Source organism: Thauera aminoaromatica S2 (assembly GCF_000310185.1).
In the GTDB taxonomy this organism is placed as follows: domain Bacteria; phylum Pseudomonadota; class Gammaproteobacteria; order Burkholderiales; family Rhodocyclaceae; genus Thauera; species Thauera aminoaromatica.
On sequence record NZ_AMXD01000001.1, the window covers coordinates 1 to 56,350 of the forward strand.

Consider the following 56,350-nt stretch of genomic DNA (forward strand, 5'->3'; position numbering starts at 1 on the left):
GCAGCACGGCGCGCTCCAGCACGGCGCCGAGCACGCCCACCGCCAGCACCGCCGCCACCGCCGCGGCGACGAGCGGCCAGCCGGCGAAGGCGTGCAGGCCGAGCGCGGCGAAGGCGCCGAGCATCAGCAGGTCGCCCTGCATGAAGCTGACCGTCTCGGTGGCCTTGTAGATGAGCACGAAGGAGAGTGCGACCAGGCCATAGACACAGCCGATCGCGACTCCGCTGGCGAGGACCTGGACGAATGCGAGCATGGGGGCGAAGCATAGCCGAAGCGCCGCGCCCGTTCGCGCCCTACGGGCCGCGGCGCCACCTCCACCCCCGCGATGCTTGATGCAGGAGCGCCGCAAGGCGCGAATGCGGCGGTGGAGGCCCGCACCCGCATCGGCTCCCTGACCGCCGTCTTCGCGCCTTGCGGCGCTCCCACGGGGAAAGCGGCAGGCGTGTGCGCCACGAAAAAGGGCCGGCCGGCGGGTGCCTGGGGCATTGCGCCCGCACCCGCCGGCCGGCCCCGCATCGGCCTGCTTGCCAGCCGGGGTGCTCCCGATCAGCCGAGGAATCGGTCCAGATAGCCCTGCTGCCAGGCCACGACCACCGCCGCGATCAGCAGCACGAGGAAGAGCCAGCTCTTCCACGGCGTCTTCTTCTCGGCATACGGATCGGTGAGCGCGCGCGAGGCGCCCGGCGGCAGCGCCGCGACGCCGGTGAGCGCGCCGCCGAAGGGGATGTTGATGCGCGCACGCGTGTTGACCGCCCAGCCGTTGGCGTCGAGCAGCGGGCCGAGGTTGCGCTGGCGCAGCTTGAGCCAGGCCAGCAGCATCGACGGACCGGAGATCACCAGCACCGCCCCCACGACCACCAGCGGCATCTGCCACACCGGCAGGCCGAGGAAGGCCGACACCACCGCGGCGAGTGCGGTGCCGATCGCGCCGACGGCGAGACCCATGGCGGCGAAGATACCGGCGAACTTGGCGATGTCGAACGGTGCCGCCGGTGCGGCGGGCGCTGCGGCCGCCGCCGGGGCGGCCTCGATCTTGGCGCTGGCGCCGGCGACGCCGGTCGCGGCCTGGTCATTGACCGCCTTGTCGCGCGCGGCGGCGAACTTCTGCAGCTGCTCGCCGATCATGCGGCCGATGCGCTTGTACGGCGACCAGAAGGCCTGGCGCACGCTGATCGGCGCCTCCACCACCTTGACCACGCTGGCGCGCCAGTCGCGCCCCTGGCGGTCGTAGAAGATGCCGTTGCGGCCGGGCACCATCATCTCGTCGGCGTCGCCGCCGGTCATCGCGGCGACGATGTTCATCGGCGCCTCGCCCTGGCGCTGGCACTCGCAATACACCAGGTAGGTGCCCGACAGCGGCGCGAGCGTGGCGTGGCGGGCCATGTCGCCCACGCGCAGGCAGAGCTCGCAGCTGCGCTGGTCGAGATAGAGCGTGCCGGCCTGGAAGATCGCCTTGTCGTGGCGCGAGTAGAAGTCGCTCAGGGTGACGAAGTTGCGCAGCAGGCGGACGAGGTCACGGTTGTAGCGCACCAGGCGCTCGAGCGCGTCGACCTGGCCGGCCGCGGTCTCGGCGGCGAGGTCCTCGTCGATCAGGCGGGTGAGCGCGGCGCAGGTGCCGTCGGCGAGCAGCCCCCGCACGTCGGCGACCGGAAGCACGGCCACCGGGTTGGCCGGCATCGCCGCCACCCAGGCGCGATGGGCGGCGAAGCGCCCGGCCAGGTCCTGCCATTCGGCCTGGGTGAGGACTTCGCGCGCGCCCAGGATGGGGGTGACGACCTCGTCGCGCAGCGCGGCGATGCGCGCCTCCCAGGCCGGGTTCAGCCCGACCGCCAGCGGCAGCGCGCGGCCCGGGCCCACAAGCGCGAGCGGCAGTGCGGCGACCGCGGCCGAGGCGGCATCGAGCGACTGCAGCGAGAGCTCGACATAGGCGGTGTCGGCCGGGTTGAGCGCGGCGGCGGCGCGCTCGTCGAAGGCGGCGAGGCGGCAGCGGGTGAAATAGTCCTCGACCTTCTCGCGCACGGCCTCGAAGACCGCGGCAGCAGCGCCGGTGGCGTCGCCGAGCGGCAGCACGGTGGCAGCGTCGGCCTCGGCGCGGGCGTGCCAGTCGGAGACCTCCTGCGCCGCGGCGAAGAAGGCGTCCACGCGCGCCTGGTCGACGCCCGGCTTGCCGCTGCGGTCCTCGGCGGCGCCGTAGGTCTCGACGATGCGGGTGATCGCCCCGGCCAGGCGCGGATCGCCGGCGAGCTCGGCGGGCACCACGCCGTCACCGTTCTGGTGCTCGGGCGCGAACAGCTTCTCGGTCTCGGCGAGGTCGCCCATGGAAATCTCGCCCGCGTCGGCCTTGCCGACGTAGGCCAGCACCTTGGAGGCGGTGGCGAGCAGCTTGGCGCCCTCGGCGTTGGTCTCGTCGATGGCCGCCAGCGGCAGGCCGTCGCCGCCCTGGAAGAGCACGCCCGGATCCTTCAGCACCGTGCATACCCAGCGCGTGGCGTCGATGATCTCGGGCGCGCGGATGCTGCCGTCGTTGTCGACGTCGAGCAGCTGCAGCGTGCGCGAATCGAACTCCAGGCCGGAGGTCGGACAGGCCAGCACCGACCACAGCTTCTGGTCGAGCTCGCCGAGGTGGCGCAGGTCGTCGGCAGTCTCGATGCGGACCTGGTCGAAGCCACCCGAGCGGAAGAATCGCCACTGGTAGCCTTTCTTGCTGGTTTCGTCGCTCATGTTCTCGAACACTCCCTGTCGTTATGCGGGCAGCACCCGCAAGCCATGCTCAGGGAAAGATGGTGCGCCCGAAAATCGGGCCGAACAAGCGATGGATTTCCCGAATCCGGCTTAAGGTCCAGGGGAACGGGGAGGTCGAATGACGAAACGCGAAAAACGTCGCAGGCATCGCGGCGAACGCCCCGCAGCTCAGCCGTAGGCGCCGACGAAGGGGTTGCTGTCGCGCTCCTCGCCGAAGGTCGAGGTGGGACCGTGGCCGGGGATGAAGGTGATGTCGTCGCCGAGCGGGAAGAGCTTCTCGCGGATCGAGCGGATCAGGGTCTGGTGGTCGCCGCGCGGGAAATCGGTGCGCCCGATCGAGCCGGCGAAGAGCACGTCGCCGACGATCGCCAGGCGCGCGCCCTCGTGCACGAAGACGACGTGGCCGGGGGTGTGGCCGGGGGTGTGGATGACCTTCAGCGTCTGCTCGCCCACGGTGACGGTGTCGCCGTCGTGCAGCCAGCGGTCGGGCTCGAAGGACTCGACGTCGGGGAAGCCGAACATCTTGCTCTGCTGCGGCATGCCCTCGATCCAGAAGCGGTCCTCCTCCTGCGGCCCCTCGATGGGCACGCCGAGTTCGCGCGCCAGCTTCGCGGTGCCGCCCGCGTGGTCGATGTGGCCGTGGGTGATGAGGATCTTCTCGACCGTGACGCCGAGCTCGGCGACCGCGGCGAGGATGCGGTCGAGGTCGCCGCCCGGGTCGACCACCGCCGCCTTCTTCGTGCGCTCGCACCACAGGATGCTGCAGTTCTGCTGGAACGGGGTGACCGGGACGATGGTGGCCTGGATCATGGGCGACGGACTCCTGTTGACGGGTTTGCGCGGCAGTTTAGCGGATGCACGCCGTCGACCCGCACGAGATGCCGGCAGCGGGCGGGGCAGGCGCATGGGGATTGCCGTGCAGGAGCGTCGAGAGGCTGCGGTTGCGTGGACCGCCTGCCGTCGATTCGGAAACGTCGGATTCGCGCCTTGCGGCGCTCCTGAAGGGGGGGCTGCGGCGGTTTCCGTAGGAGCGCCGCAAGGCGCGAACCCCACGTGCCATGCCGGCGCGCCGGCACGGCACGCAGGGATCAGATCACGCCTTGCGCCAGCATGGCCTCGGCGACCTTGACGAAGCCGGCGACGTTGGCGCCGTCGACGTAGCTCACCGTGCCGTCCTCGCGCTCGCCGTACTTCAGGCAGGCGGCGTGGATGCCGAGCATGATCTCCTTGAGGCGGGCGTCGACCTCCTCGCGGGTCCACGACAGGCGCATCGCGTTCTGGCTCATCTCCAGGCCCGAGGTCGCCACACCGCCGGCGTTGGAGGCCTTGCCCGGCGCATACAGCACGCCGTTGTGCTCGAAGATCTTCGCGGCTTCCATGGTGCTGGGCATGTTGGCGCCCTCGGCGACCGCGATCACGCCGTTCTTGACCAGGGTGGCGGCGTCGTTGCCGTCGAGCTCGTTCTGGGTCGCGCACGGCAGCGCGACTTCCACCGGCACATGCCACGGACGCACACCCGGCTCGAAGCGGGCGCCGACGCGTTCGGCGTATTCGGAGGCGCGGCCGTAGTAGTGGTTCTTGATCTCCATGAGGATCGCCAGCTTCTCGGGGGTGAAGCCGGCCTCGTCGATCACGGTGCCGCTCGAGTCGGAGCAGGTGATCGGCTTGGCGCCGAGCTCCATCAGCTTCTCGATGGCGTACTGGGCGACGTTGCCCGAGCCCGACACCGAGACGCGCATGCCCTTGATGTCGCGGCCGGCGCGCTCGAGCATGGCGTTGGCGAAGTAGACCGTGCCGTAGCCGGTCGACTCGGGACGGATCAGCGAGCCGCCGAAGGACAGGCCCTTGCCGGTGAACACGCAGGCCGAGTTGTTCGACAGCTTCTTCATCATGCCGGCCATGAAGCCGACCTCGCGGCCGCCCACGCCGATGTCGCCGGCGGGCACGTCGGTGTCGGGACCGACGTGACGGTACAGCTCGGTCATGAAGGCCTGGCAGAAGCGCATGACCTCACCCGGGCTGCGGCCCTTGGGATCGAAGTCGGAGCCGCCCTTGCCACCGCCCATCGGCAGCGTGGTGAGCGCGTTCTTGAAGGTCTGCTCGAAGGCGAGGAATTTCAGGATCGACAGGTTCACCGAGGGGTGGAAGCGCAGGCCGCCCTTGTAGGGGCCGATCGCGGAGCTGTGCTGGATGCGGTAGCCGCGGTTGACCTGCACCTCGCCACGGTCGTCCACCCAAGAGACGCGGAAGGAGATCGCGCGCTCGGGCTCGATCAGCCGGTCGAGGAGGGAGTGCTCCGCATAGCGCTTGTTGGCCGAGATGAAGGGCCACAGGCTCTCCATGACCTCGGTCACGGCCTGCAGAAACTCGGGCTGGCCGGGGTTGCGCTGTTCGACGTAGGCCAGGAACTCCTCGAGGGACTGATATTTCATGATGTTGGACCCATGGATTGATTGAAGACAGGTTTTTCTTGCGCACGCGCACACGCGATGGCCTCGGTTTTACCCGAGGCCATCGCGCAGTGCAGGCCAATATTGTGCATCAACTCCCCTCTTTGGTGCATGATCTTCGTCAAACCTGCGCCGACTATGACGTTTGACGCATTCATGCACCGTTCTTGTGCGTAACGATGAATGTCATCCGACCCTGCGTTCAGGCGCCGTGCATGGACCGGGAATGACCCAGGGGTTATCCTGACCGTGCACGTGTAGCCAAACCAACGACAGGGAGGTGTTCATGGGGCTGTTCGCATTCATCAAGGAAGCCGGCGAGAAGCTGTTCCGGACGGGCGAGGCCAACGCGGCGGCCGCCGATCCGGCCGCGGCCAATGCCAGGGCGGCGCAGGCGATCCATAACTACATCGTCGCGCTCAAGCTCGCGCCGGCGGACCTGGGCGTGAGCTTCGACGCCGCGAAGAGCCTGGTCGTCGTCAGTGGCACCGCGCCCGACCAGGCCACGCGCGAGAAGATCCTGCTCGCCGCCGGCAACGTCGCTGGCGTGGCCGAGGTCGAGAACCGCCTGTCGGTGGCGCGTGCCGAACCCGAGGCGCAGTTCCACACCGTGGCGCGCGGCGACACGCTGTCGGCGATCGCCAAGAAGTACTACGGCAACGCCAACCAGTACCCGGCGATCTTCGAGGCCAACAAGCCGATGCTGAGCCACCCGGACAAGATCTATCCTGGCCAGGTGCTGCGCATCCCGCCGCAGGCCTGATCACGCATCACCGGCAGGCGGCTTTGCGCTTGCCCCGCCGAGGCCCGGGCCGTTACGCTCGGGCCTCTTCCGTTTCCGCCTCCGCAAACATCCACCATGGCCCGCATCCGGATCGAGCTGCCCGAGCGCTTCACCTTCTCCACCGACATCCCGCTGCTGGTGTCGCACATCAACTACGGCAACCACCTCGACAACGCCCAACTGCTCGGCATCGTCTCCGAGGCGCGCGTGCGCTTCCTCAAGTCCATGGGCTATGGCGAACTCGACGTCGAAGGCCTCGGCATCATCGTCGCCGACGCCGCGCTGCAATACCGCTCCGAGGCCTTCCACGGCGAGACCATGCGGGTGGAGATGGGCGCGGCCGACTTCCATGAGCACGGCTGCGACCTGGTGTGGCGCATGGCGGAGGCGGCCAGCGGACGCGAGGTCGCGCGCGGCAAGACCGGCATCGTCTTCTTCGATTACGGCCAACGCCGCAAGGCGACGGTGCCGGAAGGTTTCGGCCGCCGCTTCGTTCCGGCCTAGGCACCCGTGGAGCGCGCACGCGTCGCGGTCGTCGGTGGCGGCCCCGCCGGCCTGATGGCGGCGGGCGCGCTCGCCGAGCGCGGCTGCACGGTCACGGTGTACGACGCCATGCCCTCGGTCGGGCGCAAGTTCCTGCTCGCCGGGCGCGGCGGGCTCAACCTCACCCACGCCGAGCCCCTGGCGGACTTCCTCGGCCGCTACGGCGCCCGCCGCGACACGCTCGCGCCGCGCATCGAGGTCTTTCCGCCGCAGGCGCTGCGCGAATGGGCGCACGGCCTGGGTGTCGAGACCTTCGTCGGCAGCTCCGGCCGCGTCTTCCCGCAGGAGATGAAGGCCGCGCCGCTGCTGCGCGCCTGGCTCGCCCGCCTGCGCGCGACCGGCGTGCGCTTCGCGGTGCGTCACCGCTGGCTGGGCTGGGCGGAGGATCCCGCGCAGGATGGCGCGCTCCGCGCGGGCCTGCAGCACCTGCGCTTCGCCACCCCGGACGGCGAGCAGACGGTCGAGGCCGACGCGCTCGTGCTCGCGCTCGGCGGCGGCAGCTGGGCGAAGCTCGGTTCCGATGGCGCCTGGGTGGCACCGCTGCGCGCCGCCGGGGTCGAGATCGCCGACCTGCTCCCGGCCAACTGCGGTTTCGACGTCGTCGGCCCCGCCGGCACGGGCTGGAGCGCGCACTTCCTCGATCACTTCCGCGGCCAGCCGCTCAAGTCCGTCGCCGCACGCTGCACCGACCCCGCCGGCCGCGTCCATGCGCGCGCCGGCGAATGCCTGATCTCCGCCACCGGTATCGAAGGCGGCCTGGTCTATGCGCTCTCCGCGCCGCTGCGCGACACCCTGCTCGCGCGCGGCGAGGCCGTGCTCGAGCTCGACCTCGCCCCCGGCCGCAGCCTCGAGCGCCTCGCCGCCGAGCTTGCCCGCCCGCGCGGCAGCCGCTCGTTTTCCAGCCACCTGCACAGCCAGGCCGGCATCAAGGGCGTCAAGGCCGGCCTGCTGCGCGAATGCCTGGCGAAGGCCGAGTTCGACGATCCCGCCCGCCTCGCCGCGGCCATCAAGGCCATGCCGCTGCGCCTCGTCGCCACGCGCCCGCTCGACGAGGCCATCAGCAGCGCCGGCGGCGTGCGCTTCGAGGCGCTGGATGCGCAGCTGATGCTGCGCGCCCGCCCCGGCGTCTTCGTCGCCGGCGAGATGCTCGACTGGGAAGCGCCTACCGGTGGCTACCTGCTCACCGCCTGCTTCGCCACCGGCCTCGCCGCCGGAACCGCCGCCGCCGACTGGCTGTCGCAGCAACCCCGACCGCCCTGCCCCTGACGCCTCACTCCTTCCGCCTCACGCCTCACTCTTCACGCCTCGCACCCCAATGAACCTCCACCCATTCCTGGTCGCAATCGAAGTCGGCGGCACCCTGGCCTTCGCGATGTCCGGCCTCATCGAGGCCACCCGCAAGCGCATGGATATCGTCGGCGTGTTCTCGGTCGCCTTCGTCAGCGCCTTCGGCGGCGGCACCCTGCGCGACATCCTGCTCGACCGCCGCCCGCTGTTCTGGATCGAGAACCAGGAATACCTCTGGCTGGTGCTGGCCATGGTGGCGACGACGCCGCTATGGCTGCAGACCCTGCGCCACAAGGTCGGCGGCCGCCTGATGGAGCTCGCCGACGCGCTCGGCCTCGGCCTCTTCGCCATCTCCGGCGCCACTCTCGCCGACGCCGCCGGCATGCCGGTGCTGGTGTCGATGATGATGGGGGCGATCACCGCGGTGTTCGGCGGCGTGTCGCGCGACGTGCTGTGCAACGAGGTGCCCAAGGTCTATAGCGACCACCGCCCCTACGCCATGTGCGCGCTGTTCGGCTGCGGCGTCTTCCTCGCGCTCGACGCGATCGGCCTGCCGCTGCCGATCGCCACCCTGGCCGGCATCGCCGCCGCTACCGGCTCCCGCCTGCTCGCGCTCGTCTTCGACGTGCGCCTGCCGGCCTGGCCGGCGCATCGGGACTGAACGCGGGGTCGGCGAACGACCGCCTGCCAGTTACCAGTTCGACTCGCGCTCGGCCGTCGCGGTGATGCGGTGGATCGACAGGTCGGCGCCGTTGAACTCTTCCTCGTGGTCCAGGCGCAGGCCCACCGCGAGCTTGAGCCCGCCATAGACGAGCACCCCGCCGGCGAGCGCGACGGCGATCCCGAGCGCGGTCATGATCGCCTGCGAGGCGAACGCCACCCCGCCCAGCCCGCCCAGCGCCTGGCTGCCGAAGATGCCCGCCGCCAGCCCGCCCCAGGCGCCGCACAGGCCGTGCAGCGGCCACACCCCGAGCACGTCGTCGATCTTCCAGCGGTTCTGCGTCAGCGTGAACATCACCACGAACAGCCCCCCCGCCACCGCGCCGACCACCAGCGCACCGAGCGGGTGCATCACGTCCGAACCCGCGCACACCGCCACCAGCCCGGCGAGCGGCCCGTTGTGCACGAAGCCCGGGTCGTTGCGCCCGGCCGCGAGCGCCGCCACCGTGCCGCCGACCATCGCCATCAGCGAGTTGATCGCCACCAGCCCGGAGATGTTCTCCAGGCGCTGCGCCGACATCACGTTGAAGCCGAACCAGCCCACGATCAGGATCCACGCGCCGAGCGCGAGGAAGGGGATCGACGAGGGCGGATGCGCCGAGATCTGCCCGTTGCGCGCATAGCGCCCGCGCCGCGCGCCCAGCAGCAGCACCGCCGGCAGCGCGATCCAGCCGCCCATCGCATGCACCACCACCGAGCCGGCGAAGTCGTGGAACTCCGCCCCGAAGCTCGCCTTCAGCCAGGCCTGGATGCCGAAGGCCTGGTTCCACGCGATGCCCTCGAAGAAGGGATAGACGAAGCCGACGAGCAGGAAGGTCGCCGCCAGCTGCGGCTGGAAGCGCGCGCGCTCGGCGATGCCGCCCGAGATGATGGCGGGGATCGCCGCCGCGAAGGTGAGCAGGAAGAAGAAGCGCGTGAGCTCGAAGCCGTGGTGCTCCACCAGCGCGCCGGCGCCGGAGAAGAAATGCACGCCGTAGGCGATGCCGTAGCCGATGAAGAAATAGGCCAGCGTCGACACCGCGAAGTCGGACAGGATCTTGACCAGCGCGTTGACCTGGTTCTTCCGCCGTACCGTCCCCACCTCCAGAAAGGCGAAGCCGGCGTGCATGGCGAGCACCATGATGGCGCCCAGCAGGATGAACAGCACGTCGTTGCTCGTTTGAACGGGTTGCATGATGCCTCCGAAAGTGACGGGCATCCTTAGCAAGCACCGTTCCAGTGCGATGAATCGGGCGGAATCCAATGCGTCACGCCATGATGGTGCGCAGAAGACGCACCAGAGGGGTGCGTTCGTCAGGCAGCGCGCACCGTGGCGGGGCGTGGCGAGGAGCTCGTCATCGCGCGTGCCGGCCAAGCCGTCGCAGCGCGGACCGCCTGCCGTCCCGTACGCCGCAGGATCGCCGGCTCGTCGAAGAACCGCAGGTGTCGAGAGCCGACATGTCCGGTCAAGCGGGCGTATGATCCGCAGCCGACAAGCGCCAGTTGCGGCGCAGCAGCATGACGCGAAGGAAGTCTTGACTTGAAGGTTCGAGAGGTCCAGCACCCGGCGCACATCGTTCCGTTGGCCTTCCTGATCACGATCCTGATCGGGACCGCGCTGCTCATGCTCCCGGTCTCCCGCGCGGATGCGGTCGGCGCGCCATGGATCGCAGCCCTGTTCACCGCGGTGTCGGCCGTGTGCGTGACCGGCCTGGTGACGGTGGACACCGGCACCTACTGGTCGTCGTTCGGGCAGTGGGTGATCATGGCGCTGTTCCAGATCGGCGGCTTCGGGATGATGACCGCCGCCACGCTGCTCGGGCTGCTGGTCAATCGCTCCTTTCGCCTGCGCACGCGGCTCACGGCCCAGGCGGAAACCCACACCCTGGGGATCGGCGACGTCAGCAGCGTCGCCAAGCTCGTGCTGTTCGTGACCGTGATCGTCGAGGTGATGACCGCACTGGCGCTGGCTCTGCGCTTGCATCTCGGTTACGACCTGCCTTTGGCCGAGGCTGTCTGGAGCGGCCTGTTCCATTCCGTCTCGGCCTTCAACAACGCCGGCTTTTCGATCCACGCCGATGGCTTGATCCGCTACGCGTCCGACAGCTACTTCCTCGCACCCGTCATGCTTGCGATCGTGATCGGCGGTCTCGGCTTTCCGGTGCTGCAAGACCTCCGCAACAAGCTCAGGGACCCCCAGCATTGGTCGGTGCACACCAAGCTGACACTCGTGGGAACGGCCGTGCTGCTGGCTGGCGGCGCGATCTTGCTGCTTGCCTTCGAGTGGGCGAACCCGCGCACCCTCGGATCGATGCCGGCAGGGGACAAGCTGTTGTCGGCGATCTTCGCGTCGGTGTCGGCACGCACGGCCGGATTCAACTCGATCGATATCGGTGGGCTGACGCACGAGAGTCTCGGCCTGCACTACTTCCTGATGTTCATCGGCGGCGGCAGTGCCGGCACGGCCGGTGGCGTGAAGGTGGGCACGGCGATGATCCTGGTGATGCTGGTCATCGCCGAGATCCGCGGCCGGATGGACACCGAGGCCTTCGGCCGGCGCATCAGCCATTCGGCCCAGCGCCAGGCCATCACCGTGCTGGTCCTCAGCAGTGCGGTCGTCGTGCTGGGCACGGTGTTCATCCTGCACACCACCGAGATCGCCACCGACCGGGTCATCTTCGAGGTGATCTCGGCCTTCGCGACGGTCGGCCTGTCCACCGGCATCACTGCAGACCTGCCGGATTCCGCCCAGCTGATGCTGATCCTGCTGATGTACATCGGCCGGGTCGGCACCATCACATTGGCGGCGTCGCTCGCGCTCGGCGAGCACCGCATGCCCTTCCGCTATCCAGAGGAGCATCCCGTTGTTGGCTAGGTTATTTACAGAGCAGTTCGCCTTCTCGAAAGGCGACAGTGTGGTCGTGATCGGCCTCGGGCGCTTCGGGGGAGCCGTCGCCAATTCGCTGATGCAGCTCGGGCACGACGTGATGGGCATCGACCGCGATGCGGAGCCGGTGCACGAATGGGCGGATCTGCTCACCCATGCGGTGCAGGCGGACTCGACCAGTGCGATGACCATGCGCCAGCTCGGCGTGGGCGACTTCGCGCACGCCATCGTGGGGATCGGCGGCGACCTGGCCGCGAGCCTGATGACGGTGATGGCGCTGACCGAACTCGAGATCCCGGACATCTGGGTCAAGGCCATGACGCCCGAGCACGGCAAGATCGCCGAGCGCATCGGCGCACATCACGTGGTCTACCCGGAGGCCGACATGGGCGAGCGCGTCGCGCATCTCATCAGCGGCCGCATGATGGACTACATTGAATTCGACGACGGCTTTGCGATCGCGAAGATCCAGGCGCCGAGCGTCACGCACGAGCGCTCGCTCGCGGAATCGGCGGTGCGCGAGCACTTCGGCGTGACGGTCGTCGGCATCAAGCGCGCACACGAGGATTTTCAGCACGGCAAGCCGGGCAGCGTCGTGTTGCCGGGTGACCTGCTGATCGTTTCCGGACCGACGAAGAAGGTCGAGGCGTTTGCGGCCAGCGGTCGGCGCCGATAGCTGGCCAGCGTCGAGGTGGCGGCTGCGCTGCGACCGTGCCGGCCTGTGCAATGCTCTCATTCCCGGAAAGGCCGCGGAAGATGCTCAACTGGATCCTGAATCAATTCAAGCGACAGTCGGCCGAGGATCTCGAGCGGGCGCGGGAAATGGTAAAGGCCGCGGAAAGGGGGCACTCGCACCCGGACCTCGGGAAGGCACGCGATGTTGCGCGCACGCTCGGAATCGAAGTGGATGTCCATGCGAGCGCCGAGCAGCTCATCCAGGCAATCCGCCGTTACCTCGCGCGCCACGGCGAGATGTGAACCCGACCGCGCAAGACGCCGAACGAGCGCTCGAGCCGGGGGACGCCGACCGGCAGCACGGCAGCTTTTGAAGGATCCTCATCGGCTGGGAATCTGTCGTGGGAACATCGGGGTGATGAATGTCTCTTCCGCATCCGGTCGAGACCGCCACCGTCGGTTTGCCGCGCCCCAACGCGGGTTCGGGGCTGGGAGTGTTTCAGTCCGGCCAGATCGAGACGACCATACCCGTTTCGCCCTGCCGCTGCGAAAGGTGGAGGTTTCACTCCGGCCAGTGGCAACCGCTGGAACGGCGCGCCGGCGGGTGGGCCGTGATGACGGGTCCGTGGCGTTGCGGGCGCTTGGGTCAGGCGAAGGCGTCCGGGGCCTGCATCCACGCGGGAATGTCGCGTTCGCCGTGCAGTACGCGCCAGACATCGATGTGGTCCGCGCGTTCGACGTAAAAGACCAAGTAGGGGTAGCGTAGCGCGAAAGCCTCCACGAGCGCAGATCAGGAAGGTCCAGCTCATGCCCAGAGCGCGGCGAACCCTTCCCCGGATGGCGGGAGATGTGGGTATAAGCCCGTTCCAGTGCGTCGATGAAGCCCACCGCAACCGCCGGGGAGACCTCTTCGAGGTCGTGGGCTATGGCGGCGTCGACGTCCCGGTTTGCCTGTTCACGAGGAACGACGGGCTTCAACTTCACCCGCGAGATGCCGACTTGCCTGCTCCGTGCACCCGGCCACGCAGACTTTCAAAGTAGGCGGCATCCGCCGGCGGCGCCGGCGCAGTGGCTGGCAAGATTTGGCAAGATTGTGCTTCAGCGGCCGCTGCGCCAGGCGTCCAGATCGCTGCGTTCGATGTGAGTCTCGCGCGGGTTGATGTTGCCCGGCAGCAGGGGCCCATCCCATTGCTCGGTGGCCCAGCGCTTGACGTTGGCGTGCAGCTCGCATTGCTGTATCGCGTTTGCCAGCAGGACCTCGGCGTCGTGCGTCGAAATGCCTCCGCCGGCGAGCAATTTCGCCGCGTCGTGCAGCGTCAGGGTGGTGCCACCGTCGCTCGTGTTGGTCATTTTGATCTCCCGGGCCTTGCAGCGTGTGCCGAACCGCGATCTCGACAACGGTGCCGGCGGATGGTGCGGCGAGCCAGCGGGGCGCGGGATCGGGATCTGAACCCGAGTTCCATTCAGCCCCCCGTGGCGTAGGGATACAGCCGGCTGATGAACTCCTTGTCGCCCGATGACAGGGTGGTGTTGGTGCTGAAGATCTGCTTGCCGCCGGTGACTTCCTTCGGGAAGAAGTAGGACATGATGGACAGCGGATCGAAGGGTTTGGCAAAGGGGAAGCGGTCGGTCTCCCAAGTGCGGTAGAGGTACTGGTCGATGGTGTTCTGGTCCCAGTGGTTGGGCGGGCCGCCCAGGAGCTTGAGGACCTCCTTCCTGTCCCAGGGAATGTCGCCGCTGGGGTTGTTGTGTTCGTGGGCGAGGCCCAGCACGTGGCCGAACTCGTGCAGCACGACCGACTCGACGTCGTCGATCGGCAGCGCCGGCACAAGCCAGCCGAGGTTCATGGTCGGCTCGCTCGGCGGCACGGCCAGGGCGTTCGTGCCCTCGTAGGACCAGGAGCCGCCATCCTTGTCGAAGGCGACACGCACCTCGGCATCCTTGTCCTCGCTGGCGACGAAGAAGATGTTGGCGTAGGCGCTCCAGATCTGCGCAAGACGCAGGATGCGTGCCGCGAAGGCGCCGTCGGCGCCAAGGAAGCGCACCCTCAGGCGCGAGCCCGGCACCCACATCAAGGGGTTGGTCCTGCGTGCCGCCGCCTGAACCCCGGGCGCCAGGGCCTCTTCGACCGCAGCATGCCCAAGCTGCGATTGGGCGCGCGATGTCTCCGACTGCCAGCTGTAGAGCGCGGTGACGACCTTGATCGCGAGCGCCTCCGGCGTCTCGAAGGTCGATACCAGCCCTTTTTCCCGCAGGGCCTTGCGCAAGGCGGCGATCTTCTTGCCGCTGTCGTTGTCGCCGGTGGTGGAGTCCATCTGGTCCGGCGGCCACGGCGCGCGATTGTCGGTCAGGAAGATCAGGCAGGGCTTCTTGTGCTTCTTCGCCTCGAGGTACTCCAGCTCGGTCACCGAGCGGCGCTGGGGATTGCCGGCGCGCGGCACGTAGCCGTAGCGCCAGGCGAACAGGCCGATATAGACGTCGCTGTCGCGCACGTCGCGCAGGCACTTGTCGAGCGGGCGCTCGTCGGCGGCGACGTAGTCCTCCATCGCGATGACGTCGTGGCGCAAGGTCCGCAACTGCTCATACACGCGGCGCCGATAGTCCTTCAGGTCCTCGAAGGTCGAGGATAGGTAGATTTTCAGGCCCATCGCCTTCCCCTCATGCGGCCCCTGTGCTTTAAAGGTAGTGAGCCGCGGCAAAGTTGCAAGATGAACATCGGCTTTTCGGTCCGCCCGCATTGACCGCTTCCGGCGGGCTTTGCGGGCAGTCGGCCTCCGCGTGGCCCGGCAAAGTGCCGCAGCGTAATCGGGGTCTGTCCCCGTTTTTCATCGGCAAGCGGCGAGGTGTGGAGATGAACACGCTGGGATGGCAGGAACTGAAGGTGGTGGCACTCGCCGTCGACGACCTGGCGAGGGCGGAGGATTTTTACCGCAGCAAGCTGGGCCTCGAGCCGAGGCCGCAGGCGGACGGTGACGTCGGTTTCGCCCTGGGCGGCCTGACGCTCCTGCTCAAGCCGCTTGCCGGACCCGGCGGCGCGGCGGAGAAATCGCCCTATCCGCGCCTGACCGTTGCGGTTGCGGACGCGCCGCGGATGGAGCGGGAACTGGCTGCGCGTGGCGTCACTATCAGCGACGCGGTGCAACTCTATGAGGACGGCTGTTACTGGGTCGGCGCCTTCCTGGACAGCGAGGGCAACAAGCTGTGGTTCTGCTCCGAAGCCGGGAAGCCCGCGCGAAGTGTCTCTGGGGGCAGGTCTTCCCCTTGATTGCAGAGGAAACGCGGCCGTGGGGCTGCCCTCGGCTGTCCCAGGCCTTTCATGGCCCGGACGCGTCGCGGTCCGAGTGGGCGATGTGGCCGAGCAGCCAGTCGCGCAGCACCATCAGGAGCTCGACCGAACGCTCCTGGTCCGACAGGTCGCTCATGGCGCACAGGAGCGCGAGCTGATCGCGCAGCGCCTCGTGTTCCTGCCGATGGCGCGCCAGGTCCGGGTGGTCGCGTGCCTGCATCCACGCCTCCTCGCGCGCGAAGTGCCCGGTCACGTAGTCGTCGAGGGTGGCGAGTGCGCTGTGCAGGGCCGCGGAGCTGCGATCGAACAGCATCGCATCGAACACCATGTTCAGCGTGTCGATCAGCTTCTGGTGATCGGCGTCGAGGCTGTCGACCCCGAGCGAGAGCGCCGGGGTCCAGATCGCGATGGGCATGTCGGCCTCACTGCTCGAAACATAGCGAGATGACGCTGCTGCCGTCCGCGCGCTTGCGGTGGGCCATCGCGTCGCTGACCCGGTCGGCGAAGAAGCGGCCGTCCGGGGTGGTTTGCGCGTCCTGCGCCGGGGCCGCGCGCGTGAGACCGATGTGCAGCGTGCAGCCGTTGAAGGCGAGCTTCAGGCTGGAGGCGCGCTCGTCGAGCAGCTCGCGCAGGGTGAGCATGACGCGAACCTTGACGTTGTGGGCCACGTTCCATTCGTCGAGGATCCTCCGGACCTGGCGCAGGCGCTCGCCGACGGGGTGGCCGGGATCGAGGGCGACCGTGGCTTGGCGGGCGTTGCCCCAGCTCAGGAAGGCGTTGACCAGCAGCGCGGCGAACACGCCGATCGCGAGCGCCGAGGACATCAGCGGCTTCACCGAGTCGGGCAGTTGCGCGAACAGGGGGGCGTTGGCGACGCGTGCGATCGCCACCAGGAGCGGAAACGCGACCACACCGGCCCGGCGCATGTCCATCGGGACGGTGCCGAGGATCTGGAATCCGTTGGCGATGACCAGGCAGCCGGTGAAGACCAGCATCCCGCCGACCACGGGATCCGGCAGGGTGACCACGAGGTGCGTGAACGCCGGACTGAGTGCGAACACCAGCATCCATGCGGCGACGGCGATGCCGATGACGCGGCTGGTTGCGCCGCTCGCGTGCGAAACCCCCACGCTCGAGGTCGAGGAGTTCGTGCCGGTGCTGCCGAACAAGCCCGAGAGGGTGGTGGACAGCCCATCGACGAGCACGCCCCGCCGGATCGCGTGCATCTCCGGCCGAACCCAGGCGGCGTCGTTGATCCGCGCACAGATGTCGACGGCACCCATGGTCTTGAGCGACGCGGCGACCGCGGCGAAGAGGAAGGGGAGCAAGTAGCCGACGTCGAATTCGAGCCCCAGATGTGCGGAGGAGGGCAGGCCGAACAGCGCCGACGAGAAGGCGTCGCTTGCGCTGCTCGGGCCGGGGATGCCGGTCGTCAGGTACACGAGATAGCCGCAGGCCATGCCGAGCAGGGAACAATACAGGCGCCAGCGGCCGCGCCCGAAGACGCCGAAGACCACCGAGACGAAGAAGGTGGCGCCGCCGACCACCAGGCCGGGGACGCCCGCGCCGGAGAGGCGGTTCAGGCCGATGACGCCGATCTCGATGCCGACGATGATGATCGAGAGCGCGACGATCTCATTCGGGAAGAATCGGCGGGCCCGTACCAGCAGGCTGGCGAAGAAGGCCTGGAAGATCCCGGCGACCAGCGTCATCCCGCACACGACCGGCAGCCCGCCGGTGGCCGCGGCGAGCGAGGCCGACAGATAGATCCCCGAGTTGCAGCTGACGATGAAATACCCCGAGCCGAGTCGTCTGCTGCACTGGACCAGCGTCGCGATGGCCAGCGCGATGAGCGAAAACGAGAGCACCCCCTCGGCGGCGGCCGCGTCGACGCCCGCGGCCCGGCAGATCATGACGACGATCGCCAGGTTGGGCGCCGCCACCATGAAATGCTGGAGCCCGAGTGCAGCGAGCGTCAGGGCGCGCGGTTTATCGTCCAGTCCGTGGATGAGGCTGTCCGGCCGTCGCGCCATCAGGGAGTCGGACCCGCGGCGGATACCGGGAAACATCATCGTGATTCTCCGAGTCCGCGGATAGGTGGAACGATGGCGGCGAACGATCCGGGCGCGCCCGACCTCGGGCCGGCTGCAGGTGTGGAACACCCTTCAACCGGCCGGCCGCGTCAGGGTGGGAATGGCGCTCGGGCGTTGCGCGACAGGCGCTTCGTCGCGGGCGATTGATTCAACATAGACGAGGAAACAGGCGGGGTCAGGCCTTTCGTTCGACGCTCACCGCGCTGTCTGCCGGCGCTCGTGTGCCGACGATGCGAGCCGCGTCTCCACTGCATTTCGGCGCGCCAGAGTTTGCGAGGCACCGGTTAGCGCCCAAGATCGCTGGATCGCCTCGGCAAGGCAGATGATGATCGCCGCGCCCCTGTGCGTCGTTTGTGGCCGGTTCTAGTGCGCTGGGGGGTATGGCCGCCGACTTTCCGTCGCGTGAAGGCCGGACCGGAGCGCAGGCCGAGTGCGTGACTACGCGGTGGCCAGATTGCCCGGATTTGGCTGCACCATGGCTACATGGCGCCACAAAGCACAACGCCAGCCCCGGGAGGCTGGCGCAAGTGCTTGAATTCAGATGGAGCGGGCGATGGGAACATCATCGTGTTCCCAACTCGTTGATTGATAACGAGTTTTCCGCACTCGGCGAACCGAGATGGACATAATTATGGACTGAAAAACCACGCTTGGTCAACGCGCGCTCCGAGCAAGTCCAGTGCGAGCCATGGACAGCCAGCAGTAGCCAATGTACCCGAGCGCTCAACGTCACGAGGCCGGTTCATCTCCCTTTGGCAGGAACTCCTCGCGGGCGCGCTGCAGAAACCGCTTCATGGGCTCAGAGGGTTCGGCGCTGCGGCGCAGCAGGTAGGTGGACAGCATGGGCGGCGTGCCGGCCAAGGGGCGAACGGTTATGTCGGGGCGGTTCAGGGTCTGCACCTGCGAGGCAATGGCGAAACCTAGGCCATAACCGGCACCGACCAGAGTCAGCATCACGCCTAGGCTCGTCACCTGATCTACCAGCTTGAGCGGCTTGGACGCACCTTGAAGCACCGCCTGGATCTGGTGGTGGCAGCCCGATCCCGCGTCCGGATGGCACAGTACCAACGGAAACTTCAAGGCTTCATCCAATGGCGCTTCCGCGTGCGCCAACAAGGGGTGGCGCACGGGCACGATCACCGACAGAGGATCGGTCCACACGGGCTCGGCGACAAGGCCTTCGCTCACCGCGTCCGACAGCGCAAAACCGATGTCCAGCAGATCGTTGTGCAGGCCCTTGAGCTGCTGCGCGAAAGGCAGCTCGAAGACGCGAATCTCCAGTTCGGGCTCTTCCTCGCGGCTGCGCGCCAGCAAGGTGGCAATGTGGGGCTGCGCCAAGCTGTCGCAGATGGCGATGCGCAGATAACCCTGATAGCCCTGCGCCGCCGCCTTTGCGGCACTCACCGCCTGCTCCACGGTGGCCAGCACGCGCCGGCACTCACCGAGGAACACTTGACCGGCCCAGGTCAGTCGCGTCTGGTGCGCGCTGCGGTCGAACAACTGCACGCCGAGCGTGGCTTCGAGATTTCGCATTGCGCGCGACACAGGCGATTGTTCTACGCCAAGGCGCTCGGCCGCTCGCGCGAAATGCAGTTCTTCCGCGACCGCAACGAAATAGCGCAGTAGTCTGAGTTCCAATGCGGCCTCCTGTTTGCCTCGTTCCTGGCCTGCGTCCACCTCATGCGGATTGCGCCTCGCTTTCTCCTTCGATGATTGGCAAGAGGTTCCGGCGTTGCATGCTTGCCTATTCGGATAGGCAGATCGCATCCGAAAATTACGGAGGTTGAGGCGGAACGCTACCTGGCCGAAGACCTGAGAACCTCAATCGCCGCGACGCTGCACTACCGCCTGATCCACAGGTTCAGTTCAATCAATTCCCGGGTTGCAGCTCCACACGCACCTCGCGCGATTTGCCGGCCCGCTCCACTGACAAGACCACCACATCGCCGACCTTCCTGTCGTCTAGCCGCGCGAGCAGCTTGGCCACATCGTCCGTCGCCTGGCCATCAACATCGATGATGCGGTCGCCCGGCACGATGCCTTGCGGCGTGACTTCGACACCCGCGAGGCCGGCCTTGTGCGCTGCCGAACCAGGGGTAACACGCAACACGAACACGCCCTTGCTTCCAGTCAGCGCCAGCAGGCGCTGATTGAGCTGTTCGTCCACCTCAATGCCCAGCGCCGGACGGATGTACTTACCGGTCTTGATGAGTTGCGGGACTACGCGCATGACGGTGTCCACCGGCACGGCGAAACCAATCCCGGCCGAGGCGCCGGAGGGGCTATAGATCGCCGTGTTGATGCCGATGAGCCTTCCTGCCGAATCGAGCAGCGGCCCACCGGAGTTGCCAGGGTTGATGGCGGCGTCGGTCTGGATCAGGTGATCGATGGCCGGGCCGCCCGCTTCTCCGGGTAACGAGCGGTCGAGCGCGGAGACGATGCCGGTGGTGAGCGTCCAGTCCAGGCCGAAGGGGTTGCCGATAGCGAACACCTTCTGACCCACCTTGAGGTCGGCACTGGTGCCGACCGGCACGGCCGGCGGGCGCTTGAAACCGACGCCGATCTTGAGCACAGCGATGTCGTGCGCGGGGCTCGTCCCCACCAGTGCGGCCTGGTAGTCGCGGCCGTCGGCCAGTTTGACGGTGGCTTCGGACGCGCCCTGGATGACGTGGAAGTTAGTGACGACGTGGCCGGCGTCGTCCCAGATGAAGCCCGAGCCAGTGCCGCGCGGCACGGAGAAGACGTTGCGCGTCCAGACATCGCGTACCAATTGTGCGGTAGTGATGTAGACCACCGAGGCGCGCGATTTCTCGAACAGTTCGATGGTGGCTTTCTCGTCCGCCGCCAGATCGCCACGCGCCGTCACAGTGCGTTCTGCCGCCTCGCGCGGACTGAACCAGGCCTCGATGGCGGGCAGGAACTGCCACAGCAGCATGAGCGCGGCAATACAGGCGGTGATGAAGAGCCAGCGCCGGACGAAGTGGTCCGGCGCGGGACGTTGGTACGGGTCGGGGTAGGCCATGAGAGGTCTCCTGTTGATAGGCAATCAGCGCCACAGCCCGCTCGGGCGCCAGCGCGGTGGGCGCGGCGTCAAAGCGGATTCCGGCAAGAAATGGGGCGCGTGGAGTGGCAACGCTGATGCTGGCCCAGGCGCCAACGTCAGTAGGCGTGAGATGCGTTCTTGCGTGGCCGGATGCGTGCGCAACCAGGAGGGTTCGGGATTGCCCCATCCCGGCCACAGCCAGGCACGCCAGGAGCGGCTGACCCGCTCGATTTTCGCCAGCGCGGACGCCAGCCCCCGCGGGTCGCCAGTCAGTTCCGCAGCGAGGCGGTCAGCGTCGAACTCACGCACGCGAGACAAGCCGAGCTGTGCGAGCAGGGCCAGCTGGGGCGATGCGGCCAATAACAATAAACCAGGCCAATAGACCTCCGCCGCGCCAACCAGCAGCGCGGGCAGGCTCAGCAGGATAGCGATCTGTCCCATAAGGGCCAGTAGGCTCGTGAAGCGACTGACGGAATCCGCCAGCCCCATGACGCGCAGATCCTCACTGGCGATGTGCGCGATCTCGTGCGCGAGCACACCCGCCAGCTCGCGTGGGCTCAGGCGGCGCAGCAGGCCATCGGTGAGGGCGATCGATGCCTCCTGCTTCGATCCGGTGGCGAAGGCGTTGACGACGGCACTGGGCACGTAGTGCGGCACCGGCGTTGCGGGCAAACCGGCACGGACGGACAGCTCGTGCAACAGGGCCCAAATTTCCGGGGCTTCGTGTGGGTGCAGCGCCCGGGCGCGGTATAGGCGCAAGGTCAAGGCGGATGCGGCTGCCGGTTCCAGCAGCAGCGTGCCTGCAACGGCAAACAGCGCGAGCCACAGGTCGCTTTCCCCGAACAGCAGGCTTCCTGCGGCGGCTGCGATCCCGACCAGGGTCAGGACCAACAGTCCGGTCTGCAGGCGGTTGAGCCAGCGGTGTTGCAACAGCGCCGTGCGCGGGTCACTGGGATGATGACGGGTCATGCTCAGATGTCTCGGCGGCGCGGTCGCCGCGCTTGCGCAGCAGCCAGTAGGTCGCACCCAGAGCCAGCGTGGCGCCTGCCAGCGCGGCGATCTTGCCAGGGCTCGCCTCGGGGTCAAGGATCACGAACTTGCGCGCCAGCGCGATCAGACCGATGAGGATCACGGTCTTGACCTGGATGATGCTGTCCCGACGCAGCGCCACGCGAACAATGGAATGCTTGAACTCCATCGCGATCAAGAGCGTCATGATCATGCCGAACACACTCTGGAATACCTTGTGATCCAGGGGATTGAAGGCATCGAGGACCAGCAGAGTGAAGACGATGGCGATGAGCTGGAACAGCGACACCACGATGATGACGGCAATTACCGCCGACAGCACGAGCGCGACGACCTGCTCGAAGCGCTCGTATAAACTCATGATGGCCCATTGGTCACGGAAGACCTGAAATGGGTTAAGGCGTGTTGATTTCATGACGATGAACTCCCTGGAAAACGGCTGCTGTCGAGACGGCGGCGCATTGCGCTGATGTGTCCTTCAATCAGCTCGGTCGACATGCCAAGCGTCGACATCACCTGTTCCGCCAGCCCAATAGCTGCGGCAAAGGATTGATGGTACACGCGCACGTTGGGCATGGCGCGAAATGCATCGGCCGCGGTCGTACTTCTGCATGACACCCACAAGGTCAGCGCCGGACGGCGCTCGGCAATCGCCTGGGCGATGCGCAACGCTTGCTGGGCATGGGCGAACGTCAGCACCACCATGTGCGCATGCGTCAAGCCGGCAGCCAGCAAGGTATCGGGCCGACTGGCATCGCCATGGAACACCGGCGCGCCGGCGGCACGCGCGGCCTCGACCTTCTGCGCGTCCGCCTCCAGCAGCAGATGCGCCACGCCGGCGTGGCGAAGAATCTCGCTGACGGTCAGGCCAAGCTCGCCCGCGCCGCAAACGATGACATGGTCTCGATATCGCGCTGTCTGCGCGGCGATCTCGACTTCTTCAGCCTGGGGTGGCTGAATGACGCCGCCGGTGCGGCTCAAGAACCGGGCAAGTACATCGTGATGGCGGATCAGTAGCGGTGCCAGGGCCATGCTGAGCACCAGCGCAACTAGCATGGGTTGTACGACGGTCGCGGGGATCAGATGCTGCTGCAAGACCATGCCCAACAACAGCAGGGCGAACTCGCCGCCATGCCCCAACGCTATGCCCGTGCGCCAGGCATCGAGGGCGGACAAGCGCGTCGCCCGCAAGGCCAGGGTATTGAACACGATCTTGACCGGCACCAGCACTGCCAGCCACGCGAGCACCGCCAGTGGTGCCGAAAGAATCTGTGCTCCGTCCAGTTGCAGGCCGATGGTCACGAAGAACACGCCCGACAACACATCGCGAAACGGTTTGAGGTGGCTTTCCATGTGGTGCCGGAAGTCGCTCTCGCCCAGCACCATCCCGGCGAGGAAGGCCCCTAGGGCGGCGGATACGCCGACCGCGTGCGCAGCGGCGGCGGCAGCCACCACCACGCACAAGGAGACGAGCACGAACGATTCCTCGTGGCCCCGCCGCGCCACCCAGCCCAGCAGGCCATGCAACAGACGGCGCGAAGCAACCGCCGCTGCTGCGAACAACACCAGCACGCCCAACACTTCGAGCAGCATGCTCTCGACCTTCGGCGACTCGCCGCGCGCCCAGATCGCCAGCAAGGCCAACAGGGGCACGCTGGCCAGATCCTGAAAGACCAGCACGGCGATGGCGCTGCGGCCATGGCGTGTGGTGAGTTCACCCTGGTCGGCCAACTGCCGGCTGACCAGCGCCGTGGAAGACATGGCCGCCGCAGCGCCGAGCAGCGCAGCGCTCTGAGCTGGCTGCCCCAACCCCATCAGCATCAGGGTCAGAGGTGCGGCCACAACGACCATCTGCAAACTGCCAGCCACCAGTACGGTCTTGCGAGTGAGCCAAAAGTGCCCGAGGGAGAATTCCAGTCCGACCATGAACAGCAGTAGCGCCACTCCCAGCTCGGACAGAAAATCAAGCGCTTCTCCCGGCGCGATCACGCCGGTGACTGAGGGGCCCAGTAAGGCGCCGGCGGCGAGGTAACCCAGCAAGGCGGGCACTCTGAGCGCAGCCGTCACCACGGCGGCCAGACTGCACGCCGCCAGCAGACTCAGCGTAACGCCCAGCAGGCCCTGCATCGGTCAGCGCCCAAGCTGTGCCGATACCCAGCGCACGATGTCCTGCGCGCCCATGGCGCCGGCCTGACGGGCGATCTCACGTCCCCCCTGGAACAGGGCGAGTGTCGGAATGCTGCGGATACCGAACTGCGCGGCCAGGTGGGGCTCAGCCTCGGTATTCACCTTTGCCAGCCTGATCCTGGGTTCGAGTTGGCGCGCGGCTTGTTGAAACTGCGGTGCCATCATCTTGCACGGCCCGCACCAGGGCGCCCAGAAATCGACCAGCAGCGGCAAATCGCTGCGCTCCACGTGGCGCGAGAACGTCGCCGTGGTCAACTCGATGGGTTCGCCCGTGAACAAGGGCTGCTGGCAGCGGCCGCAGTTGGGATGTTCCGATAGCTTCGCAGTCGGTACGCGGTTGATGGACTGGCAATGCGGACAGACGAGGTAAAGATCATTCTTCATGGTTCGCCTCCTTGGACCACAGTGAGGCTGCCGCGCTTCGGGTCACAGACAATGCCGACCAATCAACGCCTTGGAGCCAATCGTTCCCGTCTTTGCTTACTCCGGCCTCTTCCAAATGAGCAGCGATGAACGCTTCGGCCTGCATGAGCCACCTTTGGACAGTATCTTCCTGACTAGGAATCAGCAGGATTTCAGAGACGCTGCTGGCATCCAGCCCGTCCACACGGATAAGCAGAAAAATGCGCCGCCACAAACGCGGCATGTCCTTCAGCAGGTCGAATACAAAAGCGAACTCGCTCGACCAATCAACTAGCTCCTCCTGTTCCGCGATCGTTGCGGCATCGGGATGCTGACTGTCAGCGATGATATCGGCCAGCCTGAGTGTGTCATCGGGCTGATAAAATTCGAAGACTTCCTCTTCCACCATGGCCTCGGCGACGTCCTGGGCATCCGCTTCGACCGGCGCGTCCAGAGAAACGAATTCGCCAAATTGCCGGCTGTTTGCCACTTCGTGATCCAGGACGGCGAACAGATGCTTCAGAAGACCGAAGTAAGCCGCTTTTTCTGGCTCTATGCCCTTTCCAGTGGAAATTGACTCAACAACAAACATGACGGTAGCGCCCGTATTCGCGGGGGATCGCCGGCACCATGGGGTTCTTCGGTAGATGCTCGAGCTTGGACATGCGCAGGTAGGCGACGGCGATGAAATTGTCGAGGTTGCGGAAGCCTCGGGCGGCGGTCTTCGTCTGCTGAAGCTGCCCGTTCATCGCCTCGACGTAGGCGTTGCTGCGCCCGTCGAGCATGCCGCGGAGCACGCCGCCCAGATGCGCCTTGACCGTGGCGCCGAGCCGCTTGAAGGGTTCCAGGCGAGAGCGTCGGGCCCAACTGATCCACTTCATCAAGGCCCCGCGGGCGACCTCTTCGCAGTTGCTCGCCGCCGCCTCGCGGTAGACGAGCCGCAGGCCCTGCTTCATCCGCCACGCCCGCGCACTCTTGAGGCCCGAGCGCTGCAGCCAGTTCATCGCGTCGCACTGTGCCGGCGTCCATTGCGGCGGGTTCTTGCGCATCGCCCACAACAGCTGGCGCAGCGTCTTCTTGTTTCCCGTACCGGCCGCCGCGCGGACCGCGGCTGCGGCGCTGCGCATCTCCTCGCGGCGAACCTCGTCCATCGCCGTATTGGCCAGGGCCACGACGTGGAAACGGTCGTAGCTGACCTGCGCCGTGGGCAGCGCCTGGGCAATCCCCTTGGCGTAGGCCGCGCTCATGTCGATGCAGGCGTGCTCGATCCGCTCCGGCTCGCCACCGTGCGCGCGCAGGTCCTGGGCAAAGGCCTGCAGGGTCGCGTGGTCTCGCCCGGGCGTGGCGAACAGCAGGCGCTTGGCCTCCAGGTCATGCACCACGGTGATGTACGCGTGCCCGCGCTTGACGCTGGTCTCGTCGATGCCGACGTAGCGCACGCCCGACATGTCATCCCGAGCGCGTGCACCGTGAACGTAATGGCGGATCCGCCCCCACAGCCGCTTGGGCGCGACGCGCATCTGGGCGGCGGCCTGGCGCACGGGCAACTCGCTGCACAGGGACAGGCCCAGCGCCTCGAACAGCAGCGTGAAACCGCTGCCCTCGCGAGCCCACGGCACCGGCAGCTGCGTGGTCTTGCCGCAGCCCGAGCACTGCACGCGCGGGATGTCGGCATGGAGCCACGCCTCGAACTGAAAGAAGTCCAGGTGACGCCAGCTGCGCCGCACTCGATCGTGGACCGGCTGATGCGCCGCCCCACAGGCCGGACAGGGCACGCGCTTGCCGGCGTGCTCGACTTCGAAGTCGATCCGCCGCTTCGCGGTGTCGAGGTCCACCTTGGCGACGTACCAGGGCGGCTGCAGGCCGAGCGCGGTGGTGAAGAGGGCTTCGATCGGAGAGCTCATGGTCTGTGCGGGTGCGGGTGCGGGTGCGGGTGCGGGTGCGGGTGCGGGTGCGGTCAAGATCGGGGCGTTGTACCACCGATCACACGGTTTGTTGTTGAGGGCACCTCGAATAACCCGAGGTTTTCAGTGAATCCCGCCGCGCAATGATGACCGCGACCGAGTTCGGTCCAATTTCTCTGGCAACCCACCGTCTTTCTCGGCGGGGTTGCCCCGTTTTTGCCTCGAATCGCCCCAGGCATCGGCGATTTGGCCCACTTCGGGTGTCAGAAGGCCTGGATTCCGGCCTTCTGGAAATACGTCAGCCGCTTCAGGTTGTAGCAGGCGGCCATCATCGTCATCGCGAAGCTCGCCCGCGCCTGGCCGATGGTGCGCAGCAACTTGCCACCCATCTGCTCGATGGCGGCAAACACATGCTCGACTCGGGCGCGCGTTTTGGCGATGCGCTGGTTACGCCGCTGCTGGCACTCGGACAGCGGCTTGTTACGCTTGCCCTTCCTCTGGATCTGATTCCGGAAGCCCTTCTCTTTGAGCCAGGCTTCACGCGCCTCGGACGGGTAGCCCCGGTCGGCATAGACGTCCCGACTCGTGTTGCCCGCATCGAAGACGTTGTCGAAGTGCTGGCTGTCGTGCGTACTCGCCGTGTCGGTCTCGATTCGGCGAATGATCTTGTATTTCTTGTCGACGTTGATCGAGAGCTTGTAGCCGAAGTGGCTCTTGCCGTGCTTCTTGGTCCAGGTGGCGTCGATGTCCCTCTGCCGCCGCTTCGCAGGCTTCCAATCGGCGGGCATCGCACCTTGCTCGATCAGTTCCTTCTCGCCTCGGCTGTTGTGCTGCTTGGGGGCGGGGACCAAGGTGGCGTCGATGATTTGACCGCCGCGCGCGATGAAACCCTTCCTGAGCAGCTGCGCCGAGACGCCGTCAAAGAGCGCCTTGGCACCGGCTTCACCGATCCGGTTCTCGAAGGTCCATACGGTAGTGCGGTCCGGGACATTGGTCGCGTTCGCCAGTCCGCAGAAGCGCTTGTAGCTCATCCGGTCGAGCAACTGGTACTCCATCTGCTCGTCGGACAGGTTGTACAGGCGCTTGAGCACCAGGATCCGTACCATGGTCTCGGTCGGGTACGGCGGGCGCCCGCCCTGCGCGCTCACCGGGCGCGGCGCAACCTCATCCACCTCGGCCGCCAACGCCGCAAAGTCGATGTGCGACTCGATCTCGACCAGCGGGTCGCCCAGCGAGTCGAGCTTCTTGCGGTGGTGTTCGTCAGCGAACAGGTCAGTCTTGATAGCGCTACGCGGTTTCATCGGTGCAGGTTGCTGGGTTCAGGACGTCGTAATTTTAGCAAGGGCGGGCGGGACGGAGGTTTTTCGAGGCGCCCTTGAGTCAATTTCCACTGGAAAGGGCATAGAGCCCTTTTTCTTCCGGCACGGATTGCCATTCCACCTCAGCTTGGACAATCGCTTCATCCACCACGTCGCGCAGCGTCGGATAATCGCGCGGTACATCGCCGACGGCCCGCAGATAAGCCAGCTCACGCCTTGCGACAGCCTCAAGTTTCGACAGTAGAGGCATTCGGGTCGCCTCGGCCTCATGGGCGGCTGATGCGGGTTTTGCGGCAATCCGCACCTTGAGCTCGCGCAAGCGCTCGCGTCGTGCTTTGCGCTTGATTTGATCCTGAGCATGCAGTCGGTCAAAATGCTTCTTGGCCTGACGGAACAACGACTGTGCGAGCATCTGCGCGAGGGGCGTCAGCTCGTCATGTGATGCAGTAACGCTGACAATCTTTTTGCCGGGCAGGTGCATATAGCCACTGGCCAGAAATTGCCGCTTGATCTTGTCGCGATCAAGGACGATTTGAAGTCGCACTGAATCTTTAGTGTGTTTGTCGAGCAATGGCTTGAGGGCGTGCTCGATCACATTTCCCAAAGCTCTCTGCCAAGGTTCATGAAACTCTTTGTCGATAGCTCGATAGCTATATTGAATCTGCATGCATGACTCCTTCGATGTCATTTCTATGGAGGTATGAATCGAGGATGCTCATATCCATAGAATTTAGTTTGACCCGCTCTTATCCCTGGCGCGTTTTGCGAAGACGCCAACTCAAGAACAAAAGCGTGACACCATAGACTGCCGCATAGAAGCCCAACAGCCAGCCTGCGGCCAGGAATGACTCGACCGGACGGGAAAAAAATATCCACAAGACGATAGCGCCAAGGACAATCGAGAGCAGTCCACTGAAGGCAAGCCAAATTTCACCCTTGATTTCTTGACGCAGCCGAACGGCGGCGGATATCTCCAGCACACCGGTGAAAATCGCCCAGAAGCCCACGCTAGCCCATAAAAAAGAAGCCAAGACTATCGTGGCGACCCAAGGAGCAACCAGGACGACGACGCCCGTAAGTATGCCGACAATGCCGCTGAACAGCAGCCAGCCCCAGCGCTCTTTTTTCTGGATATGGCGCACCGCTGCAACCAAGTTGAAAGCGCCATTGACCAAGGAAAATGCGCCGAACATGATGGTCATGGCCAACAGAGCCGATTGTGGCATCCAGAACGCAAGGGCTGCAAAAATCAATGCCAAGACACCGCGCAGCACAAAAAGCCACCAATTTTGGCTCAGCGAACACAGTGCTTTGGTGGGGTCATCCGCATTGGAATTAGCGGTGGTGTCTGTGTTCATGCAATATCTCCTAAAGATCTATACAAAATAAAAAATCAAACACTCATGGGACAAGAGAGGGGGCGCTATGCGCCCCCTCTCCAGGGGTTTCAGAACAACTTGGACAGTTTTGCCTTGATTTCATCGAGCCAGCCTTTTCCGCCGCCTCCCCCAGCCGTCTTTTGCTTGACTTTCTTGAGTTCAGCATACAGGGGCTCAAAGTCCTTCTTCTTTCCATAGCCCAGCAGTTCTGCCATTTCCAACTGCTGCCGCGCTTCGTTCAATAATGTCTCCAGGCGCTCATTGGACGCTTCGCTCCGCTGACCATCTTCTACCAAGGTCTCGGCGCGCTTCAGGAGCAGCTTCGCACGCAGGACGGGCAGCGGAAGCACGCTGCGCTCCTCGACCAGCGTGCTGAGCGCTGACTGCAGCGCGGCTTTGGCTTCTTCGATCTTGCCCTGATCGATCAGCGGCACGACTGCCTTCACGGCTGCGGGATAGGACGCCAGAGGGATGTTGGTGACCGCGATCACGATTTCACTGGCCAGCAAAGCCAGCACGTGACGTGCCTGTTGCACCTCGCCATGTTTGAGGGCATCCAGCGCCTCGTCGGTCATCGCCTCAATGGTTTCCGTGTTGGCGAACAAGTCGTGCACGATGGTGCGCACATCAACGGGGGCCAGGGCGAGCGTGGGTTCGCGCGCAACGATCAGCTCCAGCTTTCCCGTCACTTCGGCCAGCGTTGCCAATGCGCGTGCAGCGTCCTTTCCGTCAAGTGCGGCCAGCGCTGATTTGGTCAGCGCCAAGGCCGAGACGGCCTCATCGAGGACTTGTTTACGTTTGTCTGCCGCCTGCGAGTCCGTTTCCTTCTGAACCTCAGGCTGTACCTCCGTGACGACTTCAGCCTTGGCCTCTGGACTGACAGGAAGGCTGCTTACCGCGGCCTGTTCGTTTATTTCTTTGTTCGTCGCATTGGGATTCGATGTTTGCTCATTCATGGTGATATGCCTCGTGTGAGTTAGTGAAAATAGGCGAATCTATTGGGGCTGACTGCGAACATCGCGAGACTGACCGACCGAACAGTCGGCCCCTTCATCACCTCAAAACAGCTTTTGGAGGCGCGTCTTCAACTCGTCGAACCATCCCTTGCCGCTTTTGCCACCAGCCGACTTTTGCTCAATGGACTTCACATGATCGAAGATGGGTTTGAAATCCGCCTTCTTGCCATAACCCAGGATCTGCGCCATCTCGATCTCCGTGCGCACGGACGACAGCAAGGCGCTGAGCTCCTCGTTCTGCTTGGCATCGCGCTTGTCGGTCTCGGCCAGCTTTTCAGCTTTTGCCATCGCGGCTTCAGCCCGTAGCACGGGCAGAGGAAAGGCGACCGAGGTCACCACCAGCGTGTTCAGTGCTCGGGCGAGTTCCGCCTTGGCGTCGTCGATCTTGCCGCTGTCGATGAGCCGTGCGGCCGACTTGATCGCTGCCGGGTACGTTGCCATCGGCAGGTTGTCGGTTTCGATCACGATTTCGCTGGCCAGATTGGCGACGATGGGCCGGGCCTTTTGCAGCTCGCCATCACCCAAGAACTCCCGAGACAACTTGACCGCCTTCTTCACCGATTCCACGTTGGCGTGGATATCGTGGGTGATGACGCGTACATCGACCGGCGCCAAAGCAAGTTTGGCGTCGCGTGCCAATACCAGTTCCAGCTTTCCGCTGGCCAGTTCCAGCGCAGCGAGCGCCTCCTTGGTCTTCTTTGCATCAAGGAGTGTCAAAGCCTCCTGGGTCTTGGTGAGCGCCGTGATGGCGTCCTGAGTGAGCTCAGCACGCTTTTTTTCGGCTTCCCGGGCGGCCTTGTCATCTACCTGTGGCTGCGCCGCCTTGGATGCGGCAGAGGGTGCTGCAGCACCTGGGCTAGAACCTGCCGCCGATTGGGCCTGAGCCGGTCCGCTCAGTCCGACGACGACCGCCAGGGCAAGTGCGGAGAAGGTTGATTGGGGCTGTTTGATATTCATGATCTTGGGCTCCTAATTAAAGTTAGTTGACTGAGATTTCAATCTGTTTCGGTTTGGCTTGCTCGGGCTTGACAAGCCGCACTCCCAGCGCGCCGTCTTTCATCAGCCGTCACCTTGGTCGGATCAACGTTGTCAGGCAAGACAAAGCTGCGCACAAAGCGGCCATACGCACGTTCGATGCGGTGGAACTTCTTGCACTGCTTCTCTTTTTCCAGTTTGCGCTCGCCGCTGATGGTGAGCACGCCGTTTTCCGCGCTGACGCGCGCGGCATCCTTGGGGACCTCCGGCAGATCCAGCTTGAGGAGGAAAGCGTTCTCATCCTCGCTGATGTCCGCCATTGGTGCCCAGTCCGCCGTGGTCATGGCTTCGTTGCCGGTATGGGCGCCCCGTCGCTAGGGTATTCGTCCGAACATCGTCGCCAGGCGGTTTTGCAATTCATCCAGTTCCCGGAAGGGGTCCCACGGAGTCAATGCAGACATATCGGTTCTCCTTGAACAATGCCGGCGAATTGGATGACGCACCGAACAGAGCCGCCGGCTTACTCTGAATGGCACCTACTACTGTTTTCAGTTCCGAACAAGTCCTTGAGTCAATTGACGGATATCGCTTTCGTCGAGCGTTTCCCGCGCCAGCAGTTCGCGCGCACAACGCTCCAGCACCGCGCGGTTGGTGTCGAGGATCCGGTAGGCGCGCTCGAACACGCCCATCACGATGTCGCGGATGGCCTGATCGATGCGCGCCTGGGTCGATTCGGCCACCCGGCAGCCGCCTTGGGCCAGTTCCGGTGTATCGAGAAAGCGTGGCCGCTGCGCCTCGAAGGCGATGTAGCCCAGTCCTTCGTCCATGCCAAAGCGGGTGATCATGTCGCGGGCAATGTCGGTGGCCCGTGCGAGGTCATCGGCAGCCCCGGTGGACAGCTCGCCGAACACGAGCTTCTCGGCCGCACGACCGCCCAGCAGTACGGCGATCTTGTGCTCGAGATCGGTACGCGTCATCAGGAAGCGGTCTTCGGTGGGGCGCTGCAAGGTGTAGCCCAGCGCGCCGATGCCGCGCGGGATGATCGAGATCTTGTGCACGGGGTCGGTGCCGGGCAGCGCCAGCGCCACCAGCGCATGGCCCATCTCGTGATAGGCCACGGTTTCCCGCTCCTTGGGATTGAGCACTCGGTTCTTCTTCTCCAGGCCCGCCACGATGCGCTCGATGGCGGAGGTGAAATCCTGCAACTCCACGGCGGACGCTTTGCGCCGGGTCGCGGCCAGCGCGGCCTCGTTGACCAGGTTCGCTAGGTCTGCCCCCGAAAAGCCCGTGGTCAGCGCAGCCACCTGTTCGAGATCGATATCCTGAGCCAGCGTCACCTTCTTGACGTGGACTTTCAGGATGTCCAGCCGTCCTTTCTTGTCGGGCCGGTCCACCAGCACCTGACGGTCCAAGCGACCGGCGCGCAGCAGCGCCTGGTCGAGGATCTCCGGCCGGTTGGTGGCTGCAAGGATGATCAGCCCGACCGAGCTGTCGAAGCCATCCATTTCGGTGAGCAGCTGGTTGAGGGTCTGTTCGCGCTCGTCGTGGCCGCCGATGGGCCCGCCGGCGCCGCGCGCGCGGCCCAGCGCATCGAGCTCGTCGATGAAGATGATGGCCGGCGCCTGCCCGCGGGCCTGCTCGAACAGGTCGCGCACGCGCGCTGCACCCACGCCGACGAACATCTCGACAAACTCTGATCCGGAGATGGAGAAGAAGGGCACCGCCGCCTCGCCGGCAACAGCCTTGGCCAGCAATGTCTTGCCGGTGCCCGGTGGGCCGACCAGCAACACGCCCTTGGGAATGCGCGCCCCGAGCCGTCCATACTCCTGCGGATTCTTGAGGAAATCGACGATCTCAACCAACTCCGCCTTGGCTTCATCGACGCCAGCGACATCGGCAAAGGTCACGCCAGTGTTCTTCTCCATGAATACCTTGGCGCGACTCTTGCCGATGCTCAGGAAACCACCCATGCCCTGCTTCTCGGCGAAGCGGCGGAACAGGAAGAACCAGACGCCGAAGAAGGCCACGGCCGGCAGAATCCAGGAGAGCACATCACGCAGCCAGGTGCTTTCCACCACTCGCGCGTAGGACACATCGTATTTCGACAGCTGCTCGGCCAGGTCGGGTTCGACGCGGGTGGCCACGATGGTGGTCTTGCCACGACTGTCCGGTGATTTCAGACGCCCGGTAACCGTGCGGTCCGACACCAATACTTCGGCGACGCGCCCCTCGGCCAGCGCTTTCTCGAACTCACTATAGGGAACGGGTTCAACCGTCTTCGCCGCCTGCCAGTAGTTCTGCAGCGTCAGCAGCAACAGGCCGGCGACGATCCAGTAGCCAATGTTCCATTGATCTTTCTTTTCCATGGGCAATGTTCCTCGCAAGTCGTGTCGCTAGAGAATGGGGGTGAACAGACGGGCCACCCCGTCGCGCAAGCGGATGGCCAGCGGGTGGGCGCGCAACGCCTTCGCCGATATCTCGCCCGACGCATCACGAGCGGCATCAAAAAGGGATTCCAGCCGCGTAGACAACACGGTGTCGTACACCTCCACATTGAACTCGAAGTTGAGGCGCAAACTGCGCGCATCCCAATTGGCCGAACCCAGGCAGCACCACGCTCCGTCTACCAGCATCAGCTTGCTGTGGTCGAACGGGCCCGGCCGTTCGAAGATGCGCACACCGTGCTCCAGCACCTGCCAGTAGTGGGCGCGTGCGGCCCATTGCACCGTGGGATGGTCGCCGTTTGCGGGCGTCAGCACGTCGATACGCACGCCGCGCAACGCGGCCGTGCTTAGCGCCGCGATCATCGGCTGATCGGGCACGAAGTAAGGTGTCCAGATGCGCACCGAATGCTTCGCCGCGCTCAAAGCGCCCATGAAGGTCCAGCGCAGCCGGTCCAGGGCCTCATCGGGACCGGCCTCGATGCCGCGCGCCCAAGAGGTTCCTTGCTCATCAGCCGTTGCGGGCGGTTCGCCCCAGAGACCCTCGTTGAGCCGCTCGCCCGTGGTATCGCACCAATCGTCGGTGAAGCACCGCATCAGATGCGCAACCACCGGCCCGCGCAGACGAAAGTGCAAATCGTGACAGGCCCGGCCCGGCGCATCGGGCCGCCAATACGGGCTGAAGATGTTCATGCCGCCGGTGAAACCCGTCTCGCCATCGATCACCAGCAGCTTGCGGTGATTGCGCAGATGCGCGGCATGCAGGCGCGCGGGAATCAACGTCGGGTTGAACGTCGCCGCCGGAACGCCGGCGCGCTGCAAGGCGCGGTAGGCGCTGCGGGGCGTCCAGCGGGCATACACGTCGTCGATCAGCACCCGCACTTGCACGCCGCGCTCATGAGCCCGGCGCAGCGCATCGACGAACTGCGCCCCGATGCCTTGGCTGTCGAAGATGTACGAGGCCAAGGCGACGCTGTACCGCGCCGATTCGATGGCGGCGAGCATGGCCGGGTAGGCCTGCTCGCCATCGACAAGCGGCTCGATGCGGTTGCCGCCGGTCAGCGACTGGCCGGTGGCGCGTCCCACCAGGTGGGCCAGACCGGCAAGCGGCGGCGATACAGCCTCGGGCATCGTGGGCGAGAGGTCCTGCCGAACAGCAGGATCTGCCCCCGGGAAGAGCCGCCGCGCCCGCCGCTGGTAACGGTTGATGCCGAACAGCCCATACAGCAGCGAACCGCCCAGCGGCAACAAGGCGATCAGCAGTACCCACAGCGTGGCCGATCGAGGGTCACGCTTGTAGATGACCGCGTGCCCCGCTGTGGGGATAGCGACCGCCAGCGACACGAGGGTGGCTGCCCATGTCAGCCCGTTGGGGTCGGGCACGACAGCCTCCCCATGACTCAAGATTCGCCGCCCGCTGACTTCTTCTTGCGCGCAGGCTTGCTCGCGTCGCTAGGCGGCGTCTCGGCCGCGTTCGCGGCATCGGGCTTCTCAGGCTCGGCCGGCTTCGCGGGTGGCTCCTGGCGCTCGAAGACCACCCGTTCGGCCTTGTCGTCCCAGCGGGCGCTGGCGTGATCGGCCTTGCCGATACCGCCACCCAGCATCTCGCGCGCCAGTGCCGTCTCCAGCTCGCTGCGGATCAGCCGCTTGAGCTCACGCGCGCCGAACTCGGGCTTGTAGCCTTCCTCCGCGAAGTGATCGATCAAGGTCTGATCGAAGGTCAGCGTCACGCCCTGGCTGGCGGCGTTGCGGGCCACACGATCGAGCTGCAGGCCGACGATATGGCGGATCTCCTCCTTGCCCAGCGCATGGAAGACGATGATTTCGTCTATGCGGTTGAGGAACTCGGGGCGGAAGTGTCCGCGCAGCACGTCCATCACCTCGAACTTGGTCTTCTCGTATTCCTCGCCGGCGGCGCCACGGGCCTTCAGCCGACGCTGGATGATGTCCGAGCCCAAGTTCGAGGTGGCGATGATGATGGTATTGGTGAAATCCACCACCCGGCCCTTGCCGTCGGTGAGCCGCCCGTCGTCGAATACCTGCAACAGGATGTTGTAGACGTCGGGGTGCGCTTTTTCGATCTCATCGAGCAACAACACGCTGTAGGGTTTGCGCCGCACTTTCTCGGTGAGCTGCCCCCCCTCGTCATAGCCCACATAGCCCGGAGGCGCGCCCACCAGGCGTGCCACGGTATGGCGTTCACCGTACTCGGACATGTCGATGCGCAGCAGCGCACCTTCATCGCCATAGATCGACTCGGCCAGCGCCTTGGCGAGTTCGGTCTTGCCCACACCCGTCGGCCCGAGGAACAGGAAGGTGGCCACTGGCTTGCCGCCTTCGCGCAGGCCCGCGCGCGCCAGACGCACGGCATCGGCCACCGCGCGCACCGCTTCGTCCTGGCCCACCAGGCGCTCGTGCAGCCGCTGCTCCAGATGCAGCAGCTTCTCGCGTTCTTCCACCGTCAGCTCGTTGACCGGAATGCCGGTCAGGCGCGAGACGATCTGCGCGACATGCTCGGCCTTGACTTCGGCGCTGCCCGAGGCGCGCTCGCGTTCCCATTCCTCGACAAGCTTCTTGAGTTCGGCCTCTTTGGCCTCGATGCGCTTACCCAGCTCGGCGGCCTTGTCGTACTGCTTGCGCGAGGCCATGTAGTCCTGCTCACGCCGCAGCTGGTGCAGTTCGGACTCCAGCTCTTGCACCGCCACCGGGCGGGCCGTGGCCGACAGCTTCACGCGTGCGGCCGCCTGGTCGAGCAGGTCGATGGCCTTGTCAGGCAAAAAGCGCGCGGTGATGTAGCGGTCCGACAACTCGGCGGCGGCGATGATCGCATCCTCGGTGATGCTGACCTTGTGGTGCGCCTCGAAGGTGTCGCGCAGGCCGCGCAGGATCATCATGGTCTGCGCTACCGTCGGCTCGGGCACCATCACCGGCTGGAAGCGACGCTCCAGCGCGGCGTCCTTCTCGATGTACTTCTGATACTCGTTGAGCGTGGTGGCGCCGATCAGGTTCAGTTCGCCGCGCGCCATCATCGGCTTGAACACGTTGGCCACGTCCAGCCCGCCTTCGCCGCCACCCTGGCCTGCACCGACGATGGTGTGCACCTCGTCGATGAAGAGAATCAGGTCGCCCTGGTGCTCGGTCACTTCCTTGAGCACCTTCTGCACGCGCTCCTCGAACTCGCCGCGGTACTTGGCGCCTGCCACCATGGCGTTGATGTTGAGTTCGACCAGACGCTTGTCGCGCAGCGTCTCGGGCACTTCGCCGGCGACCATCCGCTGCGCCAGTCCTTCGACAATGGCGGTCTTGCCGACGCCGGGCTCACCGATCAACACCGGGTTGTTTTTCTTGCGCCGGGCCAGCACCTCGATGGTGGTCTCGATCTCCTGCGCACGGCCGATGACTGGATCGAGTTTGCCCTCGCGCGCCATCTTGGTGAGGTCGCGCGAGTATTTATCCAGCTCGGGCGTGTTGGTCGGCGTCTCGGCGCGGCCATCCTCGGCCCCTTTGCCGACCACCTTGCTTACCTGCTGGCGCAGCGCTTGCGGCGTGAGGCCGTAACGGCGCAGCAGGTTGGCCGCCAAACCTTCGCCTTCCTCGGCGAGCCCGATCAGGAAATGCTCCGGCCCGACATAAGAGTGGCCGAGTTCGTTGGAGGCCACGAAAGCACGGCTGAGCGCGTCCTTGACCCGGGGCGACACGCCGATCTCGCCCTCGAACGGCTTGTCGCCGCGCTTGGCTTCGGATTCGATCTGTCGCTTGAGGTCATCGACCTTGATCTTGAACTGCCCCAGGATGGTCTTCACCACGTCGCTGTCGGCGAGCGCCAACAGCAGGTGTTCGGTATCGACTTCGGGGCGGCCAAATTCGGCGGCATGTTTGGCGGCCTCCTGCAACAAAGCCTCGGACTGTTCGCTGATGCGGCTGGCGAGCCCACTGCCGCGCCGGCGCGTTGTACCCGTAGCAGCCGGGGCGGGTTCGCCGAACGAGGCATCGACCACCTCGTCGGTATCGGCCGCCATGGACGGCGAATCGTCACCGATGCGGAAGAAGTCGCTGCCGAGGAAGTCTTCGAACAAGCCGCTGCGCGAGCCAAACAAGGCTTCCAGCGGCGAGACGGTGCGCTTTTGCTGGCGCACCAGTTGGCTATAGTGATCGTCACACAACAGCATGGTGCTGTGACGACCATTGAGATTGGCTTCCACCCGCACCGTGGCGGGCTGGCCGCAGACCTGGCATTGTTTTCTGGCCATGCTGATGCTCCTGTAAAGATTGATTTGACGAGGCGCCACCGATCACGGCGCCTCATCCTTTTGTGGTTTTGAGAAAAGCGAGCCGACCAGCGTCAGCCGTTGATCGGGATCGAGCGGCCCTGCTTGGGCGCACTGGCCTCGCGCTTTTCCATCGTGATCGTGAGCACGCCGTTCTTGAAAGCGGCCTTGATCGTGTTCTGGTTGGCATCGGCCGGCAGGTTCAGAGCGCGCTGAAAGCTGCCGTAGGAGCGCTCCACCCGGTGGAAACCGCCGTCATTCATTTCCTGCTCCTGACGCTTTTCACCGCGCACCAGGAGCACGTCGTTGTCGAGCGTGATCTGGATGTCTTTTTCCTCGACGCCGGGTACTTCCAGGGCGATCTTGTACTGCTTGTCGGTCTCCTGGATGTCCAGCGCCGGCTTCAGCAGGCCCGGCCAGTCCGACGGCCAGCGTGGCATGGCCAGCGTCGGGAAACCGAAGCCTCGAAACGTGTCGTCGAACAGGCGGTCGATCTCGCGGTGCAATTGCAAGATGGGACTGACGGGCCCACCCGCCACCGGCAGGTCATTGCGCTGCACCGGCAGCGAGGCAGTGCTCTGTTGTTCTTCCTGCTCCTTCTTGAACCAGTTCCAGGGAGCCAATTTCTTGAAATCAATGTCCATGTCACACCTCCAGAGGAAAAATTGAAGAATCTCGCTCACTCCGCTTGCCTGCGGCTATGGATAGCGCGCCCAGGCAACACGGGATGTTTCGCTGACTTCGGCTGGTCATCTGTACGTATCACCTCCTTCTTTCTGCCTGCTTGGGTCTGATCATTGATCCATCGATCGATTTCACTTTGACGAAACCGCCACGTCCCGCCGACCTTGAAGGCCGGAATCTCCCCGTGCGAGGCGAGCCGGTAACGCATCCGCTTGCCGACTTTCAAGTAGGCAGCCAACTCGTCGAGTGTGAAGATCGCCTGCTGGCGCGCTGTCATACCACCCCACAAGTTCCGTCGTCACGCGGCCTCGCCTGAGGAAATTCTTGCAAGACGTTGCAAGATATTGCGCCTAACATGCCGAAATTCAAGAGTCAACATCCAGCGATCTGCTGGCCGATTGATGTGACTCAATCGTAAGCAGCGAGGAAACAAATGTTGGCTGCCGCCGCGATGGTGCTCCCCAAGTCGTCAATCTGTAGCCATGTGAAGGGGAAGTCCATGAACGAGATTGCGCGAGTCGGGGTGGATCTGGCTAAGCGGGTTATCTAGGTGCATGCGGTGGATGCGCGCGTGGTGGTTGCCAAGGCGCTGGCCGCTGACAAGTTTGCGGCCCGGTGCGCGCAGTTGCCTCCCGGCTGCCTGGTGGCCCTGGAGGCCTGCGGCGGTGCGCATCACTGGGCACGCAAGCTGCGCGGCTATGGGCTGGATGCGCGGCTGATCGCAGGCCACTTCGTCACGCCCTACCGCATGGCCGGCAAGGGACGCAAGAACGATTCGGCCGATGGGCAACCCGCCCGCACATGCGCTTCGTGCCGGTGAAGACGCCGGCGCAGACGCTGCTGACCACCCATCAGCTGCGCAAACCTCCCGATTCACTCACGCAGCTGATTCCTGCTTGCCTAGGGACGACCATGTAAGCCGCAGATGGTCGGAGTCCTTTGCGACCAGCACCTACGTGAGCAGCCCGGAGGTGGGGATGCCCTTGGCGATGATCTCCGCCGGGACTGGCGCCTGGGTCAGCGTTCGGCACCTGTGCGCAGGTCCACTTGCCGCGGATGTGGCACTCTACCGTGAATACGCCCGGTGTGTTGTCCAGCTTCTCGCTGATGCGCTTGAGCGCACAGCCGCACGCGCAGCGAGTGTTCTCGGGCTCGTGGTGGCAGTCCACGCGCGGCAGGTCCGCCGGCAAGGCGGTGCGCTTAGGCATCGCGCCAGGCGTAGCCGGCGGCTTCTTCTTGCCCAGCAGTTCCTGGAGCTGCGCCTCAGCCGCGGCAAGGTCGGCGTCCAGAGCCTCGTCGAACAGCGCGCGTTGTTCGGCATCGAGCTGCTCGCTCTTCTTGCCGAACTTCAGGCGTCGCAGCTGGGCGATCTCGAACGAGAGCTTCGCCGTAGGCGCTGACATGGGCGAAAAGCATCCGAGCATCACCCCCCAGGATGGCTCTCATCTCGATACAGAGGTGAATCCTCCGCACTATTCGGCTCCCTACGATGATATGGACTGATCACATCGGTAGGGAGAAAGCATGAACTTACGCCATCTTCGCTGCTTCATCGCCGTAGCCGAGGAACTGCACTTCGGCCGGGCTGCTCGACGGCTGCACATCGAACAGTCTCCACTGTCGCGCACGATCCGCCAGATGGAGGCGGATTTAGGGGTGCCGCTGCTCAACCGCTTGCCACGCAGTGTTCGTCTCACACCGGCGGGACAGGTCTTCCTCGAAGAAGCCCGGCGCGTACTGCTGGCCTTCGAGCAAGCGCAGACCAAGGCACGCGCCGCAGCGAACCAGCGGAACACGCTGCGCATCGCACTATCTGGTGACATGGGGCAGGCCCGCTTGTCGGCGTTGCTTGCGCTTTGCCGCGAGGAGGCACCACAGGTCGGCATTCGGATATTTGAAACGCCACTGGCGCAGTTGGTGACTGGACTGCGCAACGACTTGTATGACGCAGGTTTTGCATTGGCTGGTGAAATGGACGCCGGCATCGTCGCCATGCCGGTGTGGCGAGACCCGCTGGTGGTGGCTTTGCCCGCCAGGCATCCGCTGCTGGCTTTCAAGGAAGTGCCGCTGGAGGAAGTGGCGAGCTATCCGCTGGTGCTGTGCGATCCCCAGGTCTGCGAAGGTTGCAGCCGGCAGCGCGAACGGCTGCTCCGCACGGTGGATGCGCAGCCGACGGTAGCCGAGTACGTCAAGACCCATTCCCTGATGCTGGCCCTCGTGGCCGCCGGCTACGGCGTGGGCTTTTCGAGCGCGGCGCATCTGGCGGGTTGCCATCAGGCCGATGTCGTCGTGCGGCCGCTGGCCGACGAGACCGCTTCGCTGACGACCTATCTACTGCGACCCGAAGGCGAAATCATGGAGCCGCTGCGGCAGTTCATCGACCGCGTGGAGCGTGTCGGACGCCCGCAAGGCACCGATCAACGCCCGATGTGACGCGGGGATTTTGGACGGTACGATTCCCTTTCGGTCTGGACCTTGACCCGCATTGCATCGGCGGCCGACCTTTTGCGTCACGGGCATGGATGGCGAATCGGGCCTATCCACCCGGCATCAAGCAAGGCACCTTCAAGCTGTCGAGGTCACAGCAGTGACGCAGAACGCATGAGCCCTTGCTGGATGCAAACCGGCTCAGCCGGAAGTCGCATTGGCGCTTTACCCCGCCCGTATTCCTACGAAAACTTTGCCCTGGTTTTCCGGTAAAGCGCAGCATCCCTTCCTGATCGAACTTGGATGCGCGGCTTTTCAGACCGTTGCGCCGGTAACAAGATTTTTCGCAGGTGCATTATGGTTGAGGTGTAGCGGGCACCGCAAGGAGGTTTGCCCCCTGCGTAACGCTCGGCGACATCGCCGCACCCAACGTCCACCACGATGCCGACCGGCTCGCGCTTCATCGGGTTCTTTGGGCAATCGCTGCGCCCATGTGGGCCGCGCGCGCTTGCCATGTGTCGATCCGACGATGGGAAGAGCGCGATATGCCGAAATCGAGCAGCCACGCCTTTGGCGCAAAGACGTACTACCGACCGATCGAGGCGGCCGTCCGCTGGTGCGGTCTCCTGCGCTTCGAGCAGCGTATTCTGGAAGCGCTGGAGCAGCGTGCCATGCCGGAGCCCGGCGAATTCCCGCGCTGGCCGCTGCTGCGCCTGTATGCCGAGCGCATCTTCGACGCGCTGACGCATGGCGAATTGCCCGGTGGCAAGGCCGGCATCGTGCTGGACTCGCAGCGGCCGGCGCTCGACGACCCCGAGCTGACCGTGCGCCACGTGGACTTGAAAGCGTGGATGTCGCAGTTCTACCCCGGCGATCGGCCGGGGTTTTTGTTTGACGGCATCGAACGCGCGGTGCATCCGGCGGTGAGCGTGGACACGCTCAACATTCTGCTGGCCGATCGCGAAGCAGCGAAGTCGCAACTTGCCGAACTTGCCCTGGTGCATGAAACGCTGCGCACCGCGCACGAAGCACTGGCGAAGGAACATGCCACGCGCGCGGCCAACGACGAACAGGCGCGCGAGCCTGGCCTGCGCAGCGAGACGACTTACCTCAACATCATCGGCGGACTGCTGACGCTGCTGCTGGGCAATTCGCCGTCAGGCGCGGCCTATTCGTCGTTCCGCAGCATGGATGCCGTGGTCAGCGCGCTGATCGCACACCATGAGGGGCGGCCGGGTCTCAGCGAGCGGACGCTGTGGAGCAAGCTCGCGCAGGCGCGGCGCCACCTGGAGGCGTCGCGCTGACGACGCGGCCAGCATGATGCCGATGCGGCGCACTGCAATTGCAGTCGCTGCTTCTGCAATTGCAGTGATTTCGGCGACCGCGGTGTATTGAATACGAGGCACTTTCCGAACAGCGCCAGTGAGCGTCAAGGAGTGTCTCTCATGTCTTCGCAGACCACCGCGCCGGCAGTGCCGGCCGAGCACCGCATCCTGCGTCGCGCCGAAGTCGAGGCCAAAACCGGCTTCAAGCGCGCGCACATCTACAGCCTGATGAAAGAAGGCAAGTTCCCCAAGGCGCTGCGCTTGGGCGTGCGCGCCGTGGGCTGGGACTCGGAGGAGGTCGAGCAATGGATCGCCGATCGCCTCGATGAGCGCGCCTGACGCTTTTCCTCGGTACATGCCATTCAACCGGGAGAGGCCCATGCAGGTGGTGTCCATCATTTCGACCAAGGGCGGCGTCGGCAAGACCACGACGGCGGCCAACCTGGGCGGCTTCGCAGCCGACACCGGGCTGCGCGTGCTGCTGCTGGACCTGGACGTGCAGCCCACGCTGTCGAGCTACTTCACGCTGGCCGAGCGCGCGCCGGCCGGGATCTACGAGATGCTGGCCTACAACGAGCAGCGCGCCGAGCAACTGGTGTCGCGCACCGCGATCGAGCGGCTTGACCTGGTGCTCTCGAACGACGACCGCGGCGAGCTGAACACGCTGCTGCTGCACGCGCCCGATGGCAGATTGCGGCTGCGCCACCTGCTGCCCACGCTGGCGCCGCACTACGACCTGCTGCTGATCGACACCCAGGGCGCGCGCAGCGTGCTGCTGGAGATGGCGGTGCTGGCCTCGAACTTGGCGCTTTCGCCGGTGACGCCGGAAATCCTCGCGGCGCGCGAGCTGCGGCGCGGCACGCTGCAACTCATCGAGGACATCGCGCCGTACCGCCACCTCGGCATCGAGCCGCCGCCGCTGCACCTGCTCATCAACCGCGTGCATCCGGTGTCGTCGAATGCGCGGCTGATCCAGCAGGCGCTGCGTCAGGTATTCCAGGAGCAGCCTGGCGTGCGCGTGCTGGACACCGACGTGCCGGCGATTGAAGCCTATCCGCGCGCCGCGACGCGCGGACTGCCGGTGCATCGGGTGGAATACCGCCAGCCGGCGGGCCGCACGGCACCTGCCGCATTGGAGACCATGCGCGCGCTGGCCGGCGAGCTGTTCCCGGCGTGGCAGGAGCGCTTTGCGCTCGTCACCGGCCGAGGCGACGCGGGAGGGGCCGGCCATGGCCAGCGCACATGACCTGGCCCGCGGCCACAAGCGGCTGCGAGGGCTGATCGAGTTCGCCCTGGGAGAAGGTTGGAAGGTGGTGTGCACCCGCGGCGGGCACCTGCTGTTCACGAAGCAAGGCTGCGCGCCGATCTACACCAGCTCGACGGCGAGCGACCACCGCGCCGAGCGCAACGCCCGTGCGCAGCTTCGCCGCGCCGACCGACAGGCGGCCCAGGGTGTTGCAGCATCTCAGGAGAATGGCCGTGGCTGACCTGACGCCGCAGGACATGGCCGCCAATCTGCTGGCCTCGGGCTTCGAGCGCAACGGCCCTTCGGTCGCGGCCCTGAGCGACCCCATCGCCGACACGCCGATGGTGGTGACGCTGGACCAGTTGCGCCCCTACGACCACGACCCGCGCGTGACGCGCAACCCGGCCTACGAGGACATCAAGGCCTCGATCCGCGAACGCGGGCTCGATGCGCCGCCCGCGATCACGCGCCGGCCCGGCGAACCGCACTACATCATCCGCAACGGCGGCAACACGCGCCTGGCGATCCTGCGCGAGCTGTGGAGCGAGACGAAAGACGAACGGTTCTTCCGCATCCCCTGCCTGTTCCGCCCGTGGCCGCAGCGCGGCGAAGTGGTGATGCTGACCGGGCACCTGGCCGAGAACGAGTTGCGCGGCGGGCTCAGCTTCATCGAGCGGGCCTTGGGCGTGGAGAAGGCGCGCGAGTTCTACGAGCAGGAAATGGGGCGGGACAGCGGCCAGCCGCTGTCGCAGAGCGAGCTGGCGCGGCGGCTTACGGCCGATGGCTTCCCGCTGCCGCAGTCGCACATCAGCCGCATGCAGGACGCCGTGCACTACCTGCTCCCGGCGATCCCCATGCTGCTGTACGGCGGGCTCGGCCGGCATCAGGTGGAACGGCTCGCGGTGCTGCGCAAGGCCTGCGAACGCACCTGGGAGCGGCATGCCCTGAGGCGCAACCTGTCGATGGACTTCGCTACGCTGTTCCAGGACCTGCTGGCGCAGTTCGACACGCAGCCCGACAACTTCTCACCGCAGCGGGTGCAGGACGAGCTGGTCGGCCAGATGGCCGAGCTGCTGGAAGCGGACTACGACACGCTGAGCCTGGAAATCGACGACAGCGAGAGCCGGCAGCGCGCATTGACCAGCGATCCTGCGCCGCTGCAGGCGGCAAGACCTGCGGTGCCGGCCGGGCCACCGCGACCACCGTCACCGCCTTCGCTGCCGCCCGGCCCCTCGGTGCAGTCGTCGGAGCCTGGCCCTGGCCAGGCTGCGCAGGCCGGTTCCACGCCGGCCGCCAGCGACAAGGGCATGCAGCAGGATGACGAACGCCTGCAGGGTCACATCGTGTCCCCGGCCCCGACCACCGAACGCCTGCAATCCATCCAGCGCATGGTGGCCGATCAGATGGGCGACAAGCTGCCCGACTTCGAGGCCGACGCGCTGCGCGCGATCCCTGTGCAGGCGGGCGGGCTCTACCCCATCTCGGATGTCTGGTACATCGAGCCCGGCCTGGATGTGCCGGATCGGCTGCGGGTGCACATCGCACAGTTCGCGCGCGAGATCGCCGAGGAAGCCGACGTGGCCGGGCAGGTCGAACCCAGCGAAGGCGGCATGGGCTTCGTCTGCGTGGCGCCCCCGGCGGTGCGCGCATTGCCTCCGTTCGCGTGTGCGGTGCTGACCTTGCTGCATGCGCTGTGCGCCGCGCCCCGACCCGCCCCCGGCTTCGATGGCGCCCGGCTGGCCGACGACCTAGCGGCCTTGCTGCATGGCGGCGGCGCATATCCGCGCCTGAGCGATGCCGGGCTGGTAAAGCTGTTCCGGCTGCTGCGCATGGCGCGCCGGCTGCTGGATCTGGAGACCGGCGCGGCCTCCAGCAACCCCGGCCACGGCGCCTGAGCAGAGGCCATCATGTCGGCACCGCATCCGCTCAACCAGGCCGTCATCGCACAGGCGCTGCACGACCTGCGCAATGGGCAACTGCGGCGCTGCAAGGCGATGGGCTTCGGCGAGGAGGAGCTGGACGCGCTCAAGCACCCCGAACTCGTGAGCATGCTGGTGAACGCCACGGTGTCGTGGTGTTCGGTGTCGGTGAACCGCGATGTGCTGAAGCGGCTGCTGAGCCAAGTGCACGACGTGGAGCGAGAGATCGCGACGGTCGACCGCATGCTGCGCCTGGGCGCCAGCACGGAGATGGTCAGCCGCTTCTACGGGCTTACGCACCAGGAGGTGGCCCTGCGCCGCGACATCCTCGGCCTGCCCAAGCGCAAGGGGCGGCATCCGGTGCTGGACGAGGCGCAGGACACGGCGCTGTGGAAGCAGTGGAAGGCCGGCGTCATGGAGCGCGGCATCGCGCTGGACGATGAGGTGGCGATGCTGACGCTGACCATGGACCTGGCCGAGACCTTGAACCTGCCGATGTCGGTGATCTGGTCGGCGATACGCAACTGGATCGACCAGGGGCTGGTGTAGGCCATGGCGACCGGCGGCGCACCCCGGCGCGATGGCCCCGTGGCGCTGTCGGCACTGTTCGACGACGCGCTGCGGGAACTGGTGCCACGGGCACCACCGACACCGCCAGCCCCGCGCGGCGCTGCTGCTGCATTGCCGGCCGCGCCGGTCAGCGACGGCTTCCTCTACAGCGGCAACCGGCACGAGAGCGTGCCGCGTGCGCTGTTCCTCGACCGGCGCCTGACGCCGCTGGAGCGCAACGCCTGGCAGGTGCTCCGCCTGCAGCTCCAGAGCGACGGCGTGACGGCGTTCCCGACCTACGACCAGCTTCGCCCCTACCTCGCCTCGATGCCCTGCGCGGCGCAGGCCTCGCACGAGACCGTGGCGCGCGCCTTGACGCTGCTGCGGCTGACGCGCTGGCTGAGCCTGGTGCGACGGCGCCGCGACCCGAAGACCGGGCGCATCCTGAGCAACCTCTACGTGCTGCACGACGAACCGCTGACACCCTTCGAGGCGATGCAGCTCGACCCCGACTACCTCGGCCTGGTCAGCCAGGCGCTGACCCATGCGGCGAAGGCGGTGCAGATCGTCGGCATGAACACCCTGCGCGAGATCGCCGAAGACCCGATGCTCAACGGCCGCACGCTGCCCACGCGGCTGCAGGTGCTGGCACATCGCATGGCGCGCAACGAATGGGCGGACGCGAGTTATCCACAAGCGCCTGTGGATCACGAATCCGAAGAAGGCCAGGACGGCCTGCTTCGGAATCTCGAAGGCCCGTCTTCGGAATCCGAAGCAGGGCTGAAATCCGCGCCAGACGGCTCACTTCGGAATCCGAAGGAGGACCGTACTGTACGTATGGATCGTATAAATCAAGTACGTACAGTACCGCGCGCGAAGTCGTTGCAGCACCTGCGCCTGCCCGAGCGCCTGCTGCGCTTGAAGGACGAGCAGCAAAGCGGCGCGATGGTGGCCTTGCAGCAGGTGGACGAGTCGCTGCGGCAGGCGGTGTTGGACGAATGGGATGCGCGCTGCCGCAAAAGCGCGGTACGCAACCCGGCCGGCTATCTGTTCGGCATCATCCAGAAGGCGATGCGCGGCGAGTTCAAGGCCTGGGCCGGCGAAGGCGGTTCGCCATCGACGCCGCCTGCGCCGCCGCCACGGCCAGCCGCACCGGCACCGTCTGCACCGCCACCGCCCGCGCCGAACGGCCCTGGCCGCGAGGCAGCGCGGGCCTACCTGGCGAAACTGCGTTCAACCCTGGGCGATTCCTGAGCAGCTATCCCCAGGGGATAGCTGGGACACGAAGCCTTCCAGGCATCGGCTTCGGTTCTGTCATGCGTCGCACGGTCGCAGCCCGGCGCGGACCTATCCCCTGGGGATAGACGGAACACGCGACCTTCCGGGGCGACAACCGGGAGCGCACCCGCTGCGGTTTGTTGACTGACGCCCTTCCGGGCGATGCCGATGCTGGCGGCTCGTTCCCGTACCGCGAGTCGTCACCATGGCCAATGAATCCCAGCCGCCCCTGCAGTTGAATCTCGGATCGCTGCGCAGCGCGATGTCGCTGACGCTGCACACCCACCACGCTTCACGCATCTGGCATGGCCGAGCGCCTGCCGAGGGCCGGCCCGGGATCATCGGCCTGAACGGCTACATCAGCGTGATGAACAAGATGAAGCGCGGCGCCGAGCAGGACGATCCCTACTCGGATTTCTGGATGCTGCGCATCGAGGACAAGCTGACGCAGACCAAGGACAGCTTGCAGGCGCTGCGTGAGCAGGTGGACCAGGCGCTGGCCGACGTGCCGCCCGCGCTGTCGCTGGGCGAGAACATGAACGTGCAGCCCGTGAAGCTGCCGCTGTTCGTCAATGCGCAGCTCGGCTTCATAGCGGTGTACCTGCTGGCCGACTACGACGACCTGGCCCGCAAGCTGATCCTCGCCCACCACACCGCGCTGATCGACCGCAGCACGCTGGAACGCTGGCTCAACGACGGCGCGCATGCGCTGCGCAGCCTGTTCTCGCTGGCACAGCAGTACCGCTACTCCGGCGCGACGCGCGACGACTTCGCCTCGAAGAACGCGGTGGCGCGGGCGGCGCTGGAGAAGTTCGGCGAGTTGCCGCAGGACGTGCTCGAAGGCACGCGCCGCTCGCGCTTTGCGCCACCGATCGCACGGCGGTCGGGCAAGCCTGGTAAAGCCGCGGATGCCGCACCCAGCGCTGGCGCAGCCGACGTGGCGGACGACGACCACGACCATGACGGCGAAGGCACGAAGGCATGACAGCATCGTCTTCCAACGGCCAACCGGCGCGCTTCCTGCCGCTGGAACAGGCGGACTTCCAGCGCCTGGAACACGGCTCCTACCTAAAAGGCCTTTTACAGCCTTTTAAAGGTAAGGGGAGTCTGGAGGCCTGGGCCAACCAGTGCACGGCGCTGCGCGACGACTTAATCGGGCTGGCGCAGCGGCGCGTGCTGCAACAGGCGCGGGCCTACCCCTTCTCGCTGCTCGACGTGCAACTGGCCCAGCAGACCACTGGCGCAGGCACGACCTTCCTGCGCTGGCGCAACCACGACCGTTCTTCCATGGGCGTGGCGCTGTGGGAATCGCTGCTCGACCGCCCGGCGACGCCGGCCTCGCTGATCGACGACCTGTACGCGATGGAGCTGCAGCGCATCGCTTTGAACATGCAGATCAGCCTCCTTCACACGCTGGGCCGCCAGGCCCAGGAGTGCGCCAGCAAGGCCGCGCAGGCCGAAGCGGCTTACCTGCGACGTGTCCACGGGCATGCCGCGTCGGTTCCATCCACCACCCCCAAGGAGTCTCCATGAGCACGCACTTCGTCGGCGAGGGCAACATCGGTTCCGCGCCGGACTATCGCGAATTCCCTAACGGCAACGACGAGCCGCGCCGGCTGCTGCGCCTGAACGTCTACTTCGACAACCCGATCCCAAAGAAGGACGGTGAATTCGAGGACCGCGGCGGCTTCTGGGCGCCGGTGGAGCTGTGGCACCGCGACGCCGACCACTGGAAAGACCTGTACCAGAAGGGCATGCGCGTGCTGGTAGAAGGCCGCACGGTGAAGGACGAGTGGGAGGACGCCGACGACAACGAGCGCACGACCTTCAAGATCGAGGCCCGCCGCATCGGCATTCTGCCGTACCGCATCCAGGCCGTGACCCTCAGCGCCAGGACGCTGGAACCCGAGGCCGCAGTACCGCCGCCGAAGGAGACCAAGGGGACGAAGGCGTCGAAGGAAACCAAGGCCAAGGGCTGATTCCCCGCAGGGGGCGGCTGTAGCAACCGTCAGACGCCCGCCATGCACCAGCTATCCCCAGGGGATAGCTCCAGGGTGTTCCACCGGGTTCCAGCCGCCCTCCCGAAACGACGCTCCCGCTGCGCCAGCCGTTGCGGCTTCGCGCATGCCGCTGCGGCAACGCATCGCCTGCCGATCACAAAGCGGTGTCTGCGCCAATCGGCTTCCTTGCTGCCGTCATCCGCTGGCCCGGCCAAGCTGGGGCCATCCGATGACCGCACACTTCCAAGGAGGCTTCATGCGCGTGTTCCTGTGCGAGAAGCCGTCCCAGGGCAAGGACATCGCCCGTGTGCTGGGCGCCGGCCAACGCGGCAACGGCTGCTACAGCGGTGCGGGTGTCGTCGTGACCTGGTGCATCGGTCATCTGGTCGAAGCGGTTCCGCCCGAAGGCTACGGCGAGCAGTACAAGCGCTGGGGCATCGAGCAACTGCCTATTCTTCCCGAGCGTTGGCGTGTCGAGCCCAAGGCGGCGACCGCGGCGCAGTTCAAGGTCGTGCAGCAGCTCGTCGCCAAGGCGGGCGAACTGGTGATCGCGACCGACGCCGACCGCGAGGGCGAGATGATTGCCCGCGAGATCATCGAGCTGTGCGGCTACCGCGGCCCGATCCAGCGCCTGTGGCTGTCGGCGCTCAACGATGCGTCGATCCGCAAGGCCCTGGGCACGCTCAAGCCGTCCGCCGAGACGCTGCCGCTTTACTTCTCCGCGCTCGCCCGATCGCGTGCCGACTGGCTGATCGGGATGAACCTGAGCCGCCTGTTCACGTTGCTCGGGCGCCAGGCCGGCTACACCGGCGTGCTGTCGGTCGGGCGCGTGCAGACACCGACGCTCAAGCTGGTGGTGGACCGTGACCGCGAGATCGCGCGTTTCGTTTCGGTGCCGTTCTGGGCCATCGAGGTTGCACTCTCACATGCGGGCCAGTCCTTCGTCGCAAGCTGGACGCCGCCGCAGGGCAGCACCGACGACGCCGGCCGCTGCCTGCAACAGCCGGTGGCGCAGCAGGCTGCCGAGCGCCTGCGCGCGGCCGGTGCCGCCCAGGTGCTGTCGGTGGAAACAGAGCGCGTGCGCGAAGGGCCGCCGCTGCCGTTCGACCTCGGCACGCTGCAGGAGGTGTGCTCGAAGCAGTTGGGTCTGGACGTGCAGGAGACGCTGGACATTGCCCAGGCGCTGTACGAGACGCACAAGGCGACCACCTATCCGCGCTCGGACTCAGGCTACCTGCCCGAGAGCATGTTGGCCGAGGTGCCCACCGTACTCGACAGCCTGCTCAAGACCGACCCCGGCCTGCGCCCGCTGATCGACCGCCTGGATCGCCAGCAGCGTTCGCGGGCCTGGAACGACGGCAAGGTCACGGCGCACCACGGCATCATTCCCACGCTGGAACCGGCGAACCTCTCGGCGATGAGCGACAAGGAGCTGGCCGTCTACAGGCTGATCCGCGCCCACTACCTCGCGCAGTTCCTGCCGCACCACGAATTCGACCGGACGGTGGCGCAGCTTACGTGCGGCGGGCAGTCGCTGGTCGCGGTCGGTAAGCAGATCGCGGTGGCCGGATGGCGCCAGGTACTGGCGGCGCCGGAGCCCGACGACGCGGACGGCGAGGAAGCGCAGCGCGGCCAGGTGCTGCCGGCGCTGCGTGCTGGAGCTTCCTGCCAGGTCGGCCAGGTCGATCTGAAGGCGTTGAAGACGCTGCCGCCCAAGCCCTACACGCAGGGCGAGCTGGTCAAAGCCATGAAGGGCGTCGCCAAGCTCGTGACCGACCCACGCCTGAAGCAGAAGCTCAAGGACACCACGGGCATCGGCACCGAGGCCACGCGCGCCAACGTCATCAGCGCCTTACTGGCACGCGGCTATCTTGTGAAGAAGGGCCGTGCCATCCGCGCATCGGATGCGGCTTTCACGCTGATCGACGCGGTGCCGGCGGCCATCGCCGATCCGGGCACGACGGCGGTGTGGGAGCAGGCGCTGGACATGATCGAGGCCGGCCAGATGACGCTGGACACCTTCATCGCCAAGCAATCGGCCTGGGTCGCCCAGCTCGTGCAGCAGTACCGCGGCGCAACGCTCCCCCTCAAGCTGCCGCCCGCGCCGAGCTGCCCGCAGTGCGGCGCCCCGATGCGCCAGCGCACTGGCAAGAACGGCGCGTTCTGGTCGTGCAGCCGCTACCCGGACTGCAAGGGCACGGAGCCGGTCGAAACCGCGACAGGCAAGCCCGCAGCGCCAAGCCCGCGGCGTCGGTCTCCGAAGGCGAGCTGACGCCCACGTTTCCCTCTGCCACGCCGGCTGCTGCCGACGGCGGGGCAAACCTCCCGCACCCCGCGGGACTCCCCAGCGCGCGTTCCCTTCTGCAACGGTGTGCGCGTCCTGCAGGCCCATCACGGCCTGCTGGGCGAGAAGGTCATTTCTCCCCGGATCGCGTTCGCCGCGGTTCCCCTGATCGAGGTGCTTCCGCCGATACGCGAGCGGTCTCCTGACGCCTTGGTGTGCAAAACTGCGAGGCGCCAGGAGACCGCTTGCGGTCGACGGTATTCGGTGCCGGTGCCCGCCGGCGGAACAACGGGCTCCCTTTGTGTGTGGATGCACGCCAGAGGATTCCGGCCCCCAGCCACGAAACGGGCCGGGTGAGATTGCTGACGCAGCGAATGGCTTTGACGATGGCCTGGCCTGCTTGCAGCCCACAGGTGGATTGATTTCTCTCCAGCCGAAGCCTTGCGAGGCTTCGGCGCCTTTGTCGTGGGCGAACGGAATCGTGCATCGCTGCTCTTGCCAGCGCTCGGCCCAAACTGGACGGCGTTCGGTTCCGTTTGATCAGCGACGGAGTGCCGCCGCGCTTTCATTCTTCCCGCATGTGTCGCTGACGGTCGTCAGCACCATGCCCTGGCAGCCCCGGTCCTCAAGGCTGCAACGCGGTTCGCCGCGTTGACCGATCCAGTCCGCTTCGCACCGACCACCGCGGACGCGCGTCGCCACGACGCGGGTGCTTTTCATGTTCAACCCTTCGGGAGGTATCCGCTCCCGTCAGGGCGTGGTGCTCCCGGTCTTCAACCAACAGGAGAAAACCATGTCCCTTGCGCTCGCATCGGCACCTTTGAGTGCTGAACAGGCCCGAGCCGAATCCATCGGCTACCAGGCCCTGGCCTGCGTCGGCAAGCGCCTGCCCCTGCAAGTGCTGTGCAGCGCAGCCGGCCACTACATCGGCACCGCCGATGCGGACGGCCCGGTCTCGCGGGAGTCGGTCAGCTACTTCCGCTCGCACCACGCCGCCGAGCACGCCCTGCAAACGGGCCGCTGGCAGCAGCGCCTCCACCCGTGATGTCCAACCACCAGGAGCCCATGTCATGAACCGTGCCCTGCCTCAAGAGGTACTTGATCAGATCGAGCTGGAACACCAGCACTTCGCCGCCGCGCCCCAAGCCTTCTTCGAGGCGTGGAAACGCGGCGTCGACATCGCCGGAGCCGAATGGTTCGGCGACGGCACCCGCGAAGGCCTGCAGCGTGCCACCACCAAGTGGGATCTGCGGCCGAAGCTGCTGATGCTCAACGATGCCCTCGGCGTCCTGAGCAGCGGCCAGCGGATGTTCCTGTCCGCGATGGTGAGCTTCTACAACGCCCGCGAGGGCGGTGCGATGCTCAAGCGTTGCGGCTTCGAGGGTCTGTCCGACCTGGGCGGCCTCGACCTGGAACGGCGCAAGGTCGTCGCCGACCTGACGCTGAACTACAACGGCTGGTGAGCCGCGCTGCGGCCTGCCGACGTTCTTCTTTTCTTCCCACCCCACGAGGGACATGCGTCCCTGCATGGGGCCATGTCCCTCCTTTTCTTGAAAGGAGTGATTCATGTCCCCTGACTTTTCCATCGGTCTGCTCGTGACCGACGACGACATCGATGCGGTCATCCTTGAAGGCTGGCCGGCCGACGTGCGCAAGCCGCGCATCGTGGTGTTCGACTACGCCGGCAATGATGTGCCCGACGAGTATGTGCTGCATGTCAGCAGCGGAACCCCGAATACCGGATTGACCGGGCGCGAGGTGTTCCCGGTCGAGTACGGACCCGACTGCCGCTACCCATCGCCCGCTGAAGTCCTTTCGGTGCTCGATGCACCTAAGCCGGCCGGAAAACCTTCCGCGCTGAGCATCGCCCGCAACGTGCACCAGAGCATCCTCAACCTGGATGCGCGGCTGGATCGCCTGGAGCAGGCGCCGACCGGCGACGACTACAACCGCCTGTACCAGCTTGCGAATGGCGGCCTGCTCGACCTGTTGAAGGCGCTGGGCGACCCGTCCTCTACCGCTGCCGGCTGACCGGCTGCCACTTCATCCACCCGCTGGGGTTCAATCCCCAGCAGGGGATTGCCTCGGCCATCCCCTGCTGGAGAAATCCCATGTCCTACTCGTACAACAATCCCTTTGTCCGCGGCTACGACGGCCTGTCCGTCCAGCGGCTGCTCGCCATCTCCTACGACGACGACTGCCCGCTGACCTACCTGCCGCTGCATCCTTCGCAGTCGAATCTGCCGGACAGCCAGGTCGAACGGCGGGCCTGCATCTTCTCGGACGACTTCGTGCTGATCACCGAGGACCAGGTGGTCCCCAACGAGTTGCAGGCGCAATGCCGCAGCCACGGGCTCGCCCGCAACGTGGTCTATGCCGTGATGGCCGAGGAAGACGGCAAGCCACTGCACGTGGGCGACACTTACTCCGAAGAAGCGGCGCGGGAAGTCGTGCGGCGCCTGCGCTATGAAACCGGCTACTACAGCCGGTGCTGGGAAATCAGCAGCGCGCACCTCGACGCCGACGCACACCGCTTCCTCGCCGAACTGGCGGACATCGCCACGCCGACGCTGTTCCTGTTCGTCGCCTTCCGCATCCCGTACGGCCCGGCCATCGGGTTGAAGCTGATCGCCACGCCCTGGACCGACGAGAACCTGCGCGCGGTCGAAGGCATCACGGCCAAGCGGCTGATGCAGGAGCATCGCAAGAAGGGCATGCCGGAATCCCTCATGCACGTGCTGCACCTGGCCGCGCTCGCCGACGTGCGCATGCTGGTCTTCGATGCCGATGCGCAGGTGCTGGACGGCCTGCCGATCTACGACGACTGACACCACCTTTCGAGCCCCCACGCGGGGCTCGTATTCTTTCTGGACGAAGCCGGTGGACGCGCAGTGCCGATTCCCCCGCGTCGCTGGCCCACGCCTGACGCACGCTGCTCGCATGTTCGCTGGCGTTGCCGGCAAGCATGCCCAGGCAGTCGAGACCTTCGAGGCTGCGGCACGGTTCGCCGTGCTGGTTGCTATTCCTTCTCCGGGCGCATGTCGCGTCCATCCACCTCACCCCCAAGGGACACACCTCCCTTGCGGGCGGAAGTCCCTTGGTTGCCACAAGGAGTCTTCCATGGATACCCAAGCCATCCGCGCACAGATGCCGACGCTGGTTCGCGGCCACGTGCCTTCCAACGTCCGCAGCTTCAAGTTCAACATCTTCGACGGCCAGCCCAAGGTTTCGACGCTGGGCTTCCACGTTGATCCCAAGCCCTTCGAGGGCAAGGTCATCGCCACCACCGACGAGGCCATCGTCGTCAAGACGGGGCGGGCCGAGTTCGCGGTGCTCGACAAGGCCCTCGTCACCGACGTGCCCGACGAAGGCGCCAAGGTGCAGGTCGAACCGTATGCGCGGCGCCGCTTCGACGGCTTGCGCGCGGATACGCCCGAGGAGAGCACTGAGTTCACCGCCGACGGCCAGCCGTACACGGTGAAGCGGCTCATCCTGGGTTCCGCGCCGGCCAAGCTGCCGATCCCCGAGCCGCAGTGCCCCGAGCTGCAGGAGCTGATCCACCAACTGGAGCAGTTGCCCGCGCCCGATGGATTCCGCCGCATCACGCACCTGCTGGTGGATGCCGGCGCGCGGGACTTCACGGTGGTCGATCCGAGCCCCAGCAACATCATCGCCACGCCGCCGGCCATCGGCTTCACCGTCGCTTCGGCGAAGTTCCAGGGGCGCGTCACCGTGCTCTACGAACGCGGCCTCGACACCTACGCGGTGGAGCTGCATCGCGAAGGCGAGCTGGTCGAGCGGGTCGATGAAGTGTTCTTCGACACCTTGGGCCAGATGCTGGAGCGGCTGATCGACGACGGGAGCTGGCGCCTCATCCGCGTACAGCGCCTGTCCGGTCGCAAGCCCGTCCAGCACTGATCCCCTCACGTCCCCAAGCGGCTTCCCGTCCTCGCGGCGGGAAACCTTCTTCCTTCACCGTTGGAGACCACTTCCATGACTGTTCGATTCAAAGGCACCGAGCTTCGGCCCGTGCTTGCCGAGGCGGCGGCCAACCAGTGCCGCGTCATCCTGGTCAAGGACCAGGGCGTGTATTTCATGGCCGAGCACGGCGAGAGCCGGCCCGATGGGCGGCGCAAGACCATCGCCTACGCCGTGGGCTGCAACCCCGATGTCGATGCGTTCGACGACTGGTGGGAACTGGCGCGCGCCGAATTCGGCGGCGACGACTTCGGCGAGTTCTTCGCCCTGCAGGAACGGGTCCTCACCCGTATCCTGCACAGCGAGGACGACCTCGAAGTGTCGGCCACGGTCACGCACCTGTCGATGCAGGCGGTATCCGCTGCACCGGCCGGCCACTGACCGTACTGCTTCCCAGCCCCCTTCACGGGGGCTTCTCTTTATCTCGTGCCGCGGCCCATGGCCGCATCGCACGCGCTCGTCTCCAGTCCGGCTCGGGCCGCTCACGCCGGCATCTGCCGGTGCCACCGCCTGGTGACGCCTGCATGCGAGACCCGTTCAAGATCGAGCAACCGACCTGCATCAGCTTCAGCGGCGGCCGCACCAGCGCGTACATGCTCTGGCGCGTGCTGCAAGCCAACGGCGGCCTGCCCGCAGATGCCGTCGTCTGCTTCGCCAACACCGGAAAAGAAGTGGAAGCCACCTTGCGCTTCGTGCGCGACTGCGCCGAGCACTGGCAAGTGCCGATCCACTGGCTGGAGTACCGGCCCATCGAACCGGGCTTCGTGGTGGTGGACTTCGATACCGCCAGCCGCGCGGGCGAGCCCTTCGAGATGCTGGTCCGCAAGCGGCAGTACCTGCCCAACCCGGTGGCGAGAGGGTGCCACTAATGCGGACAGCCGCCGGTGCCGATTGCCGCTCGCGCGGGCGCGCGCCTGGCGCCACGCTGCCGCCATGTTCCGCTGACGCCCGTCAGCAGCATGCCCAGGCAGTCTCGATCTTCAAGACTGCGACGCGGTTCCGACCGCGTTGATCAACCAGTTCGCTCCGGCATCCCAGCGCGAACAGCCATCGGTTCTCCCGATGGTGATGCCACCCAAGCTGTTCCTTCAACCCACGCGGGGGTTCCACACCTTCCCCGCCTTGGGTCGGGTGTGTCTCCGCCTCATTGTTCTCAGGAGATTCACCATGACCACTTCCACCGACAAGTCCTACTTCGACCTGCACATCACCGGACTCGGGTATCTCAATCGCATCCGCGAAGTGAAGCCC

The 56,350-nt window shown here is 66.0% G+C and carries 55 protein-coding genes and 4 pseudogenes (1 of these 59 cut by a window edge); 29 read left to right on the plus strand and 30 right to left on the minus strand.

Annotated elements, in window-relative coordinates:
* The 5 genes and pseudogenes from C665_RS00005 to C665_RS20530 form a co-directional block, all read right to left on the minus strand.
* Positions 1-253 (minus strand): annotated as a pseudogene (locus tag C665_RS00005) (branched-chain amino acid ABC transporter permease); the annotation flags it as partial.
* A 293-nt stretch (positions 254-546) separates the two neighbouring features.
* A complete protein-coding gene (locus C665_RS00010; RefSeq protein ID WP_040828175.1) occupies positions 547-2,721 on the minus strand; it encodes a hypothetical protein in 2,175 nt (724 codons plus the stop codon).
* A gap of 189 nt (positions 2,722-2,910) precedes the next feature.
* Complete coding sequence (locus C665_RS00015; protein ID WP_004265378.1) at positions 2,911-3,552, minus strand: MBL fold metallo-hydrolase; 642 nt, start codon at positions 3,550-3,552, stop codon at positions 2,911-2,913.
* Between the two features lie 278 nt (positions 3,553-3,830).
* The gene (gdhA, locus tag C665_RS00020) at positions 3,831-5,174 is read right to left on the minus strand and encodes an NADP-specific glutamate dehydrogenase (RefSeq protein WP_004265379.1); all 1,344 of its coding nucleotides are present in this window, start codon (positions 5,172-5,174) and stop codon (positions 3,831-3,833) included.
* Positions 5,171-5,350, minus strand: coding sequence for a hypothetical protein (locus tag C665_RS20530; RefSeq protein WP_138860752.1), 180 nt, complete (start codon positions 5,348-5,350; stop codon positions 5,171-5,173). Before C665_RS20530 ends, gdhA begins: the two co-directional genes overlap by 4 nt.
* A 128-nt stretch (positions 5,351-5,478) precedes the next feature.
* Between C665_RS20530 and lysM the strand changes: the two genes are divergently transcribed.
* The 4 genes from lysM to C665_RS00040 all read left to right on the plus strand — a co-directional run bounded on the left by lysM (position 5,479) and on the right by C665_RS00040 (position 8,467).
* Positions 5,479-5,955 carry a peptidoglycan-binding protein LysM gene (gene lysM, locus C665_RS00025; protein WP_004265381.1) on the plus strand — a complete coding sequence of 159 codons (477 nt, stop codon included), beginning with the start codon at positions 5,479-5,481 and terminating at the stop codon, positions 5,953-5,955.
* A gap of 96 nt (positions 5,956-6,051) precedes the next feature.
* Positions 6,052-6,480 carry an acyl-CoA thioesterase gene (locus C665_RS00030; protein ID WP_004265383.1) on the plus strand — a complete coding sequence of 143 codons (429 nt, stop codon included), beginning with the start codon at positions 6,052-6,054 and terminating at the stop codon, positions 6,478-6,480.
* Positions 6,481-6,486: 6 nt separating this feature from the next.
* Positions 6,487-7,785 carry a TIGR03862 family flavoprotein gene (locus tag C665_RS00035; RefSeq protein WP_004265384.1) on the plus strand — a complete coding sequence of 433 codons (1,299 nt, stop codon included), beginning with the start codon at positions 6,487-6,489 and terminating at the stop codon, positions 7,783-7,785.
* A gap of 49 nt (positions 7,786-7,834) precedes the next feature.
* On the plus strand, positions 7,835-8,467 hold the full coding sequence (locus C665_RS00040; RefSeq protein WP_004265386.1) for a trimeric intracellular cation channel family protein: 633 nt from the start codon (positions 7,835-7,837) through the stop codon (positions 8,465-8,467).
* A gap of 30 nt (positions 8,468-8,497) precedes the next feature.
* On the opposite strand, the gene C665_RS00045 is transcribed toward C665_RS00040, so the two are convergent.
* Positions 8,498-9,700 carry an ammonium transporter gene (locus tag C665_RS00045; RefSeq protein WP_004265388.1) on the minus strand — a complete coding sequence of 401 codons (1,203 nt, stop codon included), beginning with the start codon at positions 9,698-9,700 and terminating at the stop codon, positions 8,498-8,500.
* A gap of 345 nt (positions 9,701-10,045) precedes the next feature.
* Here C665_RS00045 and C665_RS00050 point away from each other — a divergent pair, with 345 nt between their 5' ends.
* The 3 genes from C665_RS00050 (at position 10,046) to C665_RS00060 (ending at position 12,370) form a co-directional block, all read left to right on the plus strand.
* Positions 10,046-11,380 (plus strand): TrkH family potassium uptake protein, encoded by a 1,335-nt coding sequence (locus tag C665_RS00050; RefSeq protein ID WP_004265396.1) that lies wholly within the window; start codon positions 10,046-10,048, stop codon positions 11,378-11,380.
* Complete coding sequence (locus C665_RS00055) at positions 11,373-12,068, plus strand: potassium channel family protein (protein ID WP_012584456.1); 696 nt, start codon at positions 11,373-11,375, stop codon at positions 12,066-12,068. The genes C665_RS00050 and C665_RS00055 overlap by 8 nt, the downstream gene beginning before the upstream one ends.
* An 80-nt stretch (positions 12,069-12,148) precedes the next feature.
* Positions 12,149-12,370 (plus strand): hypothetical protein, encoded by a 222-nt coding sequence (locus tag C665_RS00060; protein WP_004265401.1) that lies wholly within the window; start codon positions 12,149-12,151, stop codon positions 12,368-12,370.
* A 795-nt stretch (positions 12,371-13,165) separates the two neighbouring features.
* Here the strand turns inward: C665_RS00060 and C665_RS00070 are convergent.
* Both C665_RS00070 and C665_RS00075 read right to left on the minus strand, forming a co-directional pair.
* Positions 13,166-13,417 (minus strand): hypothetical protein, encoded by a 252-nt coding sequence (locus C665_RS00070; RefSeq protein WP_004265416.1) that lies wholly within the window; start codon positions 13,415-13,417, stop codon positions 13,166-13,168.
* Between the two features lie 113 nt (positions 13,418-13,530).
* Entirely contained in the window at positions 13,531-14,715 is a 1,185-nt protein-coding gene (locus C665_RS00075) for a DUF4062 domain-containing protein (RefSeq protein WP_004265427.1), read from the minus strand.
* Between the two features lie 203 nt (positions 14,716-14,918).
* On the opposite strand from C665_RS00075, the gene C665_RS00080 reads away from it, so the two are divergent.
* Entirely contained in the window at positions 14,919-15,332 is a 414-nt protein-coding gene (locus C665_RS00080; RefSeq protein WP_004265429.1) for a VOC family protein, read from the plus strand.
* A gap of 49 nt (positions 15,333-15,381) precedes the next feature.
* On the opposite strand, the gene C665_RS00085 is transcribed toward C665_RS00080, so the two are convergent.
* The 21 genes and pseudogenes from C665_RS00085 to C665_RS00180 form a co-directional block, all read right to left on the minus strand.
* Positions 15,382-15,768 carry a bacteriohemerythrin gene (locus C665_RS00085; protein ID WP_004265432.1) on the minus strand — a complete coding sequence of 129 codons (387 nt, stop codon included), beginning with the start codon at positions 15,766-15,768 and terminating at the stop codon, positions 15,382-15,384.
* Between the two features lie 7 nt (positions 15,769-15,775).
* Entirely contained in the window at positions 15,776-17,425 is a 1,650-nt protein-coding gene (locus C665_RS00090; RefSeq protein WP_004265435.1) for a solute carrier family 23 protein, read from the minus strand.
* A gap of 750 nt (positions 17,426-18,175) precedes the next feature.
* Positions 18,176-19,084: a LysR family transcriptional regulator gene (locus C665_RS00095; protein WP_040828121.1), complete on the minus strand. Its 909-nt coding sequence runs from the start codon at positions 19,082-19,084 to the stop codon at positions 18,176-18,178.
* Positions 19,085-19,316: 232 nt separating this feature from the next.
* The gene (locus C665_RS00100; RefSeq protein ID WP_004265443.1) at positions 19,317-20,468 is read right to left on the minus strand and encodes a S1C family serine protease; all 1,152 of its coding nucleotides are present in this window, start codon (positions 20,466-20,468) and stop codon (positions 19,317-19,319) included.
* A 24-nt stretch (positions 20,469-20,492) separates the two neighbouring features.
* Complete coding sequence (locus C665_RS00105; protein ID WP_004265445.1) at positions 20,493-21,458, minus strand: zinc metalloprotease HtpX; 966 nt, start codon at positions 21,456-21,458, stop codon at positions 20,493-20,495.
* Positions 21,436-21,933, minus strand: coding sequence for a heat resistance protein PsiE-GI (gene psiE-GI, locus C665_RS00110; protein ID WP_040828124.1), 498 nt, complete (start codon positions 21,931-21,933; stop codon positions 21,436-21,438). Before psiE-GI ends, C665_RS00105 begins: the two co-directional genes overlap by 23 nt.
* Entirely contained in the window at positions 21,930-23,645 is a 1,716-nt protein-coding gene (gene kefB-GI, locus C665_RS00115; protein ID WP_004265451.1) for a heat resistance system K+/H+ antiporter KefB-GI, read from the minus strand. Before kefB-GI ends, psiE-GI begins: the two co-directional genes overlap by 4 nt.
* 3 nt (positions 23,646-23,648) lie before the next feature.
* Positions 23,649-24,089 (minus strand): heat resistance system thioredoxin Trx-GI, encoded by a 441-nt coding sequence (gene trx-GI / locus C665_RS00120; RefSeq protein ID WP_004265454.1) that lies wholly within the window; start codon positions 24,087-24,089, stop codon positions 23,649-23,651.
* Positions 24,079-24,699: an RNA polymerase sigma factor gene (locus C665_RS00125; RefSeq protein WP_083854658.1), complete on the minus strand. Its 621-nt coding sequence runs from the start codon at positions 24,697-24,699 to the stop codon at positions 24,079-24,081. The genes trx-GI and C665_RS00125 overlap by 11 nt, the downstream gene beginning before the upstream one ends.
* Positions 24,686-26,011 (minus strand): ISL3 family transposase, encoded by a 1,326-nt coding sequence (locus C665_RS00130; RefSeq protein ID WP_004265459.1) that lies wholly within the window; start codon positions 26,009-26,011, stop codon positions 24,686-24,688. Before C665_RS00130 ends, C665_RS00125 begins: the two co-directional genes overlap by 14 nt.
* A gap of 263 nt (positions 26,012-26,274) precedes the next feature.
* Complete coding sequence (locus C665_RS00135) at positions 26,275-27,312, minus strand: IS5 family transposase (RefSeq protein ID WP_004265463.1); 1,038 nt, start codon at positions 27,310-27,312, stop codon at positions 26,275-26,277.
* 79 nt (positions 27,313-27,391) lie between these two features.
* The gene (locus tag C665_RS19895; RefSeq protein ID WP_442478141.1) at positions 27,392-27,997 is read right to left on the minus strand and encodes a hypothetical protein; all 606 of its coding nucleotides are present in this window, start codon (positions 27,995-27,997) and stop codon (positions 27,392-27,394) included.
* A 79-nt stretch (positions 27,998-28,076) separates the two neighbouring features.
* Entirely contained in the window at positions 28,077-28,688 is a 612-nt protein-coding gene (hdeD-GI, locus tag C665_RS00140) for a heat resistance membrane protein HdeD-GI (protein WP_004265466.1), read from the minus strand.
* A gap of 89 nt (positions 28,689-28,777) precedes the next feature.
* The gene (yfdX2, locus tag C665_RS00145) at positions 28,778-29,665 is read right to left on the minus strand and encodes a heat resistance protein YfdX2 (RefSeq protein ID WP_004265469.1); all 888 of its coding nucleotides are present in this window, start codon (positions 29,663-29,665) and stop codon (positions 28,778-28,780) included.
* A 102-nt stretch (positions 29,666-29,767) separates the two neighbouring features.
* Complete coding sequence (gene yfdX1, locus C665_RS00150) at positions 29,768-30,682, minus strand: heat resistance protein YfdX1 (RefSeq protein WP_004265470.1); 915 nt, start codon at positions 30,680-30,682, stop codon at positions 29,768-29,770.
* A 22-nt stretch (positions 30,683-30,704) separates the two neighbouring features.
* Positions 30,705-31,161 (minus strand): annotated as a pseudogene (hsp20-GI, locus tag C665_RS00155) (small heat shock protein sHSP20-GI).
* Positions 31,162-31,248: 87 nt separating this feature from the next.
* Positions 31,249-33,066, minus strand: a complete 1,818-nt coding sequence (ftsH, locus tag C665_RS00160; protein ID WP_004265477.1) for an ATP-dependent zinc metalloprotease FtsH — start codon at positions 33,064-33,066, stop codon at positions 31,249-31,251.
* Between the two features lie 27 nt (positions 33,067-33,093).
* On the minus strand, positions 33,094-34,524 hold the full coding sequence (locus C665_RS00165; protein WP_004265479.1) for a phospholipase D-like domain-containing protein: 1,431 nt from the start codon (positions 34,522-34,524) through the stop codon (positions 33,094-33,096).
* A gap of 17 nt (positions 34,525-34,541) precedes the next feature.
* Positions 34,542-37,391: a heat shock survival AAA family ATPase ClpK gene (gene clpK / locus C665_RS00170; RefSeq protein ID WP_004265482.1), complete on the minus strand. Its 2,850-nt coding sequence runs from the start codon at positions 37,389-37,391 to the stop codon at positions 34,542-34,544.
* A 92-nt stretch (positions 37,392-37,483) separates the two neighbouring features.
* Entirely contained in the window at positions 37,484-38,053 is a 570-nt protein-coding gene (locus tag C665_RS00175) for an Hsp20/alpha crystallin family protein (RefSeq protein ID WP_004265485.1), read from the minus strand.
* Positions 38,054-38,088: 35 nt separating this feature from the next.
* Positions 38,089-38,370, minus strand: a complete 282-nt coding sequence (locus C665_RS00180) for a helix-turn-helix domain-containing protein (RefSeq protein WP_004265488.1) — start codon at positions 38,368-38,370, stop codon at positions 38,089-38,091.
* Between the two features lie 354 nt (positions 38,371-38,724).
* Here C665_RS00180 and C665_RS00185 point away from each other — a divergent pair.
* Positions 38,725-38,927 (plus strand): annotated as a pseudogene (locus C665_RS00185) (IS110 family transposase); the annotation flags it as partial.
* A gap of 121 nt (positions 38,928-39,048) precedes the next feature.
* On the opposite strand, the pseudogene C665_RS21030 reads toward C665_RS00185, so the two are convergent.
* A pseudogene (locus tag C665_RS21030) lies at positions 39,049-39,478 on the minus strand (transposase domain-containing protein); the annotation flags it as partial.
* A 139-nt stretch (positions 39,479-39,617) separates the two neighbouring features.
* Here C665_RS21030 and C665_RS00195 point away from each other — a divergent pair.
* The 20 genes from C665_RS00195 to C665_RS00290 all read left to right on the plus strand — a co-directional run.
* The gene (locus C665_RS00195; protein ID WP_012761385.1) at positions 39,618-40,526 is read left to right on the plus strand and encodes a LysR family transcriptional regulator; all 909 of its coding nucleotides are present in this window, start codon (positions 39,618-39,620) and stop codon (positions 40,524-40,526) included.
* Positions 40,527-41,065: 539 nt separating this feature from the next.
* Complete coding sequence (locus C665_RS00200; RefSeq protein ID WP_003454930.1) at positions 41,066-41,824, plus strand: hypothetical protein; 759 nt, start codon at positions 41,066-41,068, stop codon at positions 41,822-41,824.
* A gap of 141 nt (positions 41,825-41,965) precedes the next feature.
* Positions 41,966-42,184, plus strand: a complete 219-nt coding sequence (locus C665_RS00205) for an AlpA family transcriptional regulator (protein ID WP_004265507.1) — start codon at positions 41,966-41,968, stop codon at positions 42,182-42,184.
* Positions 42,185-42,224: 40 nt separating this feature from the next.
* Positions 42,225-43,091 carry a ParA family protein gene (locus C665_RS00210; protein ID WP_004265510.1) on the plus strand — a complete coding sequence of 289 codons (867 nt, stop codon included), beginning with the start codon at positions 42,225-42,227 and terminating at the stop codon, positions 43,089-43,091.
* Positions 43,075-43,332, plus strand: coding sequence for a hypothetical protein (locus C665_RS00215; protein ID WP_004265513.1), 258 nt, complete (start codon positions 43,075-43,077; stop codon positions 43,330-43,332). The genes C665_RS00210 and C665_RS00215 overlap by 17 nt, the downstream gene beginning before the upstream one ends.
* Complete coding sequence (locus C665_RS00220) at positions 43,325-44,986, plus strand: ParB family protein (protein WP_040828177.1); 1,662 nt, start codon at positions 43,325-43,327, stop codon at positions 44,984-44,986. Before C665_RS00215 ends, C665_RS00220 begins: the two co-directional genes overlap by 8 nt.
* Positions 44,987-44,998: 12 nt before the next feature.
* Positions 44,999-45,559 carry a DUF2857 domain-containing protein gene (locus tag C665_RS00225; RefSeq protein WP_003454899.1) on the plus strand — a complete coding sequence of 187 codons (561 nt, stop codon included), beginning with the start codon at positions 44,999-45,001 and terminating at the stop codon, positions 45,557-45,559.
* A 3-nt stretch (positions 45,560-45,562) separates the two neighbouring features.
* Positions 45,563-46,813 carry an STY4528 family pathogenicity island replication protein gene (locus C665_RS00230; RefSeq protein WP_040828142.1) on the plus strand — a complete coding sequence of 417 codons (1,251 nt, stop codon included), beginning with the start codon at positions 45,563-45,565 and terminating at the stop codon, positions 46,811-46,813.
* 229 nt (positions 46,814-47,042) lie between these two features.
* Positions 47,043-47,822 carry a PFL_4669 family integrating conjugative element protein gene (locus tag C665_RS00235; RefSeq protein WP_004265522.1) on the plus strand — a complete coding sequence of 260 codons (780 nt, stop codon included), beginning with the start codon at positions 47,043-47,045 and terminating at the stop codon, positions 47,820-47,822.
* Positions 47,819-48,370: a DUF3158 family protein gene (locus tag C665_RS00240; protein ID WP_004265525.1), complete on the plus strand. Its 552-nt coding sequence runs from the start codon at positions 47,819-47,821 to the stop codon at positions 48,368-48,370. Before C665_RS00235 ends, C665_RS00240 begins: the two co-directional genes overlap by 4 nt.
* Positions 48,367-48,816, plus strand: coding sequence for a single-stranded DNA-binding protein (locus C665_RS00245; protein ID WP_003454893.1), 450 nt, complete (start codon positions 48,367-48,369; stop codon positions 48,814-48,816). The genes C665_RS00240 and C665_RS00245 overlap by 4 nt, the downstream gene beginning before the upstream one ends.
* A gap of 277 nt (positions 48,817-49,093) precedes the next feature.
* A complete protein-coding gene (locus tag C665_RS00250) occupies positions 49,094-51,109 on the plus strand; it encodes a DNA topoisomerase III (protein ID WP_004265528.1) in 2,016 nt (671 codons plus the stop codon).
* A gap of 730 nt (positions 51,110-51,839) precedes the next feature.
* The gene (locus C665_RS00255; RefSeq protein ID WP_431606019.1) at positions 51,840-52,166 is read left to right on the plus strand and encodes a hypothetical protein; all 327 of its coding nucleotides are present in this window, start codon (positions 51,840-51,842) and stop codon (positions 52,164-52,166) included.
* A gap of 25 nt (positions 52,167-52,191) precedes the next feature.
* Positions 52,192-52,584: a hypothetical protein gene (locus C665_RS00260; protein ID WP_003454890.1), complete on the plus strand. Its 393-nt coding sequence runs from the start codon at positions 52,192-52,194 to the stop codon at positions 52,582-52,584.
* A 103-nt stretch (positions 52,585-52,687) separates the two neighbouring features.
* Positions 52,688-53,152: a hypothetical protein gene (locus C665_RS00265; protein ID WP_004265538.1), complete on the plus strand. Its 465-nt coding sequence runs from the start codon at positions 52,688-52,690 to the stop codon at positions 53,150-53,152.
* An 80-nt stretch (positions 53,153-53,232) separates the two neighbouring features.
* On the plus strand, positions 53,233-53,949 hold the full coding sequence (locus tag C665_RS00270) for a DUF5983 family protein (protein WP_004265539.1): 717 nt from the start codon (positions 53,233-53,235) through the stop codon (positions 53,947-53,949).
* Positions 53,950-54,241: 292 nt separating this feature from the next.
* Positions 54,242-55,039, plus strand: coding sequence for a hypothetical protein (locus C665_RS00275; protein WP_004265540.1), 798 nt, complete (start codon positions 54,242-54,244; stop codon positions 55,037-55,039).
* A 75-nt stretch (positions 55,040-55,114) separates the two neighbouring features.
* Positions 55,115-55,480, plus strand: coding sequence for a DUF3085 domain-containing protein (locus C665_RS00280; protein WP_003454886.1), 366 nt, complete (start codon positions 55,115-55,117; stop codon positions 55,478-55,480).
* A 143-nt stretch (positions 55,481-55,623) separates the two neighbouring features.
* On the plus strand, positions 55,624-55,968 hold the full coding sequence (locus C665_RS00285; protein WP_003454883.1) for a hypothetical protein: 345 nt from the start codon (positions 55,624-55,626) through the stop codon (positions 55,966-55,968).
* A 298-nt stretch (positions 55,969-56,266) separates the two neighbouring features.
* Positions 56,267-56,350, plus strand: the 5' end (the start) of a protein-coding gene (locus C665_RS00290; RefSeq protein WP_003454879.1) for an STY4534 family ICE replication protein. Its footprint extends 480 nt past the window's final position; only the first 84 of its 564 coding nucleotides appear in the window; it begins with the start codon at positions 56,267-56,269; its stop codon lies off the right edge, out of view.

Bases quoted from the DNA above. Each gene is read 5' to 3' on its own strand.
- C665_RS00010 (WP_040828175.1), bottom strand. From the start codon at position 2,721: ATGAGCGACGAAACCAGCAAGAAAGGCTACCAGTGGCGATTCTTCCGC.
- C665_RS00015 (WP_004265378.1), bottom strand. From the start codon at position 3,552: ATGATCCAGGCCACCATCGTCCCGGTCACCCCGTTCCAGCAGAACTGC.
- gdhA (WP_004265379.1), bottom strand. From the start codon at position 5,174: ATGAAATATCAGTCCCTCGAGGAGTTCCTGGCCTACGTCGAACAGCGC.
- C665_RS20530 (WP_138860752.1), bottom strand. From the start codon at position 5,350: ATGAATGCGTCAAACGTCATAGTCGGCGCAGGTTTGACGAAGATCATG.
- lysM (WP_004265381.1), top strand. From the start codon at position 5,479: ATGGGGCTGTTCGCATTCATCAAGGAAGCCGGCGAGAAGCTGTTCCGG.
- C665_RS00030 (WP_004265383.1), top strand. From the start codon at position 6,052: ATGGCCCGCATCCGGATCGAGCTGCCCGAGCGCTTCACCTTCTCCACC.
- C665_RS00040 (WP_004265386.1), top strand. From the start codon at position 7,835: ATGAACCTCCACCCATTCCTGGTCGCAATCGAAGTCGGCGGCACCCTG.
- C665_RS00045 (WP_004265388.1), bottom strand. From the start codon at position 9,700: ATGCAACCCGTTCAAACGAGCAACGACGTGCTGTTCATCCTGCTGGGC.
- C665_RS00060 (WP_004265401.1), top strand. From the start codon at position 12,149: ATGCTCAACTGGATCCTGAATCAATTCAAGCGACAGTCGGCCGAGGAT.
- C665_RS00070 (WP_004265416.1), bottom strand. From the start codon at position 13,417: ATGACCAACACGAGCGACGGTGGCACCACCCTGACGCTGCACGACGCG.
- C665_RS00075 (WP_004265427.1), bottom strand. From the start codon at position 14,715: ATGGGCCTGAAAATCTACCTATCCTCGACCTTCGAGGACCTGAAGGAC.
- C665_RS00080 (WP_004265429.1), top strand. From the start codon at position 14,919: ATGAACACGCTGGGATGGCAGGAACTGAAGGTGGTGGCACTCGCCGTC.
- C665_RS00085 (WP_004265432.1), bottom strand. From the start codon at position 15,768: ATGCCCATCGCGATCTGGACCCCGGCGCTCTCGCTCGGGGTCGACAGC.
- C665_RS00090 (WP_004265435.1), bottom strand. From the start codon at position 17,425: ATGATGTTTCCCGGTATCCGCCGCGGGTCCGACTCCCTGATGGCGCGA.
- C665_RS00100 (WP_004265443.1), bottom strand. From the start codon at position 20,468: ATGGCCTACCCCGACCCGTACCAACGTCCCGCGCCGGACCACTTCGTC.
- C665_RS00105 (WP_004265445.1), bottom strand. From the start codon at position 21,458: ATGACCCGTCATCATCCCAGTGACCCGCGCACGGCGCTGTTGCAACAC.
- psiE-GI (WP_040828124.1), bottom strand. From the start codon at position 21,933: ATGAAATCAACACGCCTTAACCCATTTCAGGTCTTCCGTGACCAATGG.
- kefB-GI (WP_004265451.1), bottom strand. From the start codon at position 23,645: ATGCAGGGCCTGCTGGGCGTTACGCTGAGTCTGCTGGCGGCGTGCAGT.
- trx-GI (WP_004265454.1), bottom strand. From the start codon at position 24,089: ATGAAGAATGATCTTTACCTCGTCTGTCCGCATTGCCAGTCCATCAAC.
- C665_RS00125 (WP_083854658.1), bottom strand. From the start codon at position 24,699: ATGTTTGTTGTTGAGTCAATTTCCACTGGAAAGGGCATAGAGCCAGAA.
- C665_RS00130 (WP_004265459.1), bottom strand. From the start codon at position 26,011: ATGAGCTCTCCGATCGAAGCCCTCTTCACCACCGCGCTCGGCCTGCAG.
- C665_RS00135 (WP_004265463.1), bottom strand. From the start codon at position 27,312: ATGAAACCGCGTAGCGCTATCAAGACTGACCTGTTCGCTGACGAACAC.
- C665_RS19895 (WP_442478141.1), bottom strand. From the start codon at position 27,997: ATGCAGATTCAATATAGCTATCGAGCTATCGACAAAGAGTTTCATGAA.
- hdeD-GI (WP_004265466.1), bottom strand. From the start codon at position 28,688: ATGAACACAGACACCACCGCTAATTCCAATGCGGATGACCCCACCAAA.
- yfdX2 (WP_004265469.1), bottom strand. From the start codon at position 29,665: ATGAATGAGCAAACATCGAATCCCAATGCGACGAACAAAGAAATAAAC.
- yfdX1 (WP_004265470.1), bottom strand. From the start codon at position 30,682: ATGAATATCAAACAGCCCCAATCAACCTTCTCCGCACTTGCCCTGGCG.
- ftsH (WP_004265477.1), bottom strand. From the start codon at position 33,066: ATGGAAAAGAAAGATCAATGGAACATTGGCTACTGGATCGTCGCCGGC.
- clpK (WP_004265482.1), bottom strand. From the start codon at position 37,391: ATGGCCAGAAAACAATGCCAGGTCTGCGGCCAGCCCGCCACGGTGCGG.
- C665_RS00175 (WP_004265485.1), bottom strand. From the start codon at position 38,053: ATGGACATTGATTTCAAGAAATTGGCTCCCTGGAACTGGTTCAAGAAG.
- C665_RS00180 (WP_004265488.1), bottom strand. From the start codon at position 38,370: ATGACAGCGCGCCAGCAGGCGATCTTCACACTCGACGAGTTGGCTGCC.
- C665_RS00195 (WP_012761385.1), top strand. From the start codon at position 39,618: ATGAACTTACGCCATCTTCGCTGCTTCATCGCCGTAGCCGAGGAACTG.
- C665_RS00200 (WP_003454930.1), top strand. From the start codon at position 41,066: ATGCCGAAATCGAGCAGCCACGCCTTTGGCGCAAAGACGTACTACCGA.
- C665_RS00205 (WP_004265507.1), top strand. From the start codon at position 41,966: ATGTCTTCGCAGACCACCGCGCCGGCAGTGCCGGCCGAGCACCGCATC.
- C665_RS00210 (WP_004265510.1), top strand. From the start codon at position 42,225: ATGCAGGTGGTGTCCATCATTTCGACCAAGGGCGGCGTCGGCAAGACC.
- C665_RS00215 (WP_004265513.1), top strand. From the start codon at position 43,075: ATGGCCAGCGCACATGACCTGGCCCGCGGCCACAAGCGGCTGCGAGGG.
- C665_RS00225 (WP_003454899.1), top strand. From the start codon at position 44,999: ATGTCGGCACCGCATCCGCTCAACCAGGCCGTCATCGCACAGGCGCTG.
- C665_RS00230 (WP_040828142.1), top strand. From the start codon at position 45,563: ATGGCGACCGGCGGCGCACCCCGGCGCGATGGCCCCGTGGCGCTGTCG.
- C665_RS00235 (WP_004265522.1), top strand. From the start codon at position 47,043: ATGGCCAATGAATCCCAGCCGCCCCTGCAGTTGAATCTCGGATCGCTG.
- C665_RS00240 (WP_004265525.1), top strand. From the start codon at position 47,819: ATGACAGCATCGTCTTCCAACGGCCAACCGGCGCGCTTCCTGCCGCTG.
- C665_RS00245 (WP_003454893.1), top strand. From the start codon at position 48,367: ATGAGCACGCACTTCGTCGGCGAGGGCAACATCGGTTCCGCGCCGGAC.
- C665_RS00250 (WP_004265528.1), top strand. From the start codon at position 49,094: ATGCGCGTGTTCCTGTGCGAGAAGCCGTCCCAGGGCAAGGACATCGCC.
- C665_RS00255 (WP_431606019.1), top strand. From the start codon at position 51,840: ATGTTCAACCCTTCGGGAGGTATCCGCTCCCGTCAGGGCGTGGTGCTC.
- C665_RS00260 (WP_003454890.1), top strand. From the start codon at position 52,192: ATGAACCGTGCCCTGCCTCAAGAGGTACTTGATCAGATCGAGCTGGAA.
- C665_RS00265 (WP_004265538.1), top strand. From the start codon at position 52,688: ATGTCCCCTGACTTTTCCATCGGTCTGCTCGTGACCGACGACGACATC.
- C665_RS00270 (WP_004265539.1), top strand. From the start codon at position 53,233: ATGTCCTACTCGTACAACAATCCCTTTGTCCGCGGCTACGACGGCCTG.
- C665_RS00275 (WP_004265540.1), top strand. From the start codon at position 54,242: ATGGATACCCAAGCCATCCGCGCACAGATGCCGACGCTGGTTCGCGGC.
- C665_RS00280 (WP_003454886.1), top strand. From the start codon at position 55,115: ATGACTGTTCGATTCAAAGGCACCGAGCTTCGGCCCGTGCTTGCCGAG.
- C665_RS00285 (WP_003454883.1), top strand. From the start codon at position 55,624: ATGCGAGACCCGTTCAAGATCGAGCAACCGACCTGCATCAGCTTCAGC.